This window comes from Teredinibacter haidensis, from assembly GCF_014211975.1.
Taxonomy (GTDB): Bacteria; Pseudomonadota; Gammaproteobacteria; order Pseudomonadales; family Cellvibrionaceae; genus Teredinibacter; species Teredinibacter haidensis.
The window spans coordinates 2,615,001-2,672,671 of the sequence record NZ_CP060084.1; the positions used below are offsets into that span (position 1 = coordinate 2,615,001).

The window sequence follows — 57,671 nt, forward strand, 5'->3', positions numbered from 1 at the left end:
CCCATTTTCACTAACTCTACCGCGCCACCACAAAGAACAGCCTGCTCACCAAAGAGGTCTGTTTCCGTCTCGTCCTTAAACGTCGTTTCGATAATCCCCGAGCGACCACCGCCCACGCCACAAGCATAGGAGAGCGCCAACTCTTTAGCTTTGCCAGAGGTATCCTGGAACACCGCAATCAAATCGGGAATACCACCACCTTTAACAAACTCTGAGCGAACCGTATGACCCGGCGCTTTAGGCGCAATCATAATTACATCTAGGTCTGCACGAGGAACAACCTGGTTGTAATGGATCGCGAAACCGTGGGCGAACGCCAGAGTGGCGCCCTTCTTCAAGTTTGGCTCAATTTCAACTTTGTATAGCTGGGACTGAAATTCGTCCGGCGTCAAAATCATTATCACGTCTGCAGCAGCAACTGCACTGGGTACGTCAGAAACTTTCAAGCCATGAGCTTCAGCCTTCGCAATAGAAGATGAGCCTGGGCGCAAGCCAACGGTTACATCTACGCCAGAGTCATTCAGGTTACAGGCATGAGCATGCCCCTGAGAACCGTAACCAATGATGGCTACCGTCTTACCTTGAATAATGGAAAGATCACAATCCTTATCGTAATAAACCTGCATGGCATTAACCTCGTGAAATATGGGATGAATGGTCGAACGACCAACTAATGGCGCGCAGTTTAGAGTATTGCTTGTATTACGTAAAATGATATATTTGCAATACATTATTGCGAAAAACGGAACATAGGCTAAATGTGGAAACCCATAAACTCCATCTCTTCGCTACCCTGGCCGAACTTCAACACTTTAACCGCGCGGCCGAACGCTGCCATGTCAGCCCCTCAACGCTGACTCGCACCATTCAAGCAATGGAACACGAGCTAAAGGTTAAGTTGTTTGAACGCGACAACCGCTCTGTGGAGTTAACGCCGCAAGGTAAGCTGTTTCTACGCTACGCACGTGAAATGCTGCAGCAATGGGAAACTATGCAGCAACGCATGCTGGCAGAAAGTGACTCCCTCAATGGTGCCATTAGCATCTATTGCTCTGTAACGGCCAGCTATAGCTTTTTATACGATATTCTCACCGATTTCCGACAACTCCATCCCGGTATCGAAATACGCTTGCATACCGGCGACCCGGCTGATGCGCTGGAACGCACCCTAGCGGGGCAAGAGGATATCGCCATCGCCGCCCGACCGGAAAGGCACCCAGCAGGATTGAGTTTTAAGAGTTTTGCCAAATCGCCTTTAGTTTTTATTGCCCCAACAGACGACAGTCTCTTCTCTGCAATTACAAGCAAATACCCAAAAGATTTCTGGCAGCACTTACCTCTCATTATTCCTGAAAGAGGTATCGCTCGCGAACGGCTAGATTCTTGGTTTCGAGGACAGCAGTTATCTCAAAAAATCTACGCACAGGTATCTGGTAACGAAGCGTTAGTCAGTATGGTCAGCCTGGGTTTTGGTGTAGGTCTGGTACCCAAAATAGTAGTGGATAACAGCCCACTGAAAGGCAAAGTAAAATTTTTTGATCAGCAAATCGAAATTGAAGCTTATGAAGTAGGTGTTTGCGTTTTGGAACGCAGACTAAAAAGCCCTCTGGTGAGGGCTTTTTGGGAGCAGATATAGCTCTAAATAGAGCTATTAAATATGCTTCTGTACAAATTCCACCATCGCTTCCACCGCTTTCACCCGGTTTGCGCCGTCAATCAACCCGTGGGTGTCATCTTCTGCTTTTATAAATTCTACAGCTTTACCCGCGCTTTCTAAGCGGGATCGCATGACTTTCGATTGTTTAATAGGTACAACCTTATCGCGCTCACCATGAATTAACAAAACAGGAGCTTTAAACGCCTCGGCATAATAAGCTGGTGATATTTCCCTAAGACTCTCTTTCGACACCTCTCCGTTAGCCATCGCTCTCTCCCAATAGCTAATAACCCAGGAATCACTACCGTGGTCACGTTTTTCCGTTTTCAACATCCTCGGCAAATCACTAACGCCATTAATAGAAACAATGCACTGGTATAAATCGGGCGTAAACGCGCCCCCCGCGAGCGCCGCATAACCACCGTAGCTCCAGCCAACGATACATACTCGCTCTGGGTCAATCATGCCGCGCTCAACCAAGTGTTTTACTCCATCGCTAATATCACTTTGCATTTTGCGGCCCCATTCACCGTAACCTGCACGCACAAATTCTCCGCCAAACCCATCTGACCCTCGAAACTGAGGCTGCACGACCAAGTAACCGCGACTGGCCAGCGCCTGAGCCAGAAAATCAAATCCAATACGGTCATAAGATTCGGGCCCACCGTGTGGCATGATCACTGCTGGCAGATTTTTGATTTCCGCTACTTTTGCGCTAGGAATCGTTAACAGCGTTGGAATAGTCAACCCATCTTCCGCCTTGTAGGCAAAGGTACCGATTGGCTGAACATCATCGGCTTTGATTCCCTGCAGGCTAGCGGCCACAAAGTTGATGCCTCCCTTCCTATCGGCGATAAAAAAGTCTCCCGCGTGCTGAGAGCCCTCGACCTTAATTACCACCTTATCCCAATTCGACGACCAGCTGTATAGCCATACACTGTGGTCTGAGAATCTGCGGGTTAAATCTTCGATAAACTGGTTCAACCCCTCGTCAAAAAAGTGGTAGCTCGGTGAAAATCCAGAATATCGCACACCGTAAACAATACGGTTAATATCTGTGTATAAGCGCTCAACATCCTTATCTGATCGCCCAAATTTAGTCGGCGTAATGCTGCCGTCTTCAAGCGACAACAAGTAATAACCCGTGCGGTCATTATTGCTGGCCTCCTCCAAAATTACCAGGTGATGCCCATCAGCGGTAACACCGGCAATGCTCGCGTTGACAATGTCCGTCTCCCGTTCAAAAATCACTTCCCATTTCTTGCCTTTTTTGGCTCGAACCTGATGGAGGTTCTTTCGGTTGTCGTACCGTTCTTCTGCAATGACTTCGCCATGAGTGTTGACAAAATAATCGATCGTATAGTTTCGCCCCTTTGCGACTTCCTTTAACTTCCTTGGTTTAGCCAGGTTCACTTTCATTAAAGCTTTCCGAGGGTTTTGAGTGTATTTGTCACCGACAAACGCTGGCATGTAAACATATTTGCCATCTGGTGAAACTCCAACGATATCCCCCAACCCGGTCTGACCGGTGTAAATATTTAGCCCCGGAGTGAGCAACTGATCAAGATCTCCGGTTATAACGTTAAAACGGTAAGCTGTGCTAACGTTGTGCGTTCCTCTAAAACCATCGATGCGGCGATACTTGGAAACAACAAAAATCAGATTAGTATCATCGACGAAGTACATATAGTGAGGATCAATACTGGCAATATCGATCGCTCGAAGCATTTTTTTGTCTTTAAGTGAATAGACAATTAAAAAATCTTTTTCGCCCTCAGCTCGGCGAAACGCCACTCGTTCGCCGCTAGCCGATATCACCATCATACTAACTGCTGGTAACTTTCCATACTCGGCAATGGTTGGTAGTGCATGCGAGGGGAATACGTATAGCAACAAAAATGCAAAGACTATAGCTACCCCAAATTTCAAGTACGACATGAGCCATTCCTTTTCTATTTATTGTGTATTAAAAAAGGCAGGAACGTACAACCCCTTACCCTTTACTGCTCGTTATTAAACTTTATATGTGCTTGCCAACAAAATCGACAACAGCCTCCAACACCTCCCGGCGAGCCTCACCTGAATCGATGTGGTGGCCTTCACCTTTCAGCTTTATAAATTCAACCTGCTTACCCGCTTTTTTTAACTTAGAGCGCATACGCTTCGATTGATCAATAGGCACAACGGTATCGCGGTCACCATGTATTAAAAGCACTGGAGCAGAAAATGACTCTGCAGAATACACCGGCGACACGGTTTTTAAACGCTCTTTTTTGACATCTCCGCGCGCCATGGCTCTTTCCCAATAGGACACAACCCAATGGTCATTCCCTAGATCACGTTTTTCCATGTCCAACATTTTTGGCAAATCGCTCACGCCGTTTAACGATACCACGCACTTGTACAAATCGGGCGTAAACGCCGCGCCCGAAAGAGCTGCGTATCCACCATAACTTCCGCCGACAATACAAATACGCTCTGGATCGACGATACCTTTTTTTACAAGAAAGTTAACACCATCGGTTATATCACTCTGCATCTTTCCGCCCCACTCTCCGTGGCCCGCACGAAAAAACTCGCCGCCAAAGCCTTTGGATCCACGAAACTGCGGCTGAACAACCAAATAACCTTGACTGGCCAATGATTGCGCCAGCCAATCAAATTCAATACGATCATAATACGCAGGGCCACCATGCGGAAAAATAACTGTTGGTAGCTTTTTAAGGTCCCCAACTTTATTTTTTGGAATGGTGAGCAATGCCGGTATTTTCAAACCATCCATTGCGGAGTATCTTACTTTACCAATAGGATTCAGATCGTCCGCCGTTATATTTTCTCGGCGAGTCGCTAAAAATTGAAATTTTAGATCTCTATCAACCAAATAGTAATCACCTGGATGATCCGACCCTTCAACTAATACAATAACCTTCCCCCAATCGTCAGACCAACTATTTAGCCGTACCGACTGTTGGGGAAAACTTTTCACGATCTGCTCAACAAAGCTGTTAACCTCCTCGTCGAAAAATTGATAGGAAGGATTAAACCCTGAATAACGAACACCATAGGCTTCTCGGTTAACATCTACTATAACGTCTTCTATATCCTTATCCTCTCGCCCGAATCCCGTTTCCGAAATCGAGCCGTCCATCAATGATAGGGTGAAATAGTCCATCCTATCGCTATCTTTTCCTTCTCTAAGAAGGACCAAAGATTCTCCGCCCTCAACAACACCTACGACACTTAAATCAATAACTTCCATATTCTGTTCATAAATGACTGCCCATGCCCCACCTTTCGGAACCAATACCTGATATAGATTACGCTTATTGCTATAGCGCTCCTGGGCAATCAACTCACCAGATAAATTCACAAAATAATCTCTAACCCCTTCTTTTCCATACTCAAAAATTTGTAATTTTTCCGGGTTTTCGAGATTAACCTTTGCGAGTGAATAGACTGCTCTATTATCGGTTCCGGGCTCGGCTACAAACGCTGGCATAAACGCATACTTCGCATCCGGGGTTATACCAACAATACTACCAAGCCCCGACTGATACTTATGGATTTTATGTCCGGGTTTTAGAAGCTGGGCGATTGACCCCTTCGTCATATCAAAGAGGAATGCCGTACTAACATCAAAGTTACGGATATAGAGGTGCATCCGTTTAAATTCGGATGCCACCAGAATAAGCTGAGTTTCAGAGAAAAAATAGATATACCGAGGATCGATTTCAGAAACATCAACAACGTGTAACTGTTTTTTATCTTTTAGGGAATACACAACAAGGAAATCTTTTTCCCCTCTATTTTTTCGGTACGCAATGAGCTCACCAGAAGGTGACATTGCCATCATGCTTGTGTTTGGTGTAGCGGCATAATCGGCCAACGACGGTACAGCCGTTGAATTCTGTGAAAAAAGAACCACGAAAAATAATGCGAATGAAGTACCCAATCTAATAAATAGCATTTCGATATCCTGGAGTTTTTATTATTTTTTTACATAAAAAAAGGCAGGAGTTTTAGGCTCCTGCCTTTTTTTGAACCACTAAAGGCTCAAGACTTTTTCCCCTCTACCTATCCCCGATACGCCGGAGCGTACCACTTCCAAGATAGCGGCTTCTCCTACCGCCTGATAAAAGGCATCCAGTTTATCAGTGGCGCCCGTAAGCTGGATGGTATACACCGAAGCGGTAACATCAATAATCTGTCCGCGAAAAATATCCACGCAGCGTTTGACTTCCGCTCGCTGTGCTCCAGTGGCACGAACCTTGATCATCATCAGCTCACGTTCGATATGAGCACCTTCAGTAAGATCTACCAGTTTCACCACATCCACCAAACGATTTAAGTGTTTAGTGATTTGTTCGATTTTATGGTCATTACCGATGGTAGTGAGCGTTAATCGCGACAGAGTTTCATCTTCTGTTGGTGCGACAGTTAAGGTTTCGATGTTATAGCCACGCTGTGAAAATAGGCCAACAACACGTGACAGAGCACCGGGTTCGTTTTCCATTAATAAGGAGATTATTCTTTTCATCAAGTTCGCTCCGTTTTACTCAACCACATATCGCGCATGGAGCCGGTGGGCATCACCTGCATGGGGTAGACATGCTCTTTCGGATCCACGTAAACGTCCATAAAGACGCACTTGTCCTTCATCGCAAAACACTCTTCCATTTTGGCTTTTAATTCAGAGCGTTTGGTTACGCGCATACCTACATGGCCATAGGCTTCCATTAGCTTGACGAAATCGGGTAGCGAATCTTCGTACAGGCTTTCCGAGTAGCGACTGTCGTACTGCATATCCTGCCACTGTTTCACCATGCCCAAGGCCTGGTTGTTAACACAGATTATTTTGACCGGCAGATCATATTGCGTACAGGTTGATAACTCCTGAATACACATTTGGATACTGCCTTCACCCGTCACACAGGCAACCGTGGCGTCGCGATGAGCAATTTGTACGCCCATCGCGGCAGGCAGACCAAAGCCCATGGTGCCGAGCCCACCAGAGTTTATCCAACGACGCGGCTTATCAAATTGATAGTACTGGGCGCTGAACATCTGGTGCTGACCGACATCGGAGGTAACGTAAGCATCGCCTTTAGTTACTTCAAACAAAGTGCGGATCACCTCTTGTGGCATCAACATATCGCCCGAGGTGTCATAACGGGGAGTGCTGATAATGCCGTAGCGTTTGCGCCATTCTTCGATTTCTTTCCACCAATTTTCTATGGCTTTGACATCGGGGCGTTCAGCTGTCCCTTTTACCAGGCCTAGCATTTCATCCAGAACCGAGTCTACCGGCCCTACAATCGGAATGTCTGCCGCCACAGTCTTTGAGATAGATGCCGGATCGATATCGATATGGATAATTTTCGCCGACGGGCAGAATTTACTTGGCGTATTCGTGACACGATCATCAAAACGCGCTCCCACAGCGAGGATTACGTCAGAATGGTGCATAGCAGTATTCGCTTCAACCGTACCGTGCATACCGAGCATGCCGAGGAACTGACGATCGGTGCCCGGGTAGGCGCCCAAACCCATCAAAGTATTGGTTACCGGAAAGTTCAACATCTGGGCGAGTTCGGTTAGCTGTGTTGCCGCGTTCCCCTGAACCACGCCACCGCCTGCATAGATCATAGGGCGGCGGGCAGTAAGCAACAGTTGTACTGCTTTTTTAATTTGCCCAGTGTGACCTTTGCTCGCAGGAGTATAGGATCGCAACTTAATTTTTTCTGGATAAGAGTAGTCAAAGGTTACCGACGGAGCGGTTACATCTTTAGGGATATCAATAACTACTGGGCCCGGCCGACCGGTTGAGGCAATGTAGAACGCTTTTTTAACGGTCTCGGGAATGTGCGCCGGATCCTTCACCAGAAAGCTGTGTTTTACGATTGGACGGGAAACCCCGACCATATCAGTTTCCTGGAAGGCGTCTTCACCGATTCTATCCCTCACTACTTGGCCGGAGATAACGACCATTGGAATTGAATCCATATAAGCTGTAGCAATACCCGTAATCGCGTTGGTTGCGCCCGGGCCTGAAGTGACCAGTACAACTCCAGTTTTACCAGTTGATCGTGCGTAACCGTCAGCGGCGTGAGTAGCTGCCTGTTCATGACGCACAAGAATATGTTTCACTTTTTTCTGGCGAAAGATTGCATCGTAGATATGCAGTGCGGATCCACCGGGGTACCCGAATACACATTCAACACCTTCATCTGCCAAGGCTCTAATAAGAGCGTCTCCACCGGAGAGCTTTTCCACTTGGTTATCCTCGTAGTTCAAATAATTAAAGTGTTCAGCTTTGCCAAGGGTTTGGCTGGCTGGTCATTGTCTTATTGTTGCAGGAATAATGGCGCTCACCAATAAAAAGAGTGAGGCAGACTTCCTGAAGCTGAATATCGACCAGTGGTTCCTATTATCATTAGCTAGCTAATGAAGGTCTAAGGGCGAATGGACCCTGTTTGATCGTATTCAAATTATGCGTTGTTATTCCGGTATCACTACGATTTGTTCGTTGCTGGCAATGCCACAATAACACTTGCCTGCCTATACACCGGTAGGGAGCAGAGGTATCGCTCCCTCGCACTTCAGGATGGTCAGGCATGCGGTTGGCAAGCCTGGGTAGGGAGGCACCGAGGTTGTTCGGTGCTCTACGACATCTGGCGAAGCTCCAATTGTCTCAAGATGCCCCATAAAGTCAAGGCTGTAAACACATTCACCGCCCATCTGCCGCACCTGTGCCATAATTATCGGATCAATTAAAAAAAGGGGGAGTTCTATGAAAGTCTTGTTTATTGGTGGTACCGGGAATATTAGTACGGCTTCAAGCTGTCTTGCCGTGGAAAAAGGCATAGAGCTCTGGCATATAAACCGCGGTAATTCCGGCAACCCTATCCGCGGTGTAAACACCCTTCAATGTGATGTAAACAACCGTCAACAGCTAGAAGACGTATTGAGCGAGCACCATTGGGACTGTGTTGTGAACTGGATTGCATTCAGCCCGGACGATATAAAACGAGATATTGCTCTCTTTTCGGGTAAAACCAAGCAATATGTGTTTATCAGCTCCGCATCCTGCTACCAAACACCACCAGAATCACCCGTTATCAATGAAGCTACGCCGCTGAGTAACCCCATGTGGCAATACTCCCGGGACAAAATTGCCTGTGAACAACTGTTGATGGATGCCTATAACCAAAACCATTTTCCGGCTACCATTGTGCGTCCCTCACACACCTATTCCAAAGTCATTCCCATTGCCATCGGTGGATGGACTGAATATACCGCAATAGATCGCATTAAAAAGGGTAAACCGGTGGTCGTCCACGGGGACGGGACATCGCTTTGGGTTCTCACCCACGCCGACGATTTTGCCATCGGTTTTGTCGGGCTATTAGGGAAAGTCGAAAGTTTGGGAGAAGCCTATAACATCACTTCGGATGAAGTTCTTACCTGGAACCAAATCTATCAACGAATTGGCCTTGCACTGGGCATAGAACCGAAGCTGGTACACGTAACATCGGATAAAATCTGCCGCTACGACAGTGAATATATTGGCTCTTTATTGGGCGACAAATCCAGCAGTGTGATTTTCGACAACAGTAAAATCAAAAAACTGGTACCCGATTTTCTGTGTACAACCCTGTTTGCAGAGGGCATTAAAACAACACTAGACTGGTTTGAAGCCGACCCTGCTCACCGTATCATTGTCGAAGAGACCAACACGATGATGGACAAATTGATCGCTGCAGAACTGGCATAGATCCCATAATCGTCATCACGTGGCGTCCAGTACTTGATGCTGTGGCTCCCAGTGTTCTAAACTTCGATCAATTCATAAGTCAATTGAGGGCCGCTTCAGCGGCAAATGTGATGGCATCATCATTTTTACATCAGTTTAAACTCGGGTTCCTGGTAGTAGGCTGTGCGGTCGTATTGGTTGCGGGCTTTCAGGCCGGCACGTCATATGCTGAAGACTATTATCGCTGGGTAGGTGAAGACGGCGTTGTTCACTACGGATCAACGCCACCGAAAGGCGTGGAGGCCATTAAAGTAAAAACTTACGGTGACCAGGGCACCCCCGCTGCAAGCACAGCAGAAGCGGAGGCTAAGGAAATTGAGGAAGAGGCTAATCTGCCTCCAGAAGAGATCGAGCGCCGCCGCAAAGTCGCTGCCAAACAGCAAGAAATCTGCGATGAGGAGCAAAAGAGGCTGGAGGTACTCAATCGTACCGGACGAATCCGTATGAAGCAGCCAGATGGTTCTTTACGCTATATGACACAGGACGAAATCCAAGCCGAGATTAGCACCTCCAAGCAGGTTATTAGCGACACTTGCAAACAGTAGAAAACCATTCAACCACAAAAACCCGGAATCTCCGGGTTTTTTATTGCCTAACTAAAACTGAGCAAATCCCCATTTAACTCGGTTCTAATGATATCACCCGGCTGATACCTACCCGCCAGAACCTCCTGCGCCAGAGGGTTCTCTATCATTTGCTGAATAGCGCGTTTTAACGGGCGAGCACCATAAACAGGATCGAAACCCGCCTCGGATATACGATCCATCACAGCATCTGTAATCTCCAGCGTCAAATTCCTCTCCAGTAATCGCTTGCGTAAAATACTGAGCTGGATATCGGCAATACCACGAATCTGCTTTTTCGCCAACGGGTGGAAAACCACAACCTCATCAATACGGTTAATAAATTCAGGGCGGAAATGGCCGCTCACCACCTCCATCACAGCCTCTTTCATTGCCTGATATTTATGCTCGTTCTGGCCCTCGTCCTCCTGCTCACTGCCATCAAAGTTAATACTGTCGAACGCTTTGTTCTCAGCAATTTCCTGAATGGAAGACGACCCCAGATTAGAGGTCATTACCACGACGGTATTGCGAAAATCCACTGTTCTTCCTTGCCCGTCAGTTAGCCGACCATCTTCCAAAACCTGCAAGAGAATATTGAACACATCCGGGTGCGCTTTTTCGACTTCATCCAGAAGCAAGAGCGCATAGGGCTTTCTGCGCACAGCTTCGGTTAAATACCCCCCTTCTTCGTAACCCACGTAGCCCGGAGGTGCGCCAATTAATCGCGCGACCGAATGTTTTTCCATAAACTCGGACATATCAATACGCACCATGGCATCCTGGCTATCGAATAGAAAATGGGCCAACGATTTGCACAATTCCGTTTTACCCACACCCGTTGGGCCGAGAAAAAGAAACGAACCGTTGGGACGATTAGGATCGGACAAACCCGCTCGTGAGCGTCTAACCGCATTGGCCACGGCTGTCACCGCCTCGTCCTGACCAATCACATATTGGTGCAGCGCTGCTTCCATGCGCAATAGTTTATCGCGCTCCCCTTCCAGCATTTTGGATACTGGAATGCCCGTCCATTTGGATACAACCTCGGCAATTTCCTCATCGGTCACCTTGTTGCGCAGTAGTTTCATTTCGTGCATCTCAGCCTGGCCTGCCATATCCAGCTGTTTTTCTAACTCGGGGATAATGCCGTACTGCAATTCGGACATGCGTGCCAGGTCACTCGCCCTGCGCGCCGCATCCAAATCCAGACGCGCCTGCTCCAGGTTACTTTTAATCTCCTGTGATCCCTGCAATGCGACTTTTTCGGCCCGCCAAATTTCATCGAGATCTGCATAGGCTCGATCCACTTTATCTATCTGCTCATCGATGATTTTAAGACGTGCCCTTGCTGCTTCATCTTCATCCTTTTTCACCGCTTCACGCTCAATCTTTAACTGAATCAGACGGCGCTCTAACCTGTCCATTTGCTCAGGTTTGGAATCAATTTCCATGCGAATGCGGCTGCCGGCTTCATCGATTAAATCAATCGCCTTATCGGGTAACTGCCTGTCGGTAATATAGCGCTGAGATAATTTTGCCGCGGCAATAATGGCAGAGTCAGAAATATCCACCCCGTGGTGTAACTCGTAGCGTTCTTTCAACCCTCTTAAAATCGCAATCGTATCTTCTTCATTAGGCTCTTCGACCAACACTTTTTGGAAGCGACGTTCCAGCGCGGCGTCTTTTTCAATGTACTGGCGATACTCATCCAGCGTAGTAGCACCAACACAGTGGAGCTCACCGCGAGCCAGGGCGGGTTTTAACATATTGCCAGCATCTAACGCACCCTCGGCTTTCCCTGCTCCTACCATCGTATGGAGTTCATCAATAAACAAAATAATACGGCCTTCCTGCTTACCCAGCTCGTTGAGTAAAGCCTTCAAGCGCTCTTCGAATTCTCCGCGAAATTTCGCTCCGGCAAGCAGTGAACCTAAATCGAGAGAAAGTAGCCTTCTGTTTTTTAAGCCCTCCGGTACCTCGCCATTCACAATTCGCTGAGCCAAACCCTCTACGATTGCCGTTTTTCCTACGCCAGGTTCACCGATCAAAACTGGATTATTTTTCGTGCGACGCTGCAACACCTGGATGGTTCTGCGAATTTCGTCATCGCGACCGATCACCGGATCTAACTTCCCGGCCTCGGCACGTGCGGTTAAATCGATAGTGTAGCGTTCCAACGCCTGACGGTTACCTTCTGCTTCGGGATCGTCAACGGTTTCGCCGCCACGCACTTTGTCCACGGCGGCCTGCAGTCGCTCGACAGAACCAAACTGTTGCAACAATTTCCCCAATGAGGAGCTGCTATCATTCATAGCGGATAACAACAGGCTTTCACTGGAAATAAATTTATCGCCAACCTGCTGAGCGTGTTTATCCGCCAGATTCAATAAACGCCCTAGATCCTGAGACATCGAAACGTCGCCAGTAGGATTCTGAATTTTCGGCAGATTCTCCATCGATTTAGTAAGCTCATTGCGTAACCCTGCCACATCGAAACCGGCCGACGCTAATAGTGGGCGTACGGCGCCACCCTGTTGGTCGAGCATCGCCTGAAGCAGGTGTACCGGATCGATCTGATTGTGGTCGCGCCCCACAGCCAGGGACTGAGCATCGGAAAGCGCCAATTGCAGTTGATTGGTTAAACGGTCAATACGCATAATCAATATCTCATAGGTTATCCACGTTGGCGGCATTCGCCACCGTGGAAAATTTGCCAGCAACCAAATGCCTGGGGTTCCATTGAAAATGGGGGCTTACCCGGCAAACTCAAGCCGCGAATGCAGAACGGTTAACTCCTGGCTAGCAAAGCATAAATATCATGGATAGCTAGCAGCCGAGCCATCTATCAGTTCTCGTCCGCGTTCAACCGCAACAGCGTTAGAATAAAACCTTCACCGCACACACGAAGTAGCGCTTATTGCGAAGGAACTCGCCCCTTTCCGTATTAGTTCGTTTGCACCCTCGCTGCTTTATCCCGTAGCGGTAAGGAGAATTTGTGCACGACACACTTGAGCACTACCTGTCCCCTCTTTTTGAAGCATCCTCCATTGCCGTTTTTGGCGTAAGTAAACGGGAAAATGCCATTGCTACAGTGGTATTCAATAATCTACTGGCTAACAATTTTGATGGCCCAGTAATCCCTATAAACCCTAAATACAACAATATTGCGGGCAACCCGTGTTTCAGCCACTTAGCGGAAACCAACACACCGATCCAGTTGGCCATAGTTGCTACGCCCGCCGAAACGGTTCCTGGGATTTTGGAACAATGCGGTGAACACGGCGTAAAAGCGGCGATCGTGTTATCGGCTGGTTTCAGCGAATCGGGGCAACGTGGGCGTGAACTGGAGCACTCCATTGGCGATATCGCCAAACGCTACGACATGCGTTTTATCGGCCCCAACTGTCTTGGCGTTATTCGACCAGCCCACAAATTTAATGCCACCTTTGCCGGCGGCTGCGTTGCAAAGGGAAACATTGCATTGATCTCCCAATCTGGCGCTATTTGCACCGCAATTCTTGATTGGGCGGAAAACCAGGATATCGGTTTTTCGGTTGTTGTCTCCATGGGCATCTCGCTGGATATCGATTTTGGCGAAATTCTCGACTATTTAATTGCCGACCCTAAAACCCACAGTATTTTGATGTACGTTGAAGGCATACGCGAAGCGCGCGCTTTTATGAGCGGCTTACGCGCAGCGGCAAGAGTTAAACCAGTGATCGTCGTTAAGGCGGGGAGACATCAATCCAGTGTCATTGCAGCACAATCTCATACGGGCGCTTTAATTGGCAGCGACGATGTATTCGATGCCGCTCTACGGCGAGCAGGTGTTGTGCGTGGCATGCATATTGGCGACCTGTTTGCTGCGGCGACAGTGCTATCACGCGGTTTACGCATTAAGGGGGACAAACTGGCACTGATCACCAATGGTGGCGGACCGGCAGCGATGGCCTGCGACAAAGCCAGTGATTTAAATATTCCCCTGGCTGAACTCAGCCCAACAACAATTGCCACGCTGAATGCGGCCCTGCCACCCATGTGGTCTCATGGCAACCCTGTTGATATTCTCGGTGATGCCGATGCCGACCGTTATGAGACAACAACAAGAACGGTGCTGGAAGACCCGGAGATTAGCGGTGTAATCGTGATATTGACTCCTCAAGCGATAACCGACCCAGAGAATGTCGCCCAACGGATGGCCACCATTAGTCATTCTCAAAAAAAACCGATGCTCGCCTGCTGGATGGGAGAACGACAAGTACAGACCGGCCGCGCCATTCTCAATGACGCAGCAATCCCCTCCTTCCGGCTACCCGAGACAGCCGTTCAGGGGTTCTCATATCTCACCGATTTTTACCGCAATCAAAAATTATTGTTGCAAGCACCAGGATCCTTATTTCACGATCAAAAACCCGATTTAGACGGTGCTCGATTTATTATCGCCAGCGTTCTCGCCGACAAGCGCTCGATACTGACGGAAACCGAATCGAAAGCCATTTTGGCTGCCTTCCATATTCCTATTGCGCCAGCAGTGATCGCCGCCACCCCGATAGATGCGGTGGTTGCTGCTGAGAATATTGGCTTCCCGGTGGCCATGAAGATTCACTCCAAAGAGATCAGCCACAAATCGGATTTTGGAGGCGTTCGTCTCAATATCACCAGTGCCGCTGCCGTTCATGCTATTTTCGAGGAACTCACCACCACCACACGGCAACAATTGCCGCAAGCGAGTATCGAAGGCGTCGTTGTAGAACCCATGGCCCGCGCTCAAAACGGCCGAGAGTTGCTTGTAGGCATTTACCGAGACCCCGTTTTTGGGCCAGTCATCACCTTTGGCAGCGGTGGAGCTACGGTCGAAATTCTAGCGGATCGAGCCGTATCGCTACCCCCTCTAAACCGGCTCCTCGCTCAGGATCTTATCTCTCGTACGCGCGCCGCACAGTTATTAAAGGCTTTCCGCAATATGCCGGCAGTACAAATTCAAGCGGTTGAAAATACCTTGCTCAGAGTCTCTGAAATTGCCTGCGAGCTGCCAGAAATAACAGAGCTGGATATTAACCCGCTAATCGCCGACCCCGAGGGCGTTATCGCCGTTGACGCGCGTATTGTGGTGCAGCGCTACCAATCCTCTGGCGTAAGTTATTCCCACATGGCAATCCATCCTTACCCCAGCCATTTAATCCACAAAGTATTACTGGCGGGTACCCAGCCGTGTGTTATCCGCCCCATTCGTCCCGAGGACTCGGAGCTGGAAAGGTTATTTGTTGAGGGCTTATCCGAAAACGCCAAACATTACCGGTTTATGAATAATTTCCGCAAACTACCCCCCGAAATGCTGGCAAGGTTTACCCAGATTGATTATGACCGTGAAATGGCATTAATTGCGGTGCTAACCCTCAATGGCGAAGACATTGAAATAGGCGTGGCGCGCTACATTATTAATATCGATGCCGACAGCTGTGAATTCGCAATCACCGTAACGGACGCCTGGCAGGGTAAAGGTGTCGCTCAAATTCTAATGGGTGCGTTGATGGAGTGCGCTCGCGCCCGAGGCCTGCAGCGTATGTATGGTGAAGTTCTTGCCGACAACCACAAAATGCTGCGACTCGCCCGCAAACTCGGATTTAGGGTAAAACGAAAACCAGACGACACCACCTTAGTTCAGGCGAAAATCGACTTATAAGCTAATCCAGCCAGATCAAACTCGCCATTCGTCCGGTTTCACCCTCGCGCCGATAGGAATAGAACTGCCCCTCTTCGGAGTATGTACAGCGGTCTCCGCCAAAGATTTGCTCGACGCCGAGCGCCCGCAGCTCTAACCGCGCCAACTCGTAGATATTTGCCAAGTACTTGGCCTGCCCTTGGTGAGACGGCTGCCTCGTGAATGCTGCTTGCGCTGAAAAATCGAAATGCCGCGCTGCTGCTGCCCTCTCAAACGCGACCAACACGTCCTCGCCAACTTCAAAATATTGGGCCGAGATCGCAGGCCCAAGAAACACTCTTAACGCCGCAGGAGCATTGGTGAATTTAGCTATTGCACTAGCGACAATACCCCCTGCAAGGCCACGCCAGCCAGCGTGTACGGCTGCCACTTCGGCACCATCCTCCGAGCAAATTAGTAGGGGTAAGCAATCCGCTGTCATAACCACGCAGACTCGATTTGGCTTTCGGGTATAGGCGCCGTCTGCGCTGATGGTGGTATTCGGCACCGCCTGAACACTACCAATATCAACCACTTCCACGCTGTGCACCTGCTTCAACCAATGGGGATCGGCAGGCAACATCCGTGCTAAATGCTCTCGATTGCTGCGGACGGCATTTGCATCATCGCCCACATGATCGCCAAAGTTGTTACTGCTATATGCCCCGCTACTGAAACCGCCTAGCCGAGTGGTTATCAAGCTATGCACACCATTAGGCGTAGGCCAGTCGGGAACAAAGAAGGAATCGGAGCCGACGTCCATCACACACCCTGCTCCAAGAGGTCGATCAGGGCCAACATATCGTCTGGAGCTGAGGCCCTCCACTCACAATGCTCGTTGGACGTAGGATGTGTCAGCCCCAATCTGGCGGCGTGTAATGCCTGGCGGGGGAAATCAGCCAACAATTGTAGCTCCGGTCTCGCGCGCAGAAGCTTAGCCGGCATTTTACGGCCGTATGTAGGGTCGCCAACCAACGGAAACCCCAGGTGCGCCATATGAACACGAATCTGATGTGTTCTGCCCGTTTCCAGCTTTAACTCCACCAGCGTAAAGTCATCGAATTTTTTAACCGGCTTATAGTGTGTAATGGCCTCTTTACCACCACTGTTAACGACAGCCATTTTAGTGCGCTGGCTGGGGTGGCGGCCGATGGGCGCATCAACTGAGCCCGGTGAACGAAGATTACCCTGAACCAAGGCCTGGTACTGGCGTTTTACTGTTCTTGCCTGAAGTTGCTCAACGAGCCGCAATTGCGCAACGGACGTTTTCGCCACCACCATAAGACCGGAAGTGTCCTTATCCAGGCGGTGAACAATCCCAGCCCTCGGTATCTTGGCTTGTTCTGCACAGTGGTAAAGTAAACCATTTAGCAGTGTCCCCGTGTAGTTGCCTGCGGCCGGATGAACCACCAGTCCAGCCGGCTTATTCACGACCCATAAGGTTTCATCCTCATAGATAGTGGGTACCGCTATATTCTCGGGCAACCACTCCCCCTGCACTACCTCTCTGACCTCCAGGTGCAAGCTTTCCCCCCCGACCAGACGCGTCTTCGGCTTAACGAGCTGGTCATCCAGCGTCAGTGCGCCATCCTTTATCCACTGCTGCAAACGAGAGCGTGAATATTGTGGGAACATTTCGGAGGCAAACTGATCCAATCGACTGCCAGCTTTGTTAAAGGGAACGGAAACCTGATGCTGATGCGGTTCGCGGCCATCTGTTTTGGACGGATTGTCTTCTCCTTCGGAGAATAAAGTTTCGGCGGGCATTTGTATTTAAACCTTGTGCTGGATTACACTGTCGCCCCTCTCTGCGGATAGGGCGGGATAAACCGAGAAACCAGCGTATACCACGGCAGACCTGGTGTATGTTGCAGCCATAATTAAAAAAATAGGGTGCGAACGCTCCCTAGACCACGAAGTCAATATTTGAAATGACCCAACACATTAAAGCTTTTACTGCCATTGTTGCAGCCTCTCTAATACTTCTCAGCGGGTGTTCCAGTAAAGATACCAAAATCCAAACCAGCGGAGAACAACTGACTTACGATATTGCTCAGAAATATCTGCGCACGTCTAACTGGACCGCCGCCTCCGAAGCGCTGGAACTACTGGAAGAAAATTATCCCTTTGGCTCCTATGCAGAACAAGCTCAGCTAGAGCTCATATACTCATACTATCGAGCAGATGAGCACGATTCGGCCATTGCTTCTGCGGACCGTTTTATTCGTTTGCACCCCCAGCACCGCAATGTCGATTACGCCTATTATTTACGTGGCGTTGCGGCATTTCAAAACGATTCCGCATTCCACGCGATACTGCCCACAGATATCACCAAGCGCGATGCAGGTACTGCGAGGGAATCCTTCGATTATTTTACCCAACTGCTCGAACGCTACCCAGAGAGCCAATACGCACTAGATGCCCAGAAACGTATGGTCTATCTGCGCAATATGTTGGCGCGCTACGAAATTCACGTAGCCAATTACTATTTTAAGCGTGGGGCCTACCTGGCAGCCGCAAATCGCGGCCGCTATGTAGTCGAAAACCTGAAGCAAACCCCCGCAGTGCCCGACGGCCTTGCGGTAATGTCTCAGGCTTACCATATGCTGGGCATGGATGAGCTTTCGACAAGTGCCTCCAAGGTGCTGATTGCCAATTTCCCCGATCACCCAGCACTTAAGAACGGCAAATTTAACTATCAGTTTGGCCGTGACAAAAAGCGTTCTTGGGTTAGCTATCTCACGCTGGGACTATTCAAAAAACAGCCCTATATTAACTTTGATACGCGTGAGCGATACAACACTTTCTATAGCGACCAACCAACCGCTCAGCCACCACGATAACCTGCAGAGCTAAGCGGAGGGAGATTATAACTAGTCTCCTATCTGCCAGCCGTTCGTTATCGGGTAGCGCCTGTCTCGCCCGAATGCGCGGCGACTGATGCGAATACCGACTGGCGCCTGACGGCGCTTATACTCATTGATATCTACCATTCTTAACACCCGTTTTACTTCTTCTTCGTTAAAACCTTCATCAATAATGGACTGAGCACTAAAATCCTGCTCGATATACATTTCCAGTATCTGATCCAAGACTTCATAAGGAGGCAACGAATCTTCATCTTTTTGATCCGGCGCCAATTCCGCAGAAGGTGGGCGAGTGATCACGCTCTCAGGTATTACCTCTGCAATAGTGTTGCGATAACGGGACAACTCAAAGACCAGTGTTTTGGGAACATCCTTAAGCACATCCAAGCCCCCGGCCATATCCCCATATAGCGTGGCATAGCCGACAGCCATTTCACTCTTATTACCCGTGGTTAAAACCAGATAACCCAGCTTATTGGAGATCGCCATTAGCAATACTCCCCGGCTTCGCGCTTGAATATTTTCTTCCGTTGTATCGCGGCTGGTGTTGGTGAAGGCATCTTCTAATTGCGCGGTAAACGCATCGTACATGGGTTCTATACTGATGCTTCGGTATCCAACGCCCAAGCGTATAGCTTCATCTTCCGCATCGTTTTTACTCATATCAGACGTGTAACGGAAGGGCATCATAACGGCGTGAACGCGCTCCGGCCCCAAGGCGTCGGCAGCTATGGCAAGGGTAAGGGCCGAATCAATGCCTCCAGACAATCCCAACACGACACCTTTAAAGTGGTTCTTATTGACGTAATCCCGTACCCCCAATACCAGAGCCTGGTAAACAATGGCGAGCGGATCCTGTTCCCTCTGAACGAGTTCTGTAACCGCCGACAGGCTTCCATCGCTACCATCAAAGCTCACAACAGCTAACTGCTCCAGGAAAAAACCTCCCAAAGTACTTATTTCGCCCCTGCTGTCGGCCGCAAAGGAGCCACCGTCGAACACCAGCTCATCCTGCCCCCCCACCTGATTAACGTACAAAATGGGAGCGTGAATTTCTTTCGCCCGAGTCGAGACCAACGCCTCGCGCTCGGCCTGTTTGTGCTGGTGAAAGGGGGACGCATTGAGGTTCAACAATAGATCAGCCCCGCAGGTCTTAGCCTGGGCAACCGGGCCGCCATCCCAAATATCTTCACAAATCGATAAAGCGACACTTACGCCTTTACACTCAAACACGCCGTTTTCACGGCCTTCGGCAAAATAGCGTTTTTCATCAAACACCTGATAGTTCGGCAAGCACTGTTTGGCATATTCATAGACCAGTTTACCCCGATGAATAACACCAGCCATATTAAACAGCTCCCCCTCTACCCGTTTGGGGTAACCCACCACGACATAACTGCTGAATTGTTTTGCGCACAATTCCTGTAGCGCACGCGCTACTCGTAAGTCGCAGCTGGGGCGCAGCAGTAAGTCCTCTGGTGGATACCCTGTGAGGGTAAGTTCCGGAAATACCACCACGTCCGCCCCGTAATTATCCTCGGCCAACCCAACGTATCGACATATTTCCGCCAGATTTCCGCTAATATCCCCGGCCAAAGGATTGATTTGGGCCATTGCAATTCTTAAGGTTGACATATACTTTCGTAACTCCGACTAGCCTGATGGAAAAGGGGGCCTATTGTTCATTAATCGGCAGTAAAGCGCAAAGATTCCAGCTCGGCTAAACAGATAACAGAATCCAAACATATCGCTAAAAACAAAGGATTTTTCCTTGGTAACCTCTACAGCTCAAAACGTCCAACAAGTGCATTCAATTCACAATCATTTAGTGTTAAGAGTCTATCTCTACTACCGATTGATATTGGCCAGTTTATTGTGGCTCACTTTCTCGTTCAGCGCCTCACACGAGCTATTGGGAAACGTATATCCCGAGTTGTTCCAATACACATCCATTAGCTACGCACTCATTTGTCTGGGCTCCATACTGGCGTTTAGTATCGAAAACCTTTCGCACTCCATTCGTCGCATAAGCGCTATGCTACTGATGGACTTAATAGCGCTGCTACTGATGATGCATGCCAGTGACGGGTTAAACAGCAGCCTGAGCTACCTATTGCTGGTTAACGTCGCTATGGCCAGCATATTTATCCGCGGGCAACTTGCACTGGCCTATGCCGCCCTGACAAGCCTGGTCACCATTGCGGAAGCGCTGTATTTACCCAGTGGAAGCCAGGGAATCTCCAGCGAATTATTTACTGCCGGCACGCTAGGAATACTCATTTTTCTAACCGCTATCAGCTTTTATTATCTCACCAGTAAAATCCACCAAAGCGATGTCGAAGCGGCCTATCAGGCAGAATATGCCAAACACCTTCAACAACTGGCACAACATATCGTGACGCGTATGCGAACCGGGATTATAGTCGTGGACGAAGAGCAAGTGATTGAGCTGATAAACCAGTCCGCCCTGCAACTTTTGGATTTACCTCCAGCGGACTACACAGGTGTTCGCCTAAACGAAATGGCGGACTTTGGCAGCCTCATTGAGGACTGGCGCTCATCGCCAGGAAAGTCTGCACCAAGAATTCACAGCCTACGCGTTGGACAGGATGTTCGAATAAGCTTTGCCACACTGGAAACCCAGGAAGCCAAGCGCATCATTATGTATATGGAAGACTATCGATCCCTGGCCCAGCAAGCCCAGCATTTAAAGCTCGCATCGCTGGGGCGGCTCACGGCCAGCATCGCCCACGAGGTGAGAAACCCGTTAGGCGCTATTTCTCACGCAGCGCAACTGCTCTCAGAAGCCGACTACTTAAACAATGCAGACAACCGCTTAATCGAAATTATCTTGCAGCACTCGGAACGAGTAAATCAAATTATCGAAAACACCTTGACCATTTCACGAAGAAAAGAACCCAAGCCAAAAATTATTGAACTTGCGGAATGGCTTCCCCATTTCATAAACGAATATAAGGCCGTCAATAAAGTAGATGTTAATTTTTCCATCAATACGGCCTCCTTGTCTGCCAAATTCGACCCTACACACCTAGCCCAGGTAATAACAAACCTTTGCGACAATGGCGTCCGCTTCAGTGAGCACGAGTCCGGCGAGCCGCGCGTGGCAATTAATGCTGGAATCAGCGACAATGACGGCACAGCTTTTATCGAAATAATCGACGATGGACCTGGCGTCAAAAACGAAATGCTTGAGCAGATTTTCGACCCCTTTTATACCACTGACGAAAAAGGTTCCGGCTTAGGGCTTTATATTTCAAAAGAATTATGTGAAATCAACCAAGCGAGCCTTTATTTTAAACGCACAGAAGCAAATAAAAGCTGCTTCAGAATAGACTGTACTCACCACCAGAGAATGATTTAATTATGCCCAGCATGCGCGCCCTTGTCATTGACGATGAACCCGATATTCGTGAGTTGCTCGAAATCACACTGTCCCGAATGTCGCTTGATGTCGATGCGGCTGCGAATATAGCTGAAGCGAAGCAGTATCTGGAAACCTGTGAATACAATATTTGCCTGACCGATATGAAGCTACCCGATGGCAATGGAATTGATTTAGTCCGGCATGTACAAAAACATTTTCCTTCTCTACCTATCGCCGTCATCACCGCCCACGGCAATATGGACACTGCTATCGAAGCCATGAAAGCTGGCGCTTTCGACTTTGTGAGTAAACCCATTGATTTACCATCTTTAAGAAAACTTGTAGATACCGCAATCACCACAGGCCAACTTCCAAATACCAGCGAAAGCAGTATTAAAATTATTGGCGATTCCCCTCAGATCGAAAAACTCAAAAAAGCTATCCAAAAACTGGCCCGCTCACAAGCCCCAATCTATATCAGTGGGGAATCTGGTAGCGGAAAGGAACTGGTTGCTCGCTCTATTCACGAACTCGGGCCACGCAATAGCTCTCCATTTATCGCTGTAAACTGTGGAGCCATACCGAAAGAATTGATGGAAAGTGAATTTTTCGGGCATAAAAAGGGCTCTTTTACCGGCGCTAGCCAGGACAAACAAGGCTTATTTCAGGCTGCGGAAGGAGGAACACTCTTTCTGGACGAAGTTGCAGATCTGCCACTGGAGATGCAGGTAAAACTCTTAAGAGCAATACAAGAAAAGGCCGTTAGACCCATTGGTGCGCCCAGCGAAATAGCAACCAATGTCCGTATACTGTGTGCAACCCATAAAAACCTGGAACAACTGGTTAACGACGGCAATTTTCGCCAGGACTTATTCTATCGGCTTAATGTTATTCAGTTAAACGTGCCGGCGCTCAGGGACAGAAAGGAAGATATTCCCCAGCTTATAGGCGCACTACTTACCCGCATTGCACATAATTGTGAGCTGGAAAAGCCGGGAATCGACAGTGCGGCACAGAAAAAACTGATCGAATACAGCTACCCAGGCAACATTCGCGAGCTTGAAAACATTCTGGAACGCGCCTTTACCCTCTGTGATGACGACGTAATACAGGAATCTGATTTACAACTGAATCGCAGCGCAAGTCCACCGGCCCCTCGCGATAACGGAAAACAGAGTTCGCACTTTAATGCCAGCATAAACCACGCATCTATCGATGACTACCTGGCAGAAGTGGAGCGCGAAATCATTTGTGAAACTCTTGAACAGACACGATGGAATAAAACCCTGGCAGCTAAAAAACTGGGCATAAGCTTCCGCTCATTGCGCTACCGCCTGGCAAAGCTGGGGCTTGATGACAGTGATGATTAATCCATCTATGGGGTGTCAGCTTACTAACACCTGCAACAAAATTTCAATCGCTCCGTAGCCGTTTTCCTACAGTCATCTATGACTTTAGATGCTACCCTGCGCGAAAAAAAGGAAGTTCGCAATATACATTACACGGAGGTTAAAAATGAAAAGCACAGAAACATCTATTATTTCGCTTACTCACAACATTGGCTTTACACTTGTTGATTTACTTACCGCATTAAGCATTTTTTTAATTCTAACCACAATTGCAGTACCCTCTTTTACCCAACTATCGCGGAGAAAAGCGCAAGAGACCGCTGTAAACTCGCTGTTACACCTACTTAATTTTTCCCGCCAGGAAGCAGTGAACCGTAGCACCCATATTGTTATATGCTCGAGTGAAAACGACGAAACCTGCACGAAAGACTGGAAATATCCAATTATTGTATTTGTCGATGACAACAATAATCACAAATGGGATCTATCTGAAATGCTACTGAGAAGGCACACACTAGGCAATAGCCAACAACAACTAAACTGGAGGTCAGCCCTAAATTACCTTAGCTTTGACGCTAATGGCACAACCGGCTATCAAAATGGACGATTTTATTTTTGTAGTACACACAGCGAAGAATACCGAGCACAACTTATTGTGTATCGCACAGGCAGAACACGTTTGGCGTCTGAAGCTGAACTGAAAACCGGATGTGGCTAGAACCCTTTACCGCCAACAGTAATCAACTTTTGCTGCGTCGCTTACCCCTTTAACTCCCTTCTTACCGGCGTGATCCATTGTAAGGGTCTTACATGTGGCAGGAGCGGCAACAGCAGCTGCTTCCAGCGAATAGCTTACGCAAAGCGTGCCCGTTGGAGAGCAACTACTGGGAATTGCCGTAAGGGCCCCCTTGTAGTGTCCATCTGAACTCAAGCCGTCTTCCATCCCCAAGCCACAATCCGCACCGCTACAACCACTCGCGCCAAAAATTTTATTGGCATAGGACGAATACTGGGTATAAAAACGCTCTTGCCTTGATGCCAGCTCTAAAAGATAGGCTTTACCCTCAGCACGGCGACCTCTTTCAATTTGCTCTTGATAAGCCGGTACGGCCAAAACGGCAACTATGGCAACAATCGCCAGCACTATTAGCAATTCGATTAAAGAAAAACCTCTGGTTCTATGGCGATTCAATACAATCTCTCTTATCACTATTAGCGTTTAACTGACGAATAACTGAGTGGCTTTCACTTAACAATGGACCACGCTGATCGGCGGTTGGGTCTTGGATGGTCGTAGTTAGCTTTTACTTGAGTAATCTTCGCTGCCGAGTCAGAAATAATAATATTATCGTCTAGCAGAACCATACCTCCCGGCAGAGCACCAACCGCTACACCGCTAAGGTCCGGCTTGTTATCGGGGAATACATGGAAAAGTGGCTGCCCACCGGAAAGTAGATCAACAGCCATTAAATAGCCATCGCCCTGCCTTTCACAATCCCCTTCCGTAGGTATAGTTGTCACAAATGTCGCGAGCGTTCCTGCAACAGTAGGGTCTATAACAACTCTTTCCTTTCTTACAGGAAAATTAATATGCCAACCAAAGTTTGCGCCTACTTTAAGCAGGCCGCCAACCGTATAGCCAACGCTATTGGTACTCAGCTCCCTACCAGCACCACTGCTAGCATCACTTATCGCTTGCTCGGTGAGATGGCCAGGCCTTAATTCACCATTCATTTCCCCGGCATCCCACACGCCATAAAATGACTGGGTATTGGTATCACTCAAATCTGCAGTAGACAAAAAACGACCGGTGCCAAAAATGACAATCAGATTCGGGTCCGTACCAGCTGCGCTTTTGGCCGGGTGGGCAACCACGACAGGCTTGGAAGTGATGGGCTGACGATCGCCATCGCTACAATAGCCAGCTCCAGGTTTACTGCCCCGACAAGCAGAAAAAAGAGGGACATCTTTACCCAAGTTTTGATGAGCAACAACCGGTACGGTGGGGCTGATCGTTTTAATATCACCCGAGAAAAAATCAAATGCCCACATATTCCCCTGAAGATCGCCAGCATACACTCGATCAATAGTCGAATTACCATCCAGATCCAAAAGGGAGGGTGAAGATAATCCATTACAATCACTGCCCGCAGCGGCACAATCCCCTCCAGCAACTGAACCCAATGCTCCACCACCTAGCGGTCCAATTTTTTTATGTGTCGCACCCCCCGGCCCGGAACCATCCAGGTATAGCACGTAGAGATAAGCTTCCCCATCAGCCGCATTGTTATAGCCATTTCCAAAAATAGCGACCCACTCCCCGTCATTTAACTTACCTATTCGCGGGCGACTAAAAGTGTAACCTAGGTACTTATCTGCAAATTCCGTAACAACCACTTTGGAAGCGAGGCTGTCTTCGCTGAGAATTGCCGCAGGATCGGTTATATCCAGTACATAAACCGCCTTACCACCCGCACCTAAACCACCAGCTAAATACGTTTTCCAACTTCCGTCCACAAATACGTCTGCTGTACTAGGCGTACTATCAACATAGGGCATATGGCTATAATCAGTATCTGCCAACCAATGCAGCCCCTCTTTAGGCTTGCTCGAAAAAACGGCTTGGGGTATATAAGCGAAAACCTCTTCGCCCGAAGACGCCAGAAACCCATGAAGCATGCCATCATTGGCGCCGACATATAATATGGGTTCTCGATCTTTATTCTCATCAACGAAAACACTATACGGCGTACTCTCTATATTGGCGGCATAGTCCGCACTGGGAACACCCACGTACTGTGGGCTTGAGTGAACAATGTCGCCGAGCAAGGTCGTACGAACACGAAAGTCTGGGAAGGAGCCAAGTGGAAACTTGTTGGAGCCATCCCCCTCTGCACGTAAGTATTCTACAATATCCTCTATATACGCCTGTTTCTTGTCGCTATCTACCACTCCCCCTTTAAGAAGATCGTTAACCTGGTAGCTATTAAGTCCTCCCGTGGAAGGGGCCAAGCTCATGTAATCACCAGGAGCCTTAAATGCAGTCCCTTTATATCCATTGTAGGTAACGATTTTACGCGCACTTACTCGCGCATCTAACGCTCTACCAGCTTCCCACTTTTCGGACCCCTCCGTTATCTTACCGCTGGTAAAATCGTAAGCAAAAAGATCACCGGTCCACGGAGAATTGGAAAACTTCCCCTGATACAACATTGAACCACTTGAAATACTTGTGGAGTTAAAGCCTACAGCGGCGCCTGTACCTCCTGCCATATTAGCGATAGATTTCATTACAGCATCTAATGAAGATTCCAGGCTGGTTATATTGGAAGCACTTAAGTATTCACCTCGACCATTAAAAGCGGCGTGAATTAGATCGTCCAGGGTTTCGGGAGTGTCGTCAAAGATACTGGTGGGCCACACTTCACCAACATCACTCCAGGGAGGAGGAGCCGTTAGATTGCCATAAACACCGAATGAAAGCGTATGCGTCACCATATGCTGCTGCTCATTCTCGTCAGGATTTAGATCACCTTCGGGGTTTCTTACCTTAACTTTCGCATCCATTAACGGTCGAAGATCCGTTTTGTAAAAATACATTGCAATGTCTGCCAGAGTATCCGAAACCGTATCTTCGTACAGCCCACCATCAAATACATTTACGCTATTTTGGTCCATATTGCCGTACCACGGGATCTTGGCGTCATCATTCAATAACCCCCGGGGTTTATTACCTTTCGCACCGTACTCGGCTCGATAACCGTCCGTTGCAAGAATCGTATGATTTTGCTGGCAACTTCCTCCTGCAGCGGCAGAGAGAATTGGATCTGCCGGTTGCCCTGCACCCGTAACAAAACCCTCTTGTACGGGAAAGTTAGTGTAATCCGCCAGATAATATCGGCCAGCATTTTCCAAGGCGCGCCTCAGTGGCGTATAACGTGTTGAATCCGAGCTACTGATTTTAAAGAGCGCGGTCATCAGCTTATCTTTATTCTCATTCTGTACGCCCGCAGGGTATGTCAAATTGTCGACATCTTCCATCTCGACACCCCAACCCAAATCGGCATTAGCATTTATCGTTGCCAGCCCCGCACGGGTTTGTAGGCCTTTAAAAATATTCGATAATGCGCGCTTAAACAAAAAATCCCGACTGCGATGATAGGTATACCAGTTGGCATAGTTCTGTGTGTTTTCAGCAGAAATTAATTTTGACGAGTCATAGGTATAACCCGAACCATAACCAGAGAAATAGACACCACATTCACCAAAATCGTAATCTCCTATCGTCCCCGTATAAATGGAGTCATTCCACTCAACATATTTCGCACTACTTAAATCCATATCGCCAGCAGCGCTATCACCCGGGTTTTTCGCTGCAAAAGGATAGCTGGCATTAGGCATTGTTTCCCATGGAGTGTACGTAACATTAGGGTTATAGGCTAAGGCGTTGTAGCCTGGGCACAATTCCAAATACTGCTCAATATTTCCGGGTACTATAGCAATCTCAAAATCCTGAGCCATACTATCGCCATTACCGCCGTACTCGTTAAAGCCGGTATAATAGGGGCCATAAATTTTGAACCAGTCCGACAACGCCTTTGCTCCTTTCGTCATCGAAACCTGGAAATACATACTTCGGGAATCATCAATTAAGAACAGAACGTTAGGTTGTATATTGGAGCCTACAAACAATGGGTCTCGGCTCAGTAAAAGAGGACCTGCAGAAACCTGCACAACTGCCAAACTCAAAAATGCTGAGACAAATCCCAACACTACCCCAAGGCTACATTTAACTATTCTTTTTTTCATGCGCATATCCACTTGCAGGCAGCAAGTCTGCCCCTGTTATTATTTCCTAATAGGTGAAATACTGATTACTTCCCGTTCGAAAAACCGATTCCAAAACGGTGTAGATATTCTCATCTTTTCCCCAGCCAATCGCCGTAATTCTAAACATATAAGCGTTGGTTTTCCCTTCACCTTTCGTATCAGAATTCACTTCTGAAGCGACATTTTTGGCGGTACCCCAGTCCCGACCAATATACTCAATTACATATTTAGGCTGCTTGCTTACAATAGTGCTATCAACAATATCTTTGCCTTTATAACTGGACACACCGTAACTACTCCAACTTATGGGATCCGAGATATCGGGAATACTACTGCTTAGCGGCTTGGCCACAACAGTACCAGGGGACGCTATCAAGGAATACAAACCACTGGACCCATCAAATTTTGATAAATCTTCGGTTCTTTCAATGTTGTCGGAAAACCAGTTTTCAGCGGCTTTTAGTGCGGAATCTGCTGCGAACAGGGAAACGGTTTTTTGGCGGTTATTGGCTGCCATACGCTCTTGCATGGTTGAAGATTGCATATTGGATATGCCGATTAACGACATTATCAACAAGATAATAAGCGCAACAATAAGTGTCGCTCCTTTCTCCCTATGACTACGTTTAAATGACCTTCCCATTCGCTCTTCCTTTATCGACAAATCAGCCGTCAATACTTACGCCCAGCAGCCTTCCGTGAAACTACCGATAAATCAATTCCGTAAATTGTTATCTGCGGGAAACTGGTTCTTCAATAGAAATAGACGAGAATACGTTCTGGACAATAACTTCGAACCTTCACTAGTTGGCGCACGATTGATGGAATTAAACGTTACGGTAACTTTCACCCGATCAATTAGCGCCCATTTTCCAGCCGCACCGGAAGCGTCAGCAAAGTAGAGCTTATCGCTGTCACTATAATCCTGCCAGCCATACTCAACTTCAAAAGACTCCACCCCTTCTACCAGCTCATCGCCTTTTCCCGAAGTTTTCACTTTTCTAAATAAGGCGCAATATTGAGGCGTGGCGACAGAACACGTTTTGCCTACGGCACCACCAGCGGCGCTAGTATCGATACGATACTGCACAGGTCCTGTCTTGCCACCAAAAAGATAAGAGAGATTCATTCCTGCCTTTAAATTGCCAATATCGTCGGACCCGTATATTTTCATCTCCAAATCCGTTGAGTCGTTGAATGTACTTTTGCCATCATCCTTCGCGAAACTGATAACACCAGTCTTTTCAGGTTCATTCGCCACTCTAAATACCGCTGAGCGAGAACAATCACTAACCAATGCAATATCACCTTTTTTAAATATCGAGCCAACGGCGGCATCCACGGTCAATGTAGTGCCCGACGCGGATTTTATGGGTAAGCGTTGCTGTGCCGAGGCATAGCGTAACGTAACGGAATCAAATGTAAGATCATTCAGCGCGACCTCATTCGCACCATCAACAAAACTGGAGAAATCAAATAATTCACCCACCGTCTTATGGTCAGCGACAATATTTTTCATTCTTTCAACTTTAACGGAACCGTAAATGTCAGTCGCTGCCAAATTAAAGCAACCAGCATAACCTGCCTGAGAGATGTCATCGGCCAGGCGCGAGAAAATATAACGAGCATTTTCCTGGATTATTGTTGATCCGCTGACGACAACAGCGTTAGCCGAAGAACTGGCGTAAAGTTGCACAACACCGGCGAGAATAAACAAGCCTACCGTTATCGAAACCAAAACCTCGACAAGACTAACCCCCCTCTGGTTATATCTCTGCTGTCGCATACGGTGACTGATTACCGTCATATTAAAGCCTCACCTGATAAGCGAAGCAGGCTTTGTTTGTTGCCGTATCGGACATAGATACAGAAATGGAACTACAGGTAGAATTCGAAAATGTATCCGGCTGGTTCCACTTTACGACTATCGTATACGCCCCATCGACATAAAAAACCTCACCCGTCCCCCCGGGCAATCGGGATTTAATCTGCTCACTCCACTCCCATTCATCAAAACTTTTTTGCGCCGCACTATTGCAACCACCGGAAGAGCAACTACTACTGGTCGCGGTGCTGGAGTCCGTATAGATACCGCTGTAGTCATCATCGTCCGAGGTAATGTCGTCGCTGTTATAGGCGAGAATCCTATCAGCCATATCAGCAGCCAATATGTTTGCATCGGTAACAAAATGGGCCCTCTGACTACTGTTTACCCCTTTCACCTGCATAGAAAGAGTACCCATCAAACCAATGGCTAACACAAAGAGCGCAACAACGACTTCCATCATTGCGGCGCCCCTCTGCCGATATAGATTGCGGGTATTAATGGATTTATTTGATTGTCCGTACATAGTTCCCTCTATTATGTATCCCTGTCATCTATGGACAGATGGTGCCCCTAACAACACGAAAGCTTCCGACTTTCGAAATATGAAACGTTCTAGAATTGTCGCTTACAGATCCAGAAAGAGCGCTATCCGCCGATAGGCAGAGAGCAGATACTCCGTCCCCGCTTTCACCAGATGCCTGGTAGCGGATGGCCTTTGCAGAAGCTGTAACAACGTCAATTTTTGATTTCCCTCCGGCATCACCCCCAGTGCGTAAAATATCCTCGCCGGTATCAAACTCACCGTCGTCGTCACTATCGACAAACACAATCCAGCCCCCACTCCAATCTTTGGAGCCAACACAGCTGACGCCGTCGCTGGATCCACACATGGCAATATTTGTTTTACGTGTAATAGCCTCAGTGCGAACGAACGCCAGCGTTGAACGGATTAAACCAAGCTGCGACTTAAACTCCTGCTTTCGCATGAGAGAGTTAAAACTAGGAACGGCCATACTCACAAGAATAGAAAGTACAGCAACCCCAACCATCAACTCAATTAGCGTAAGTCCTCTTTGGCGAAAGCCGCCAAGCATTTCGATTCTATTTTTTCTTACGCCCATAACCTTTGTTTATATCAAACTTATATTACGTCACACCAATTAAAGAGATAATCGGCAATAAAGCGCGACCAATAGCGCGATTGCGCTCAAGACCAGGCCAATCGAAAACCTAAGCAAGTGATAAATTAGGTACTTTGATAAAGAAAGGGATTAATGAAACACTAAACGTGTTAAGAAATGATGGCGGACAAAAAATGCAAACACGAAAACAAGCAATACTTTTTAACTAACATGAAAACCCAAAAATTAACCATTAAGAACTAACAGAAACCATAGAAGCACTCGATATTTTTCGGTAATAACACACATTATTTTTTTAATTCACGAGGTAAGGAGAAGCTAATATTCTCTTTTCGACCACTCAACTCGATAGGAGCCGAAGCCCCAAGCTTTTCCAATCCGGAGAGTATATCTTTCACCAATACTTCCGGTGCAGAAGCTCCCGCCGTAATTCCTATAGTTTTTACGCCGGTAAACCAATCCCCCTTCAAGTCTTCGGGCCCATCCACCAAATGGGCGACGGCCCCACAGCGCTCAGCCAACTCGCGAAGACGATTTGAGTTCGAGCTATTAGGCGAGCCCACAACAAGAACTAGATCACATTCCAATGCGAGCTGTTTTACCGCGTCCTGGCGATTTTGAGTCGCGTAACAGATATCGTCTTTGCGAGGACCCTCAATTTGAGGGAATCTTTCCCGAAGGCTATCGATAACACGTGCGGTATCATCCATCGATAAAGTTGTTTGCGTTACGTAGCACAAGCGGGACGGGTCATGGACTTCAAGCTTCTGCGCATCTGCTTCATCTTCTACAAGATAAATAGCGCCACCTTTGGAGCTATCATACTGCCCCATAGTACCCTCGACCTCCGGGTGACCTTCGTGACCGATTAGAACGCATTCGCGGCCTTCACTGCTGTACTTTGCCACCTCGACATGCACCTTGGTCACCAGCGGACAAGTCGCATCGAATACGCGTAAACCACGCTGCGCAGCTTCGTTTTTTACAGCTTGCGACACACCGTGTGCGCTAAAAATCACAATCACATCGTCCGGCACATCAATCAGCTCATCGACAAAAACCGCACCACGTTCTTTTAAGCTTTCAACAACAAATTTGTTGTGAACAACTTCATGGCGCACATAAATGGGCGCTCCAAATACATCGAGTGCACGATTAACAATATCAATGGCGCGATCAACACCGGCACAAAAACCACGAGGATTGGCTAGTTTAATTTCCATGAAGTGAAAGCTCAATTTTGGATTAGTGGGTAACGGCGGGAACAACGGAAAGGATGGAAACATCGAACGTGATGACCTCGCCCGCCAGCGGGTGGTTAAAATCTACCGTAACGTTTTCAGGAGTAAAATCGACAATAACTCCAGGAACTTCGCCACCGCTGGCATCAGCAAAAGTTATCACCAAACCTGAGGAAAACTCAAACTCTTCGGTAAAAGCTTTGCGGGGAACTTGCTGAATATTATTGGGATTCGGTTGACCAAAAGCGTTTTCAGGGTTTATGGCAAGCGATGCTTGCGAACCTGCACTCATACCAAAAATGGCCTGTTCAAAACCCGGCAATAAATTCCCATCCCCAACAATAAAGGTTGCCGGATCCCCGTCAAAATTCGAGTCAACGACATCCCCACTTTCGAGTTTCAGTGAAAAGTGTAGCGTTACCTGAGTACCGTCACCAACGACAAGATCAGTCATTTTCTGAAGCCTCTAAGTCCTTTTTAGCAAAGAGTGCATCCCAAACGAGCAACACGGCTCCGATACAGATAGAGGAATCCGCGATATTAAACGCTGGCCACTCATGATGCTGGTAGTGAATAACAATAAAGTCGACAACGTACCCAAGCAGCACTCGGTCGTACAAATTCCCCAACGCACCCCCTAACACCAGAGCCAGTGCGCAGGACTCCATCCATTTCGTTTTTTTCAAACGGGCGATCCAAATGATCAGTACGATACTGACACCACCGGCCAGTACGGTTAAAAACCAACGCTGCCAACCACCAGCATCGTGGAACATGCTGAAGGCTGCGCCGTAGTTGTGTCGAACGGTAAAGTAGAAAAAAGAGGTCACCCTTTCTATCTGATGAAAGTCCACAAGGGTACCGGCCCAAGCTTTGGATATTTGGTCCAACACAATCACTACCAGCGCCAACAGATACCACTTCCATGACAGGTTCAATAACTTAAGCAAAATTTCTTGCCTCCCCGGCACCTTCAACGTTTTCGATACAACGTCCACAAATTTCTGGGTGCTCACTACTCCCGCCAACGTCTTCTAGATGATGCCAACAGCGAGCGCACTTCTCATGTTCCGACTTGGCAACAGCCACCGTCAAACCGGGCACATCTGTTTCCACTCCCTCGCCTGCACCCGTATTTTCGATCGTGACGCTCGAACAAATTAAGACAAAACGCAATTCGTCGCCCAGTGCTGACAAGTGCTCGGCCAGCTCATCACTACAATAGAGCGTCACTTCCGCACCCAGCGAGCCACCGATAGCACCTTCAGCACGCTTAGTTTCAATCACTTTATTAACCGCAGTTTTCACTTTGGAAACTGTCTGCCAGTATCGGTTAGACAATTTTTCATCTTCATTCAACTCAGGCAACGACCACCATTCAGACGTAAAAACCGTTCCGGCATTTTTGCCGGGCAACGCCTGCCAAACTTCGTCGGCCGTAAAGGAGAGAATTGGTGCGATCCAACGTACAAAGGCCTGCACAATATGGTATTGCGCCGTTTGCGCAGAGCGCCGCGCCGCGCTGTCTACTTTCATGGTGTACACGCGGTCCTTAATAATATCGAGATAAAAACCACCCATATCCACAACACAGAAATTGTGCAATTTCTGGTAGATCAAGTGGAATTGGTAGCGGTTATAACAATCACGAATTTCCTGCTGCAGTTTTGCTGCACGATCAACCGCCCATCTATCCAGCGCGACCATGCTATCGAAATCAACACTATGCTCGGCAGGGTCAAAACCATTTAGATTCGACAGAAAGAAACGTACCGTATTACGAATACGGCGATAGGAATCGGCCGTACGCTTAAGAATTTCATCAGAGACGCTCATATCGGCACTGAAATCCGTAGCCGCTACCCACAAGCGCAGGACATCGCCCCCCAGCTCATTCATCACCTTTTGCGGTGATACCGTATTGCCGATGGATTTCGACATTTTCTTGCCTTCGGCATCCACCGCAAAACCGTGCGTTAGCACTTGCTTGTATGGCGCCGCATTATTAATGGCCATTGCGGTTTTAAGCGATGATTGAAACCAGCCTCGATGCTGATCCGAACCCTCTAGGTACAAATCCGCCGGATACGCCAACTCTTCGCGCCGCTGCATAACTGAATAATGGGTAACACCCGAATCGAACCACACATCCAAGGTATCGGTTACTTTGGTATAGTTTTCGGCCTCGTCCCCAAGCAACTCACGGATATCGATTTCGAACCAAGCTTCCATCCCCTTATCGTCTATGCGCTGGGCAACAGTCTCAATTAACTCAGGCGTGTTAGGGTGTAATTCTTGCGTGTCTTTATGGACAAACAGGGTGATGGGAACCCCCCAAGTTCGCTGACGGGAAACACACCAATCCGGGCTCGAATCCAGCATAGAACGAATACGAGCTTCACCCCAATCGGGAATCCACTCCACTCCATCCACCGCTTTTTTAACGCTGTCGAGCAAACCGTTGTGATTCATACTGATAAACCACTGCGGCGTTGCACGAAATATCAGTGGGGTTTTGGTTCGCCAGCAGTGAGGGAAGCTGTGGACAAATTTTTCTTGGTGCAGCAGTGCGTTTTTTTCTTCCAGCAGAGCGATAACTTTTTCATCTACTTTATAAACGTGGTCACCGGCAAAAATCTCAACATCGTCTCGGTAGATACCGTGTCCGTCTACGTAATTCAGCGTTTCAATGCCATATTTGGTGCCCACCACAAAATCTTCCATTCCGTGATCGGGAGCCGTGTGTACGCAGCCCGTACCCGCATCAGTCGTCACATGATCACCGAGAATAACCGGAAGTATATGATCATAGAACGGATGTCGTACCTGGAGGTTTTCCAGTACGGAACCTTTACAGGAAGCAACGACTTCAGCATTTTCAAAACCGACACGCTTGGAAACAGACTCGACCAACGCTTCAGCTAACAACAGGCGCTCGTCGCCTAGCTGCAGCACAACGTAATCGAGATCGGCATTGACACTCACCGCCTGGCTGGAGGGTAGAGTCCAGGGCGTGGTCGTCCAGATAACAACCGACACTTTGCCATTGCCGCTCAGCTCACCCACACGAGAAACCAGTTCTGCCTCATCCACAACTGCGTATTTCACATCGATAGAAAAGGAGGTTTTATCCTGGTACTCCACCTCGGCTTCCGCCAGCGCAGAGCCACCAACAACACTCCAGTAAACTGGCTTAAAGCCCTTTACTAGGTGGCCATTTTCAATAATTTTCCCCAAGGATCGAACAATGTCCGCCTCGGTTTTAAAATCCATGGTGAGGTAAGGATTGTCCCACTCGCCCAGAACCCCCAGACGAATAAAGTCTGTTTTCTGGCCGGCCACCTGTTTGGCAGCGTATTCTCGACATTTTTTACGAAAGGTGGCGTGATCGACTTTGACGCCCGCCTTGCCGATTTTCTTCTCTACATTGTGCTCAATAGGCAAACCGTGACAGTCCCAACCGGGAATATAGGGTGCATCAAAGCCGCTAATGGTCTTTTCTTTAATAATGATGTCTTTGAGGATTTTATTGACCGCATGACCGATATGAATATCACCGTTGGCGTAGGGAGGGCCATCGTGCAAAATAAATTTCTCCCTCCCTGCTCTGGCATCGCGAATTTGCTGGTACAGATCTTCTTTCTGCCAACGTTTCAGGGTTTGAGGTTCCCGCTGAGCCAGGTTAGCTTTCATCGCAAAGCTGGTTTTGGGGAGGTTCAAAGTCGATTTATAATCGGTCATAGTGTCTCAATTACAGTTTAGATAATTAAAATAATTTCTACTTATTGCTCGATTGGCCGTTTTCGGCAAACCACTTGCGGGCATCCGTAACATCCCGCTCTATTTGCTCCTGCAATTCCGGCAGGCCATTGAAGCGCATCTCGGCTCGCAGTTTATGTTTGAACGCGACCTTAATCCATTTTTTGTAAAGATTCGGCCGCTCATCCAATATATGAACTTCCAACAGAGGCTTTTTACCGCCGGAAATAGTGGGTCGAACGCCGACATTCGCCACTCCCTGCACTTTCCCGCTAAAATCCTCGCCTTCTACCGTCACTGCATAAACGCCTTGCAGCGGTGACCGGTAATGTCCCAAGCCCAGGTTAGCGGTGGGAAACCCCAGCGTGCGCCCCAGCTGCTTACCGTATATCACTCGCCCGGTAACCGCATATTCCCGACCAAGCAATTCATTTGCGTTCTCTAGCTTGTCTTCATTCAGCAAGTTGCGAATACGGGTACTGCTAATACGATCTCCGGATTGCAGCTGAGTGTGAGTATCAGACACCTCGAAACCATTTTTCTCACCGCAGCACTGCAAAAAGGCGTAGTCACCTTTGCGATCGCAACCAAAGCGAAAGTCATCCCCCACCACCAGGTACTTAACGCCCAGTGCCGAGACGAGAACCTGGTCGACAAAAGCCTGTGCAGACAAGCCTCTCAGCGCTCTGTCAAACTTGAGACAAACAACACGGTCCACCCCCTGTTCAAATAGGGCGGAGACCTTTTCCCGCAAACGCATTAGGCGCGCAGGGGCTTCTTCGCGAGAAAAGTATTCGTAAGGCTGGGGTTCAAACACCATCACCAGAGAAGGTAACTCAAGCTCTCGAGCCTTTTCTGTTACCTGCTGCAATAGCGCCTTGTGCCCACGATGTACTCCATCGAAGGAGCCAATGGTTGCCACGCAACCATAATGCCGCGCAGCAAGGCTACTTAAGCCGTTTATAAATTCCTGCTGCATCATGGGTTTTAGCTTGTTTGAGTACCGGAAATCGCGAAAAGCGGCGATTATAGCGCAGCTTGGGAGCGCAGGCGATGCACGATAGGCCGAAGTTTTGACAAATACGCCAACCTCCACCAACACGGTCGACACGTATGGACAGTCAGGTTTCTTATACTCTGGAACCTGGCGTCGTCCCTTCTTGGCAGATTCAAAGATTACCGACAAGTATCGCCCTCTGCTCCTCATCCAACCCTGATTTTGGCAGGTTTCTGTCTTAAAGTGCCGTATGCATCATACTCATGACACAACCCCAACAACCCACCTGGCGCCTCACGACTTTAAAGCACCAAACTACTGAGCCACACGCAAATGGCGCAAACGAATACCTGTCCCCCAAAGACTCAGCATATAAACCCCAAGCCCGGCGAAACAAAGCGCTAGTACACGACTAATACGACCAAAAGCATTCAACAGCGAAAGGTCTCCTATAACACTCTGACCGGCAAGCAATACCGCAATCATTGCAATATTTGCAACTAGCATCTGCAGCCCGAAACGCAGCCACTCCTTATCCGGCTGATAAACGCCATCCCTTCGCAAACCGCGATATAAAAGGCTGGCATTGAGAAATGCTGAAATAGACGTTGCCAAGGCCAACCCCGCGTGACCTATTTGCCAAATAAAGTGGAAGGGCAACACAAACATCACATTCATCACCATGTTCGCTACCATGGCGATAATGCCAATACGCACCGGTGTGCGCGTATCTTGGCGGGAGAAGAACCCGCTGGCCAACACTTTAATCAACATAAAAGCTACCAAGCCTAACGAATAAGCTCGCAGACTATGGCTGGACATCTCAACGTCGATGGAGAGATATTCCCCATACTGAAACAACGCAAAGAGAATGGGTTTCGCCAGTACCATTAGCGCGAAAGCCGCTGGCAGCCCAATAAGCAATATCATGCGCATCGCCCAATCGAGCGTTGCGCTAAATTTTTCGGTGCCAGTGACAAACTGTCGGGAGAGATTGGGCAATACCACCGTAGCGATTCCCACCCCAAAAACACCGAGTGGCAATTCGGTTAAGCGATCGGAAAAATACAGCCAGGAAATACTCCCATCAGGCAGGAAAGACGCCAACACCGTATCAAATAACAGATTGATTTGCCCTACCGACACACCAAACATGGCCGGAGCCATCAGTTTAAGCACTTTTCGTACAGATTCATCTCCCCAATCCACCTTGGGGTGGGGCAACAAGCCCAGGCGCACAAGGAAGGGCAACTGAAACATCAACTGCAGTACTCCCGCAACAATCACCCCCCAGGCCAGCGCAAAAACCGGCTGCTCCAGCATGGGAGAAACTACAGCGGCAGCAAAAATAAGAGCAACGTTCAACAACACCGGCGTAAAGGCCGGCACCGCAAACTGATCGTAGCTATTGAGTATGGAACCGGCAAAACCGGTAAGAGATATGAGCAGCAGGTAAGGAAAGGTAATTCTCAACAACTCGGTAGTCAGCTGGAACTTATCTGGGTTATTGAATAGAAACCCCATACCAAAGAAAGCTGTGAATAGTGGTGCCGCCACAACGACCAGTACAGAGATCAGAACTAGCACTGAACCCAGGCAACCGGCAATACGATCGATAAAGTGACGAACAGCGGCATAACTGCCCTGCTCACGATATTCAGATAAAACCGGTACAAACGCCTGAGCAAAAGCGCCTTCCGCAAACAGGCGTCGCAGGAAGTTGGGGATTTTAAAAGCAACGTAAAACGCATCCGCCGAGGCTTCAGCCCCCAAAAAACGTGCGAACAACACATCCCTCACCAGCCCGAGAATACGCGACAGCATCGTCATGGCACTAACCACAGCACTAGAACGCAGCATACCTTTGGCTTTCATTTTCGGAACGTCTTTGGGTGTATTTGTAGAACTCAAGGCTATCACTTATCGAAGTCATTAAAGCTGCGCAACTCTATAGCGAATAATTCGCCAGTGCAAACCCGCGCCCATACAAAGGCTGTTTATCATTTTTCATCACTTTTTATCCCCACACCGCCCGATAAAGCCCACTTCTTTGCCCTGATGCCTCTGTTTAATAAACCTGTACCCGGAAGCGCAGCCCACTTCCAAAAGCACAAACCAACGTTAACGCAAATAGACATTCCGCTATTTAGGAGAACACAAATGAAAAACTCTACCAAACTCAGCAAAAATCTTATCACCGCTATCAGCCTGACCGTATTTTTAGCTTCTTCATCTGCAATGGCAAAAGACCCAAAAATTTCGGATGAGACGAAAGTCGGCCTGTTTGGCGCGGTGTTTACGACAACTGCAGCCATCGCAGGAACCATCGCCGCCGGACCGATTGGTTTTATAGTCGGAACAGCTTCCGGTGTTTTTATAGGAGAAAAAGGGATGGAAGCGGTGAAAAACAAACAAGCATTGACCAAAGCTGAAAACTCCCTCTCAACACTACGATCCAACGCTCTCGAGCAGGAACGTAAAATCAGCCGCCTGGAAAAGAGCGCCGCCAACAAACTGGAGTTTATGGTGCTATTCCCCACTGGCGAAGATGAACTGTCCCACCAGGATATCCAGCGCGTTCATTCATTAGCGAACTATATGAACGACAACCCCCAACTCCGTGTTCGCATCGACGGACATGCCGACCCCCGCGGTACGGATGAATACAACAACGTACTCTCTGAAGAGCGCGCTGTAAATGTGGTTAGTGCCCTGGAAGAGCGCGGGATAGACAAACACAGAATTGATTACTTTTCCCACGGATCAGACCTCTCCAACAGCTATGACGGCAACCTGGAAGCCTACGCATTGGAACGCAAGGTACATATCGAAGTGTACTCAAACGCAAGCCAGAACGAAGTGGCCGCAAACCCATAACCTGCTCAATTTTCCCGCAACGCCTGCGAGTCTTCCCCGGCCCAACCGCCGGGGCTTTTTAGGTACAGGAAGTATTTATACGGCGAAGGCCATGGATGCTCGAAAGCAGCAATGTACAGGACGTGCGTATGCGGCGAAGGCCTCGGATGGCCGAGAGCAGCAATGTACAGGACGTGCGTTGCTGTGAATGCCAAGGACGAGCCGCGCACCGGAAGAGCAGATGCTACGAGCGCGAGAGCGGCGCCAACCAGCACAACCTCTCTTTTAAAACCATATCCCCCGCAACAAGCAAGTACCGATACGAACAGCTGGACAAGAGACGACTGGACACCTCTCCCCAGTAAAAACGCATTTCCCCACAACTGCGACGCCCATCAAGCACTGGAACAAAACCAACCGATACAATAAACTCTTCTATCCCCGGTCCCGACCAGCCGGAATACTATAACCTGCGACTAAATAATAATAACGAGCCATGTTAAAAATCATAAAAAAGCACTGTAACTCCATTTATATTGGACTAGTCCTAATTCTATCACTCTTGGTGTATCTGCCTTATTACGGGCAGCCAGACGCCCTTTTTTGGGACGAGAACTACCACATAGCCTCCGCACAGAAATATATTGACGGTGTTATGTATATGGAACCTCACCCCCCTCTGGGTAAACTGCTGATGGCAGGATCTGAAGCCATACTGGGGTTAAATGGCGAGTTCGACAAATCTTCGTTTACTCGCACCGACTATGTTAAAGGTGAGCAGGTACCATCGGGGTTTAGTTATTATGGTTACCGACTTCCATCCACACTATTAATGGCTCTTTCCGTTTTATTTTTTTATGGCGTCGTTAAGCGTATTTCCCGTAATACTCATTTAGCGGCTGCCTTTTCGTGCGTATATATCCTCGACAACGCCATGGTTATCCATTCCCGCTCGGCGATGCTCGAAGGCATTCAAATGTTTTTTATTCTCGGGGCTATCTATTGGCTCGCCCGCAGCATAGAAAAAGCAAAAAAAATCTTGCTGCGAGATTACGCAATACTCGGTATTTTTATTGGCCTTGCCTTCTCCGTAAAAGTGAACGCTGCCGTTCTCTTACTTTTGTTCGTTATGCTGTATGGCGTTGACCAATGGGAAAATATCAAACGCTGGAACTTTACTGCTCTACTCAAACGCTTGGCCGTTACAGTACCTTCTGGCGTTATACCATTAGTACTGGTTGTCCTCGCGGTTTTTTATGTGCATATCGGCTTAGGCACAAGTATGGGAAGTAAAAACTACAGCGCCAGTAAAGAATATCAACAGCTAATTAAGGAAGGAAAAACATTTTCTCCGGCCGCATTTGTTGTCGGCCTTAGAGATAACTACATCAATATGTCCAAGTATGCCGATGGAGTCCCCAGGCTGGATGTATGCAAGGCTGGGGAAAATGGCAGCTCTGCGATTGGCTGGCCAATTGGCAATAAAACCATTAACTATCGCTGGAATAAAAACACCATAGATGGTGTTGTACAGGTCCAGTACCATAATATTGTACCAAACCCCGTTGTTTGGTTTTCCGTAGTCGCAGGGCTTATTCTCTCGGTAGGCCTAATGATCAGCCACTTTATTTATCGTAACCCTGTCGCTCAACCCAAACTTTTTTATTGGATCACCGCATTTACCTCTCTTTACATAAGCTACATGATTGCAATACTACAGATTGAGCGCGTGATGTACCTCTACCATTATTTGGTACCCCTGGTTTTCGGCATCATTAACTTATCGCTGGTGTACCAATACATATTCTATCAACCTCTCGCTCAGGGCAATCGGCACGCTCTGGCGAATCTCGCAGCGTTTGTCGGCTTAGTCGCATTTGTTTTCTACATCTTCTCGCCATTCACCTATAGCCTTCCCATAACCGAAGCAGAATTTAATTTGCGCAATTGGTTTACCTTCTGGAAGTTGGAGCTTGTACGATGAACGCTATTAATCAAAACTCCATCTTTTCTGTTCTGTTGGTACTCTTATTTTCTCTGGTGATTAGCCATATTACCCCCCCATCCTTGGATGAAAATATGGAACTGATACTGTCAAAAAGCCGGACACATATCACAACTATCGATCAGACTCGCTCAATATCAACTGTGCGGAATATTATGATTGACGAAGTAAACCTTCACGAGAAAAGCCGGTTTTATCACCCCAAACTGGGAATTTTAGGCTGGTCAAATGACTTTTTCGCCGATATACAATCATCCTTTACCGTCAGCAAAGCAGGAACCTATCGTTTTGTTGTGGGAAGTGATGATGGCTTCGCCTTGGAGATCGATGGTAAGCGATTGTGCTCATTCGCATCAGACCGCGCCTACTCACGTCAAAACTGCAGCGCCCGGCTAACGGAAGGCGATCATCAGTTAAAACTTAGCTACTTCCAAGGTTATGGCAATGCGGGTTTAACACTTCAATACTTGACAGAACAAAAAGGCAAGTTGCGTTATTGGGGCGAGAACTCAAAAGAATTAAAAATTAAAAAGGGCGCAAATTAAACGCTTCGCACCCAATTTCGCGCTAAAATTAACAAACACAAACAAGCCTCTACCAGATAGTATGAAAAGCTTTCTACACTCAAGAGTAACAACGCTAAAGGCCAGTAGTCTTCGTTACGCTCGGCTACTGGCACTAGTAGCCATTACTGTACTGGCGCCGCCATTATTCGCCGAAGGCGACGAGGTGAAGCAGGCTTCGAAATGGGTAGACGAAGATGGGCGCGTTCACTATGGCGATACCATTCCCGAAAAGTATCGCAACAAGGCGGAAGCCATTAATCTGGAGGAAGCTCCGAAACAGGGGCTTTCCGATAAAGAAATCGCCGCCCAAAAACGGAAGACTGCTACCTATCAACGCCACCTTGATCTGACCCGAAAATCGGAAGCTCACCGCAAATCACACCCCCCGGAAGCTAAACCACAGAATAACGGCGCAAAACGTGAATCCGTACTTACCCGTGAACAATGCCGCGATAGACACCCCCACAAAACAGCCGATCGAGTGCGCTGTTTTAAAAAGGCCGAGAGCCAGACAAACCCGTAATACCCGTGTGCTTAATATCATTAGATATAGATACGCAATCAAATTGAAATAAAGCTTGTCTTTCAATATTAAAAAACAATTGCTACTTGGCACCAGACTCCCTCGCAAACCCCTACCCCATCCGCTATTTTTCAACAAGTTTTGGGTCGCATCTTTCAACGGCACCAAAACGAAACTAACGCTATTAAATAAAATTTTTTAATGATAATTGGCGGCACATAAGCCTTATCCAGAGTATGGATAAAGACCTTACGCAAGTCCCCAGCAGCCAACATGCGGCATTGCATCAGGTAAATACCTGCTACTAGGTATATGGGAGGGAACGTCCTCTTTACCTGTAAAAAAAATGGAAATACAAAATAAAAAATGGAATGCAGAGCTTTGCTGAAAAAGCAAAGTCACTATTAAATAATCACTAGAATAGGTTAAGAAGGAACACACTATGTTTATGAAAAGTATAAAATTTTTATTACCGGCACTCGCCACCACGTTTATCGCCAGCCAAGCTATTGGGCATGGTTTGATCGTCGATCCTCCCGCCCGTAACGCTCACTGCGGTATGACAGAAAAAGCCGACCAGGCCTCCACGCCCGCCTGTGTTGAAGCCGCGAACGCCGACTCTAACGGCATGTACCAGTTTATGAGCGTACTAACTCACGATACTGGCCGACAGGGCAATAGCTCTAACAATGTCTGTGGTTTTGATAGCGAAACCTGGAATGGCGGCGCGACCCCCTGGGATCACCAGTTTGATTGGCCTACGACCTCTATTAACAGCGGTACTCAAACCATTACCTGGAATATTTCCTGGGGACCACATTGGGATGATACTGAAGAATTTGTTTATTACATTACCAAACCCGGCTTCAATTATCAGGTAGGTGGCAATCTCACATGGAATGATTTCGAGAGCGAACCGTTCTGTTTGCTGAAGTATGACGATAAGAACCCAAGTGGCAATCCTAATGTGGTAGCCGAAAAAGGCAGTAATTTATTCCATACCACCTGTAATATCCCATCCCGCAGCGGGCGACATATTATTTACGGAGAGTGGGGGCGCAACCACTATACCTATGAACGCTTCCATAGCTGTTCAGATGTCACTTTTGGAGGAACGGCATCAAGCTCTTCGTACAGCTCATCATCCAGCAGCTCTAGTTCTTCATCCAGCAGCTCTAGTTCTTCATCCAGCAGCTCTAGCTCTTCGTCTAGTAGCTCAAGCTCTTCGTCCACCAATTCTGGTGGTTTAGCTTGCGAGCACGTTATTAGCAACGAATGGGGCAACGGCTTCCAGGGTGCTATTCGAATCACCAACAATGGCAACAGCGCAGTTAATGGATGGACGGTTGATTGGCAATATGCCGATGGCTCAGCCGTTACCCAGAGCTGGAACGTTTCGCTCAGTGGCAGTAACCCCTACACCGGTGAAAGCCTTGGCTGGAACTCTACCGTTAACCCCGGCAGCACCGTTGAATTTGGCTTTACCGGAGAGAAAGGCGGTAGCAGTGCACCAACTGGTGTATCGGTTAGCTGTAACTAAGAACTAACCCTTTAGCAGCCGAAGCCGCTCCCTTAAGGGCGCGGCTTTTTTACGCCTTTGAATAACTTGGAGAGCGTAAATAATTGCCTGCCCGACAATCGCCAAGCACAAAAAAGCCCGCGACGTTAGGGCGGGCTTTTGCTATGACAAACGTAGACTGTAGCTTACAGTTTTAGAGCAGCAACTTTCTTACATCAGCCAGCACAGAGCTAAGGAAGGTGAAGAACTTACCCGCATCCACTCCGTTAATTGCACGATGATCGTAGGAAAGAGCCAACGGCAACATCTGGCGTGGCATAAACTCAGAACCATTCCAAACCGGCTGAATAGACGCCTTAGACACGCCCAAAATAGCGACTTCAGGTGCATTTACAATTGGCGTAAAGCCTGTTCCACCGATGGGGCCAAGGCTGGAAATGGTAAAGCAACCACCCTGCATATCACGAGGCATCAACTTGCCCTCACGCGCTTTGGTGGCAAGCTCAACAGATTCCTTAGCCAACTCAAACAAGCCTTTCTGATCCACATCGCGAATCACCGGCACCATCAAGCCATTTGGGGTATCAACCGCAACACCGATATGAACATAGTTCTTTTGAACAATATGCTCACCATCAACGTGAAGAGATGCATTGAACTTGGGCTCGGCACGCAGTGCCGCCGCACAGGCTTTCAGCAGGAAAGGCAGCGGCGTAAGTTTTACGCCCTTCTTCTCGGCTTCGGCCTTCATATTCTTACGGAAACTTTCCAAATCGGTAATATCGGCATCATCAAACTGCGTCACGTGAGGTACGTTCAGCCAGTTGCGAGACATATTCGCCGCGGTTAGTTTCTTGATCTTCGACATCTTCACCATTTCGATTTCACCGAACTGGGAGAAATCAACTTCTGGCACAGCTGGGATACCCGCTCCACCGCTTACCACGGTAGAGCCTGAAGCTTTCTGCTTCATAACCGATTTTACGAAATTGCGCAGATCTTCCTTAGCAATACGACCGCGAGGGCCAGTGGCTTTAACCTTGGTGAGGTCTACACCCAACTGACGTGCCAATTGACGAACCGCCGGGCCGGCATACACATCAGCAGACAGTGCGACAATCTCCTGAGGATGACGTTCGCTAGACGTTTTGGGTTTGGCGGGAGCATGTACCGGTGGCGCTGCCGTAGGAACCTCTGCAGTAGGTGCAATGCCAACCACTTCCAGCTTCAGGATAGCGGTTCCCTCTGAGGCTTTATCTCCCTCTTTGATCAGTAGGCTCACAACCTTACCGCCAACTGCAGCGGGAATTTCCATCGAGGCCTTATCGCTTTCCAGTACGATCAATGAATCACCTTCACTAACCTCATCACCTTCCGCAACACAGACTTCAATAACACCCACACCCTGAGCACCGCCAATATCCGGTACATTGACGTCAATAACGCCACCAGATACGACCGGGGCAGGCTCTGCGGAAGCAGCAGCGGGAATTGATTCCGCTGCAACGGCAGGAGGAGCTTCCGCAATCGGCTCAGCACCACCAGAGGTAGTAGCCAACACCAGAATGTCGTCGCCCATGGAAACTTTACCGCCTTCGATTATGCTAAGGCTAACGACCTTACCCGTGGCGGGCGATGGTATTTCCATAGAGGCCTTATCGCTTTCCAGAACGATCAGAGAATCGCCTTCACTAACGTCATCACCAACGGCGACACAGACCTCGATAACATCTACACCTTCAGAACCACCGATATCGGGAACGGTGATCGTCTCTTCTCCCCCAGTAACCGATGCGGGAGCAACAGCTGCCGCAGCAGCCGGTGCGCTAGGCGCAGCAACGGGTGCAGGCTCTGCCGCGACTGGTTCGGCGGCAGCTTCTTCAGCTTCGGTTTCAATTTCGATAATATTGTCACCCTCAGAAACCGTACCACCCTCCTGGATCAACACGTTTACAACAGTGCCAGCCAGCGGGCTTGGAATTTCCATCGACGCCTTGTCCGATTCCAACACCATCAATGAATCTTCCAGAGCCACGGTATCGCCGGGAGCAACACAGATTTCGATTACGTCAACGTTTTCAGATCCACCAATATCGGGGACTTGGATAATTTGCTTAGCCACTAATTCATTCCCCTATTAGCACGTCGTTGGATCTGTTTTTTCAGGATCAATGCCGTATTGTTTCATAGCATCGGCTGTTGTTTTCGCCGGAACCTTACCCTCATCAGCCAGCGCTTTCAGCGCGGCAACTGTTACAAAGTAACGGTCAACTTCAAAGAAGTGACGCAACTTAGTACGAGTATCGGATCGACCAAAACCATCAGTCCCTAGAACGGTGTAAGAACCTGGCACATATGCACGTAACTGCTCAGAGTAGCTCTTCATGTAATCTGTGGAGATAACAAAAGGCCCTTCTGCCGACTCTAACTGCTCGGTGAGATAAGCCTTGCGAGGAGTTTCGCCCGAGTGCATCAGATTCCAGCGATCGGTACGCTGACCGTTGCGGGCCAACTCATTGATACTGGTAACACTCCAAATATCAGATTCAACGCCCCAGTCTTCACGCAACAACTCGGCTGCGGCTTCAACCTCACGTAAAATCGTTCCCGCGCCCATCAGCTGAACACGTTTCTTCTTAACGGTTTTCTTGCCTTCTTTCAGCTTATATATTCCCTTAATAATGCCCTCTTCAGCACCTAAAGGCATATCGGGATGCTTGTAGTTTTCATTCATCGTGGTGAGGTAGTAGAAGACATTTTCCTTGTCTACAAACATGCACTTGAGGCCATCCTGAATAATAACCGCCAGCTCGAAGCTATAGGTTGGATCATATGAGCGACAGTTTGGAATGGTATTCGCCATCAGGTGGCTGTGACCATCCTGATGCTGCAAACCTTCGCCATTCAACGTAGTGCGGCCCGAGGTAGCTCCGATCAGAAAACCACGGGCTTGAATATCACCCGCCAACCACGCCAGATCACCAATCCGCTGGAAACCAAACATAGAGTAGTAAACATAGAACGGAATCATCGGCACTTTATAAGTGCTGTAAGCTGTTGCCGCAGTGATCCATGCAGACATGGCTCCAGCTTCGTTAATTCCCTCTTCCAGTATCTGACCCTTTTTGTCTTCTTTGTAGTACATGATCTGGTCGTGATCGTGTGGGGTGTAGTGCTGCCCCTCGGAAGAGTAGATACCTAACTGGCGAAACATACCTTCCATACCGAAGGTACGTGCCTCGTCGGGTACAATTGGCACCACCTGGGCACCCATATTTTTATCTTTCGCCAGCGTAGAGATATAGCGAACAAAGGCCATAGTGGTCGAAATTTCACGTTCGCCACTGCTCTTTATCAGGCCTTTAAACTTGTCGATCCCTGGCAACTGCAGCGGCTCAAAATCTGATATGCGCGCGGGCAGATAACCATTTAACTCCTCACGTCGTTTGCGCATGTACACCATTTCGGGTGAATCGGGCGCGGGACGGTAATAAGGCACTGATTTCAAATCATCGTCGGAAACCGGAATTCCGAAACGATCACGGAATTTTTTCAGGCTTTCAATATCCAGCTTTTTCACAGAGTGGGCAACGTTGGCAGATTCCGCCGCAGTCCCCATACCGTAACCTTTAACGGTTTGAGCAAGAATAACAGTGGGCTGTCCACTGTGCGCCGTAGCTTCGGCATAGGCCGCGTAGACTTTCTGAGGATCGTGACCACCACGGTTCAACTGATAGATTTCCTCATCACTCATATCGGAAACCAATTCAAGTAATTCTGGGTACTTTCCAAAAAAGTGCTCGCGCGTGTACAAGCCACCGTTGGCCTTGTAGTTCTGCAGTTCACCATCGACCACTTCGTTCATGCGCTTCTGCAAAAGACCAGATTTGTCTTTTTCCAGCAGGCGATCCCAACCGCCACCCCAGACAACTTTGATCACGTTCCAGCCAGCACCGCGGAACACACCTTCCAGTTCCTGCATAATCTTGCCGTTGCCGCGAACCGGGCCATCAAGGCGCTGCAGGTTACAGTTGATCACAAAAATGAGGTTTTCCAGCTGCTCACGGCCAGCCATGGAAATCGCACCCAAGCTTTCCGGCTCATCACACTCGCCATCGCCCAGGAAAGCCCATACCTTGCGATCGCCTCGAGGACAAATACTGCGGGCAGACATATAGCGCATAACGTGCGCCTGATAGATAGCCTGAATCGGCCCCAACCCCATAGACACAGTTGGGAACTGCCAGTAATCCGGCATTAGCCAAGGGTGTGGATAAGAGGAGAGACCATTGCCATCCACTTCGCGACGGAAATTATCCAGCTGCTCCTCCGAGAGACGGCCTTCCAAATAGGATCGAGCGTAAATACCTGGGGAAATATGGCCCTGGAAGTAGATCAGATCGCCGCGTTGCTCACCATCGTCACCACGGAAAAAGTGATTAAAGCCCACTTCGTAGAGCGTGGCAGAAGACGAAAAAGAAGCAATATGACCGCCCAGGCCTTCGTCGTTGTCGTTTGCCCGCATAACCATTGCCAAGGCATTCCAACGCACCAGAGAGCGTATTCTGCGCTCCATATGGAAGTCACCTGGAGAGCGTTTTTCATCTTTAACCGGAATCGTATTGACATACGGCGTTCGAATCGCAGACGGCAGCTTTACACCCGCCTGAGTTGCCGAGTTGGCAAGTTGCGACAAAAGATATAATGCACGTTCTCCGCCATTGTGCCGAATTACCGATTCCAGCGCCTCCAACCATTCCCGGGTTTCGAGAGCATCAGTTTCCTCAAGCATTCAAGCCTCCTGTTCGTCTGCGATATTTGGCGCAGTTATTTTAATAAATGGATTCTCGCCAGCTCTGCTTATAGGGGTAACCGTAAGCAGAAACTGCTCATTTTCTCATCGCTTAGATAATAGGGTTAAGATATTTTTGGCTGTAATCGCTTGACTGAAGAAGGGCGATACACATGTGGATACACCTACAGGACCACCCTCTTACTTGTGGAACCCAGCGGAGATAACCCAGCGCAGTAAACACTTTGTCTATTGCGAATCTAGCCTTTGCTAATCGGTAAAAACTCTCCGAAATTCACGCTAGGCCAAATAAAACGTTAAAAAAAATACGCTTTATTTGCGTTAAGCCAAAAACAAAAACCTGAGATGTGCGAGCTTTTTGGTGTCACGATTCTACACATATCATTTTCATTTAGCTAGCATACGATTTAGCTGCACCGCAGCATTGGTGAGAGCTAGCGCTGAAAAAAACGGCTGCTCGCAAAGTTTTTAAAGCTGAAAAAGCCGTTCTAGGTAGCGGCGTTTTTCTGTCCCTCCAGTCGACTAACCGTCGGCCAGGCATTCATAACAGCTTTGCAAAGTGTCGCCAGAGGAATAGCGAAGAACACCCCCCAAAAACCCCACAAGCCACCGAATACAAGTACCGCCAGAACAATGACCACCGCATGCATCTTAACCGCCTCAGAAAATAGCAGGGGGACAAGCACGTTGCCGTCGAGCATCTGAATAATACCGTAAGCAAACATTACGTAAAAAAACTCGTTTACCCACCCCCACTGAAAGAACCCGATAATAGCAACCGGCAGGGTGACAACGGCCGCGCCAATGTACGGCACCAGCACGGAGAGGCCAACGGCGATGCCTAGGAGCAGCGCATAATCCAGCCCGAGTAAACTAAACGCGATACTACTGACACACGCAACAATCACAATTTCTATAGTTTTACCACGCACATAGTTTGCGATTTGCAGGTTCATCTCCTTCCAGATTTTCTTCATCACCGGACGGCGACGTGGCAAAGTACCGCTAACCCATGCCAGCATCTGCTCACTGTCCTTCAAAAAGAAAAAGACCAGAATGGGTACCAACACCACATAAATAAGCACGCCGACCAAAATTGGTAATTGCGCCAAAGAAAAAGACAGTATGCTTTGTCCCCACTGGGTCATTTCGCTGCGCAGAGCCCCCATCAGCTCTTTCACCTGGCCTTCTGTCACCAACCCAGGGTATTTTTGGGGTAGTAACAGCAGTAACTGCTGGCCTTGAACCAGCATCCGCGGCGTTTCGTTAAATAGGTGGATCAACTGCTTCCAGAAAACCGGCAGGATATACACCAGACATAAAAGCAGTGCACCGGCCAACACAAGGAAGGTGATCGAAACCGCCAAGTTGTGATGCAAACCCCAAGCCTTGAGCTTAAGCACCATACCCTGCATAAGAAAAGCAATAATGATTGCCGCAATCATAGGCGCGAGAACCACCCCCATACTGACAACAACAACGACGCTGGCAATAAGAATGACGGCCACCAGAACCGCTTCTTCATCTGCAAAATAACGTTCCAGCCAGGATTGAAAGATTTTAATCATAAAAGATACGTCTAACCTTTTTGCAGAATGTATTGATACACACCGTCAACGGCTTCAAAGTGAATAAGAGTATGGGGTGAAAGATTCGCGTAGGCCTGCATATCCCGCACAGAACCGGGATCGGTTGCCAGTAACAGTAAATTCTCACCCGTCTGCAAACGGCTCAAGCCCTGCTTTGCCTTCAAGAGAGGCATTGGACAAGAAAGGCCCGAAGCATCTATAGTCAGGTTCGCGGTTCCAGGCATCGATTTAGGTGAACTCTCTGAGTCTGATGGCATCTAAGTACGTTGAGTTGGGTGGTAGAAGCGCGATTATAGTTCATTGCCTACGACATAAAGAATAGCCGCGCACGCTTATAACATCGAAACGTACAAACTGATAGCCAACAGACAGTTTTAAGGTTTAATAGATTTTGTTTACTTTTAGCTCATTGCCACTTTCTCGATTTATTCTGTCAGCACTCGTTGGCCTGTCCCTGTCCGGCCTGGTTATGGCAGCCGACCTGCAAATCCCAGAACTGGGCGACTCCAGTGCTGGTCTAATCACCCCCACTCAGGAATATGAATTGGGCCAGAAATGGCTGCAGATATACCGTTCTCAAGTTCCCACAACATCGGACCCCTTTATTCAGTCCTATACCGAGCGACTGGTTCGTCAGCTCTCCACCTACAGTGAATTAACGGATCATCGCCTGGAAATACTGGTTATCGAAAACGGCTCGCTAAATGCCTTCGCCGTCCCGGGCGGTATTATAGGTGTGCATACGGGGCTATTGCGCTACGCCAAAACCGAAGAGCAGCTAGCGTCTGTTCTCGCTCACGAAATCGCCCACCTCAGCCAACGTCACTACGCTCGCAGGGTAGAGCAACAAAGTAACGCCAGCACCTCCTTTATTGCCGCTTTTATCGCCAGTATTATTTTGGGGATGACGGCAGGCAGCGATGCTGGTATTGCCGCCATTGGCATGGTCAATGCCAGCTCGATGGACGCCCAACTGCGCTTCAGTCGACAGATGGAACAGGAAGCTGACCGCCTGGGCATGCAGACGCTAGTGAGAAGCGGCATGGATCCCTATGCGATGCCGGAAATGTTTGAAAACATGCTGCACGCCACCCGCTTTACACGCAAACCACCCGAGTTTTTAATGACTCACCCACTAACTGAATCACGTATTTCCGATTCCCGCTTGCGCGCCCAGCAATTCGACAAGCCTCGCCCCAACACCAGCCACGAATATGAGCTGATTAGAGTGCATGCACAACTGCTCCATGAAAAAACCCGGAGCGGGGCCGTTCAGGCCTTTCGCAATGAGCTAAACGGAAACACTTACACCCAGGATGCCGCTAATTATGGCCTGACCTTGGCCTTAACACAGGATGGCAAAACCGAAGAAGCTTACACGCTTATAAAGCCTCTACTAAAAAAAGAGCCGGACAACTCGTTTTACCTGATTGCAGAGGCTGGCATTTACGCCAAAGAAGAAAAATTTCCCACCGCTATTGCGCTATTGAAAGCACAATTAAAGCTGCACCCCAACCATCATGCCTATAACACCCGCTATGCAGAGACACTGATGCAAGCGGGGGAATACAAAGAGTGTAACGATATTCTACGAGCCCATGTAAAACGACGCCCGAAGGATGACTATATCTGGTATCTACTTGCAGAAGTTGAGGGCCTGGCGGGTAATATTTTTGAAGTCCATATGGCTCGCGCTCAGTACTTCAAACTCAACGGGTTATTCGACAAAGCAGAAATTCAAATGAGTAACGCGCTACGTTTGACCAAAGAGCCCGATGAGCAGATCAGAGCAAAAATCCAGGAAGAGTTAAAAAATATTCGTAGAATGCGTCGCGAACTCGCAGAGCTCTAAGGCAACTCTACACACACGTATAATGCTCCCCAGACGTGGGGCGGGGGATTGTTGGTGTTGAGATGAAACAACCCCCCAACGATTCAGCCATTTTTAGCGAACGAAAACACTTTTCAGCAAGCCCCTATATATCCCCGGGAACCGCTCTACCAATAGCCCAACGGCTACCAAGCAACCAATTTTCGACATTCTCGATACTCATTGGTCGAGCAATATGATACCCCTGCACACAGTCGCACTGGTACTCTAGCAAACGCTGATAGACATCTTCCGACTCAACGCCTTCGGCGACGACTTTTAAACCCAGATTGTGAGCAAGAGCGACCGTAGAGTTAACAATAATGTCATCCTGTTCATCACCCAGCATGTTTTGCACGAAAGACTTGTCAATTTTCAATGTTTTGACTGGTAGCCGTTTGAGGTAGGCCAACGATGAGTACCCTGTTCCGTAATCATCCACAGAAAAGCTAATGCCCTGTGAAGCCATTTTATCCATGATATCCTTTGCACGATTGGGATCAGCCAAAATAACCGACTCAGTGATCTCCATCTCCAAAAAGCGTCCATCCAAATCATACTTCTCCAGCAAGCGCTCCAACTCAGGCAGTAAGCGGTCGTCGGTCACGTTCCTAGGCGAAAGATTCATCGCTACGGTAATATCAAACCCTTGTCTTCGCCACGCTGCACATTGTTTTATGGTGTTTTCCATCACCCAACAAGTCATGGGGAAAATCATATTGGACTTTTCCGCAATGGGTACAAACTCGCTGGGAGGCACCATACCCAGGTCGGGATGATGCCAGCGCACCAGAGCTTCAAGACCGTAGACCTTATGTGAAACCAGATCAATTTTTGGCTGAAAATAAAGCATTAGGTCGTCTTCACGAATAGCTCTGCGCAAAGCACCGATAAGCTCCAACCGAGTTGGCGAGTGCGGGTCGTGATCTGGATCGTAAACAGAGACACCTTTTAATGTCTTTTTCGCGTGATACATGGCCACATCCGCATAACGCATTAACGTACTCAGATCCTGGGCCTGCTGCGGGTAAATTGAGATACCGATACTGGCACCAATTTCCGAACTGATACTTTCAATTTCAAAGGGTGCACTTAAGCAATCGAGAAAGCGGTGCCCCATCACAACAGCCTGCTGAACATTGCGTATGCGCGGCAGAAAAATGGCGAACTCATCGCCCCCCAAACGGGCCACCATTCCATCAACCTCGGAAAGCTCCGCTTCCAGCCGCGGCCCGAGCTGCTGCAACACACTATCCCCTGCCCGGTGACCAAGAGTATCGTTAATCTCTTTAAAACGATCCAAGTCGATTAAAAGCAAGGCCATCATGCGACCGGAGCCCTGGTTAGCCAAAGTATGCTCAACAGTGGAATACAACAGGGTTCTATTCGGTAAGCGAGTTAGCGAGTCGTGATTCGCCAAATACTCCATATGATCGAGGTACTGCTTTTGTGCCGTAATATCCCTGGTAATCCCCCAAGCGCGAGTCAGGAAACCATTTTCAACAACCCCAATCGCGGACGTCTGCATATAGCGCGACTCCTCCAGTTTACCCACGCGGGAAAACTCCTGATCTTCCAGCTTGTAACCATTTTTCACAAAGGTAAAAACATCGTGCCTATTCGACATGGAGCCACTGCGATTCAAGGGCAAACCCATCACGTCCTCCATTGAACGCACATTAAAGAGTTTCACCAGCATTTCATTGGCTTCGGCCAACACCGCACGCTTCAGCAGCTGTTCCACTTGTGTATTTATCGGCAGCCGGATATCGATAGCAGGGCATATATCGTAGCGCCAGATAGCATCAGAGCTATTGGCAATAAACGCCTTATAACGCGCATCACTGTCTTCGAGCGCCTTTTCACGCTCCACAATCTCGGTAATATCACCAACCACGAGGGTTACACCGATAACATTTTGGCCATCGTCCAGCACCGGTATTTTATCAACGTTAAACCAATAGACTTCGCCGTCTTCTTCTGCTCTTTCGCGGGAATTCCAGCTTGGCACACCGGTACGAGCCACCTGCATTATTTCTCGCTGGGTCTCGATCGCGTTATCCCAGTGTTGCGCCATCTCTACGATATTCTTACCACGGATCTCATCCAGCGCGCGCCAGCGGCGGGCTCGGCGATTTCCGTACAGCACAGTACCCCAGCGATCAAGGTAAAAAATTACCTCACGCATTACATCCATAACACTTAATAATTCACCGTTAACGGAAAGAGGAGAACCACCAGATGATGACATCCTGGAAAACGGGCTGGAAGTAGGCTTTCTCAAACTCTATAAACCTTAATGCGGAATTGGGCGTTGCCTAAAAGTATAGATCAAGGAATAAGAACACGCCGAATAGTCATACTTAGTAATTAAAAACAGGGGCTGTTGATCATCTAGAGATCAGATGCCCTTAATTTCCAGAGGGTGGCCACAATTACGACAAAAACTCGCGTCGAGCTCGTGACCGGCCTTTGCGCACCGCCCACAGGTAATATGCGTTCTCGTTCTTTGCATCTCCTGCGCCAATTCAGCAGTAAAAATACCTGTCGGAACCGCAAGAATGGAATAACCCGTCAACATAGCGGCCGAGGCAATAACCTGCCCAAGCGCTGTTTGTGGCGTAATATCACCATAGCCAACTGTCGTAATCGTCACGATCGTCCAGTAGATGCTTTTGGGAATACTGCTGAAGCCGTGCACAGGCCCTTCAACAATATACATAAGAGATCCGAAAATCGTCGACAACACCAGTACCGACATAAAAAATACGAACACCTTGCGACGGGACTGCATAATAGCCCGCATCAAAATATTGGCTTCTGACAAATAGCGCACCAGTTTTAAGATGCGAAAAATGCGCAATACACGCAGCAAGCGCACAACCAGTAAATAATTAGCTCCAGGAACGAGTAAGCTGACATAACTGGGCAATATTGAGACAAAATCGACCAGCCCGTAAAAACTGAAGATATATCGAAAGGGCTTTGGCAAGCAATAAATCCGAATGCAATATTCCACCGTAAATATCAGTGTAAATATCCATTCAAGCGCAAAAATATACCCACTCCAAGGCTTAGAAAGCCAGCTGACGGAATCGAGCATCAACGCCAACACGCTGAAGACAATCAAATAAATTAGCGCTATGTCGAAACGCTTACCGGCAGGCGTATCGGTACCAAAAATGACTTCGTGCAATTTCTGCTTCAGCGCGACAGAATTGCTAGTCTCAGGTGTTGCATCAGTCATCGCCAAAGATCTCCTTAATTATGGCGGCAGTATACCGTGCTCCACTCGCTCCACAACTCTACTAGACAGTATAATTGCGCCCTGCCACACGGAGAGCAACGGGTATGAGCAATAGTAAACTGGTGTATTCCACTGAAACCGGTCGAGTTAAAGACGAGAAAATGAAGACAGCTATTCCCGAAAGCGACGGAATCATCCGGATTCGCCGCGAAACCAAGGGCCGCAAAGGCAAAGGGGTCACAACCCTGAGTGGCTTTGACCTGGAAGAGAAACTCCTCAAAGACCTCGCGAAAAAATTAAAGCAACTTTGCGGAACTGGCGGTACGACAAAAGATGGCGTTATTGAGATTCAGGGCGACCACCGACAAAAATTGGCTGATCACCTCAACGGCCAAGGGTACCAGGCAAAACTCGCAGGAGGCTAACTGGAGCAGTTTTTGCTACGCCTCAGGGATACCGGGCCAACAAGGCTCGTACATGTCAAAATCTTGACCTAAGAGGCGATTGCAATGACTAACCCCGATATCTGGCCCTTAATTGATACTGCGCTTAAAGTCGGCATGGGTGCAACAATTGCCGCAGCCTGTTTTGGTATGGCAAAACTTTGGCACAAACGCCAAATGCCCTCAGGCAAACAAAGCCCCCAGCAAAAGCGACTCAGCCTGTTGGAACAGATTTCTTCTGATGTGGGGCATGTAAACCACAGTTTTGCGAAGTATTCCGCTCTGGTTATTGAATCCACGCGCTTTGGCAAACGCTGGCCCCCTGCGCGCAAGCAGGAGCTAGATGTGATTAACAGCGAATTGGTACGTGAGTTTGAACGGCTCTCCTCTGCAGAGGCCAAGCTATTAATGCTCGGCGAAAAAACCATGGAAAAAACCCTACGCCTTTACGCTGCGCGTATCGCATTATTTCGCAAACAGGTCTATGTAGGCAGGCAGGATATAAGCGAACAGGAAATAGCCGACTTAAAGGCGGCCATCATGCAATTAAGGGAACAGTTTTACGATATTCTCAGCCGCCGTTACGACAAACTTTTGGCAGCTTAAGATTAAAATCCAGCGGAGTAGAAAGCCCCGCTAGGCGGGAAATTCAGCTGCATATTTCTCGATCCACTCTTGAGCAGCTTGCTCACTATTAAGCTCGCGCCCCTCGTCTTCCAACACCATCGAGCGGTAATGTTCAATATGACATACCTGCTCTACCATACGAACACTAAAACGCGTTGAAGGCTCATTAAACTGCACGCCGACTGCAAAGTGGTCGCCCTCTGGCCGACACCAAGCAACCATACCTTCAGCTTTATAAGGAGGGTCTTCAATAGCAATTTCTATATGAATGGGCGTTCCTTTGCGCACAGGGCAGTCTGCATTAAAACACAAGCCTCCTCGGCTAACATCGCGCAACCGGTCTGAAGCAAAGAACTCCCTCGCTTCGACGGAAAGCACTGCTTTTCTTGCTTCGCCCAAACAATAGCTAATGGGAATATCTGAAGGATGACGGATAAACTGACGCATAAAGGCATCACCACTATAAAACCAATGTGTC

At 48.3% G+C, this 57,671-nt stretch carries 44 protein-coding genes (2 of these 44 cut by a window edge); 16 read left to right on the forward strand and 28 right to left on the reverse strand.

From position 1 onward, the window contains the following. Nucleotides 1-626: the 5' portion of a ketol-acid reductoisomerase gene (ilvC, locus tag H5715_RS10255; protein WP_075186672.1), read on the reverse strand. The gene continues 391 nt to the left of window position 1, outside the view; 626 of the gene's 1,017 nt are visible here — the first part of the coding sequence; it begins with the start codon at nucleotides 624-626; its stop codon lies beyond the left edge, outside the window. Between the two features lie 134 nt (nucleotides 627-760). Here ilvC and ilvY point away from each other — a divergent pair, with 134 nt between their 5' ends. After that, nucleotides 761-1,636, forward strand: a complete 876-nt coding sequence (ilvY, locus tag H5715_RS10260; protein WP_075186673.1) for an HTH-type transcriptional activator IlvY — start codon at nucleotides 761-763, stop codon at nucleotides 1,634-1,636. 15 nt (nucleotides 1,637-1,651) lie between these two features. On the opposite strand, the gene H5715_RS10265 is transcribed toward ilvY, so the two are convergent. The 4 genes from H5715_RS10265 to H5715_RS10280 form a co-directional block, all read right to left on the reverse strand. Then, a complete protein-coding gene (locus tag H5715_RS10265; RefSeq protein ID WP_075186674.1) occupies nucleotides 1,652-3,595 on the reverse strand; it encodes an alpha/beta hydrolase family protein in 1,944 nt (647 codons plus the stop codon). Between the two features lie 82 nt (nucleotides 3,596-3,677). Next, nucleotides 3,678-5,624, reverse strand: a complete 1,947-nt coding sequence (locus H5715_RS10270; protein ID WP_075186675.1) for an alpha/beta hydrolase family protein — start codon at nucleotides 5,622-5,624, stop codon at nucleotides 3,678-3,680. 78 nt (nucleotides 5,625-5,702) lie between these two features. Next, nucleotides 5,703-6,194: an acetolactate synthase small subunit gene (gene ilvN, locus H5715_RS10275; protein WP_075186676.1), complete on the reverse strand. Its 492-nt coding sequence runs from the start codon at nucleotides 6,192-6,194 to the stop codon at nucleotides 5,703-5,705. Beyond that, complete coding sequence (locus tag H5715_RS10280) at nucleotides 6,194-7,930, reverse strand: acetolactate synthase 3 large subunit (protein WP_075186677.1); 1,737 nt, start codon at nucleotides 7,928-7,930, stop codon at nucleotides 6,194-6,196. The genes ilvN and H5715_RS10280 overlap by 1 nt, the downstream gene beginning before the upstream one ends. A 517-nt stretch (nucleotides 7,931-8,447) precedes the next feature. Here H5715_RS10280 and H5715_RS10285 point away from each other — a divergent pair. Then, nucleotides 8,448-9,431, forward strand: coding sequence for an NAD-dependent epimerase/dehydratase family protein (locus tag H5715_RS10285; protein WP_075186678.1), 984 nt, complete (start codon nucleotides 8,448-8,450; stop codon nucleotides 9,429-9,431). A gap of 110 nt (nucleotides 9,432-9,541) precedes the next feature. Then, the gene (locus H5715_RS10290; protein ID WP_075186679.1) at nucleotides 9,542-10,015 is read left to right on the forward strand and encodes a DUF4124 domain-containing protein; all 474 of its coding nucleotides are present in this window, start codon (nucleotides 9,542-9,544) and stop codon (nucleotides 10,013-10,015) included. A gap of 47 nt (nucleotides 10,016-10,062) precedes the next feature. Here H5715_RS10290 and clpB read toward each other — a convergent pair whose 3' ends face one another. Further along, nucleotides 10,063-12,693, reverse strand: a complete 2,631-nt coding sequence (clpB, locus tag H5715_RS10295; RefSeq protein ID WP_075186680.1) for an ATP-dependent chaperone ClpB — start codon at nucleotides 12,691-12,693, stop codon at nucleotides 10,063-10,065. Between the two features lie 338 nt (nucleotides 12,694-13,031). Between clpB and H5715_RS10300 the strand changes: the two genes are divergently transcribed. Further along, nucleotides 13,032-15,719, forward strand: coding sequence for a bifunctional acetate--CoA ligase family protein/GNAT family N-acetyltransferase (locus H5715_RS10300; protein WP_075186681.1), 2,688 nt, complete (start codon nucleotides 13,032-13,034; stop codon nucleotides 15,717-15,719). A 1-nt stretch (nucleotide 15,720) separates the two neighbouring features. Here the strand turns inward: H5715_RS10300 and pgeF are convergent, their stop codons facing one another. Both pgeF and rluD read right to left on the reverse strand, forming a co-directional pair. Continuing rightward, entirely contained in the window at nucleotides 15,721-16,500 is a 780-nt protein-coding gene (gene pgeF, locus H5715_RS10305) for a peptidoglycan editing factor PgeF (protein ID WP_075186682.1), read from the reverse strand. Next, nucleotides 16,500-17,504 carry a 23S rRNA pseudouridine(1911/1915/1917) synthase RluD gene (rluD, locus tag H5715_RS10310; RefSeq protein WP_075186683.1) on the reverse strand — a complete coding sequence of 335 codons (1,005 nt, stop codon included), beginning with the start codon at nucleotides 17,502-17,504 and terminating at the stop codon, nucleotides 16,500-16,502. The genes pgeF and rluD overlap by 1 nt, the downstream gene beginning before the upstream one ends. A 164-nt stretch (nucleotides 17,505-17,668) precedes the next feature. Here rluD and H5715_RS10315 point away from each other — a divergent pair, with 164 nt between their 5' ends. Continuing rightward, nucleotides 17,669-18,580 carry an outer membrane protein assembly factor BamD gene (locus tag H5715_RS10315; RefSeq protein WP_075186684.1) on the forward strand — a complete coding sequence of 304 codons (912 nt, stop codon included), beginning with the start codon at nucleotides 17,669-17,671 and terminating at the stop codon, nucleotides 18,578-18,580. Between the two features lie 30 nt (nucleotides 18,581-18,610). Here the strand turns inward: H5715_RS10315 and H5715_RS10320 are convergent, their stop codons facing one another. Then, the gene (locus H5715_RS10320; RefSeq protein WP_075186685.1) at nucleotides 18,611-20,239 is read right to left on the reverse strand and encodes an NAD+ synthase; all 1,629 of its coding nucleotides are present in this window, start codon (nucleotides 20,237-20,239) and stop codon (nucleotides 18,611-18,613) included. 136 nt (nucleotides 20,240-20,375) lie between these two features. Between H5715_RS10320 and H5715_RS10325 the strand changes: the two genes are divergently transcribed. The 3 genes from H5715_RS10325 (at nucleotide 20,376) to H5715_RS10335 (ending at nucleotide 24,056) form a co-directional block, all read left to right on the forward strand. Then, on the forward strand, nucleotides 20,376-21,986 hold the full coding sequence (locus H5715_RS10325) for a sensor histidine kinase (RefSeq protein ID WP_075186686.1): 1,611 nt from the start codon (nucleotides 20,376-20,378) through the stop codon (nucleotides 21,984-21,986). 2 nt (nucleotides 21,987-21,988) lie between these two features. Continuing rightward, nucleotides 21,989-23,359, forward strand: coding sequence for a sigma-54-dependent transcriptional regulator (locus H5715_RS10330; RefSeq protein WP_075186687.1), 1,371 nt, complete (start codon nucleotides 21,989-21,991; stop codon nucleotides 23,357-23,359). A gap of 145 nt (nucleotides 23,360-23,504) precedes the next feature. Further along, nucleotides 23,505-24,056, forward strand: a complete 552-nt coding sequence (locus H5715_RS10335; RefSeq protein WP_075186688.1) for a GspH/FimT family pseudopilin — start codon at nucleotides 23,505-23,507, stop codon at nucleotides 24,054-24,056. 6 nt (nucleotides 24,057-24,062) lie between these two features. Here the strand turns inward: H5715_RS10335 and H5715_RS10340 are convergent, their stop codons facing one another. The 12 genes from H5715_RS10340 to murJ form a co-directional block, all read right to left on the reverse strand. Further along, entirely contained in the window at nucleotides 24,063-24,530 is a 468-nt protein-coding gene (locus H5715_RS10340) for a type IV pilin protein (RefSeq protein WP_075186689.1), read from the reverse strand. A 53-nt stretch (nucleotides 24,531-24,583) separates the two neighbouring features. Beyond that, a complete protein-coding gene (locus H5715_RS10345; RefSeq protein ID WP_075186690.1) occupies nucleotides 24,584-28,147 on the reverse strand; it encodes a pilus assembly protein in 3,564 nt (1,187 codons plus the stop codon). A gap of 46 nt (nucleotides 28,148-28,193) precedes the next feature. Then, nucleotides 28,194-28,811 carry a pilus assembly PilX family protein gene (locus H5715_RS10350; RefSeq protein ID WP_075186691.1) on the reverse strand — a complete coding sequence of 206 codons (618 nt, stop codon included), beginning with the start codon at nucleotides 28,809-28,811 and terminating at the stop codon, nucleotides 28,194-28,196. Between the two features lie 72 nt (nucleotides 28,812-28,883). Then, nucleotides 28,884-29,975 carry a PilW family protein gene (locus H5715_RS10355; protein ID WP_083608123.1) on the reverse strand — a complete coding sequence of 364 codons (1,092 nt, stop codon included), beginning with the start codon at nucleotides 29,973-29,975 and terminating at the stop codon, nucleotides 28,884-28,886. A gap of 1 nt (nucleotide 29,976) precedes the next feature. Continuing rightward, a complete protein-coding gene (pilV, locus tag H5715_RS10360) occupies nucleotides 29,977-30,519 on the reverse strand; it encodes a type IV pilus modification protein PilV (RefSeq protein WP_075186692.1) in 543 nt (180 codons plus the stop codon). 28 nt (nucleotides 30,520-30,547) lie between these two features. Next, entirely contained in the window at nucleotides 30,548-31,117 is a 570-nt protein-coding gene (locus H5715_RS10365) for a GspH/FimT family pseudopilin (RefSeq protein WP_083608124.1), read from the reverse strand. A 308-nt stretch (nucleotides 31,118-31,425) separates the two neighbouring features. Further along, nucleotides 31,426-32,361 (reverse strand): 4-hydroxy-3-methylbut-2-enyl diphosphate reductase, encoded by a 936-nt coding sequence (gene ispH, locus H5715_RS10370; RefSeq protein WP_075186694.1) that lies wholly within the window; start codon nucleotides 32,359-32,361, stop codon nucleotides 31,426-31,428. 22 nt (nucleotides 32,362-32,383) lie between these two features. After that, a complete protein-coding gene (locus H5715_RS10375) occupies nucleotides 32,384-32,833 on the reverse strand; it encodes an FKBP-type peptidyl-prolyl cis-trans isomerase (RefSeq protein WP_075186695.1) in 450 nt (149 codons plus the stop codon). Next, on the reverse strand, nucleotides 32,826-33,332 hold the full coding sequence (lspA, locus tag H5715_RS10380) for a signal peptidase II (RefSeq protein ID WP_139309843.1): 507 nt from the start codon (nucleotides 33,330-33,332) through the stop codon (nucleotides 32,826-32,828). Before lspA ends, H5715_RS10375 begins: the two co-directional genes overlap by 8 nt. Beyond that, complete coding sequence (gene ileS / locus H5715_RS10385; RefSeq protein WP_075186697.1) at nucleotides 33,322-36,120, reverse strand: isoleucine--tRNA ligase; 2,799 nt, start codon at nucleotides 36,118-36,120, stop codon at nucleotides 33,322-33,324. Before ileS ends, lspA begins: the two co-directional genes overlap by 11 nt. A 37-nt stretch (nucleotides 36,121-36,157) precedes the next feature. Continuing rightward, nucleotides 36,158-37,120: a bifunctional riboflavin kinase/FAD synthetase gene (gene ribF, locus H5715_RS10390; RefSeq protein WP_075186745.1), complete on the reverse strand. Its 963-nt coding sequence runs from the start codon at nucleotides 37,118-37,120 to the stop codon at nucleotides 36,158-36,160. A 330-nt stretch (nucleotides 37,121-37,450) separates the two neighbouring features. Then, nucleotides 37,451-39,010: a murein biosynthesis integral membrane protein MurJ gene (gene murJ / locus H5715_RS10395; protein WP_075186698.1), complete on the reverse strand. Its 1,560-nt coding sequence runs from the start codon at nucleotides 39,008-39,010 to the stop codon at nucleotides 37,451-37,453. 285 nt (nucleotides 39,011-39,295) lie between these two features. Here murJ and H5715_RS10400 point away from each other — a divergent pair, with 285 nt between their 5' ends. The 5 genes from H5715_RS10400 (at nucleotide 39,296) to H5715_RS10420 (ending at nucleotide 44,625) form a co-directional block, all read left to right on the forward strand. Then, complete coding sequence (locus H5715_RS10400; RefSeq protein ID WP_075186699.1) at nucleotides 39,296-40,012, forward strand: OmpA family protein; 717 nt, start codon at nucleotides 39,296-39,298, stop codon at nucleotides 40,010-40,012. A gap of 475 nt (nucleotides 40,013-40,487) precedes the next feature. After that, nucleotides 40,488-41,975, forward strand: coding sequence for a phospholipid carrier-dependent glycosyltransferase (locus H5715_RS10405; protein WP_075186701.1), 1,488 nt, complete (start codon nucleotides 40,488-40,490; stop codon nucleotides 41,973-41,975). Next, on the forward strand, nucleotides 41,972-42,541 hold the full coding sequence (locus tag H5715_RS10410) for a PA14 domain-containing protein (RefSeq protein ID WP_075186702.1): 570 nt from the start codon (nucleotides 41,972-41,974) through the stop codon (nucleotides 42,539-42,541). Before H5715_RS10405 ends, H5715_RS10410 begins: the two co-directional genes overlap by 4 nt. 61 nt (nucleotides 42,542-42,602) lie before the next feature. Then, on the forward strand, nucleotides 42,603-43,085 hold the full coding sequence (locus H5715_RS10415; RefSeq protein ID WP_075186703.1) for a DUF4124 domain-containing protein: 483 nt from the start codon (nucleotides 42,603-42,605) through the stop codon (nucleotides 43,083-43,085). A 448-nt stretch (nucleotides 43,086-43,533) separates the two neighbouring features. Then, entirely contained in the window at nucleotides 43,534-44,625 is a 1,092-nt protein-coding gene (locus tag H5715_RS10420) for a lytic polysaccharide monooxygenase (protein WP_246434501.1), read from the forward strand. Nucleotides 44,626-44,797: 172 nt separating this feature from the next. On the opposite strand, the gene aceF is transcribed toward H5715_RS10420, so the two are convergent. The 4 genes from aceF to H5715_RS10440 form a co-directional block, all read right to left on the reverse strand. Further along, nucleotides 44,798-46,726, reverse strand: a complete 1,929-nt coding sequence (gene aceF / locus H5715_RS10425) for a dihydrolipoyllysine-residue acetyltransferase (RefSeq protein WP_075186705.1) — start codon at nucleotides 46,724-46,726, stop codon at nucleotides 44,798-44,800. Nucleotides 46,727-46,741: 15 nt separating this feature from the next. Further along, nucleotides 46,742-49,396: a pyruvate dehydrogenase (acetyl-transferring), homodimeric type gene (gene aceE / locus H5715_RS10430; protein WP_075186706.1), complete on the reverse strand. Its 2,655-nt coding sequence runs from the start codon at nucleotides 49,394-49,396 to the stop codon at nucleotides 46,742-46,744. Between the two features lie 509 nt (nucleotides 49,397-49,905). Beyond that, nucleotides 49,906-50,985, reverse strand: coding sequence for an AI-2E family transporter (locus H5715_RS10435; protein ID WP_075186707.1), 1,080 nt, complete (start codon nucleotides 50,983-50,985; stop codon nucleotides 49,906-49,908). Nucleotides 50,986-50,996: 11 nt separating this feature from the next. Next, a complete protein-coding gene (locus H5715_RS10440; protein ID WP_246434502.1) occupies nucleotides 50,997-51,263 on the reverse strand; it encodes a sulfurtransferase TusA family protein in 267 nt (88 codons plus the stop codon). A 134-nt stretch (nucleotides 51,264-51,397) separates the two neighbouring features. Between H5715_RS10440 and H5715_RS10445 the strand changes: the two genes are divergently transcribed. Next, nucleotides 51,398-52,858: a M48 family metalloprotease gene (locus tag H5715_RS10445; protein WP_246434504.1), complete on the forward strand. Its 1,461-nt coding sequence runs from the start codon at nucleotides 51,398-51,400 to the stop codon at nucleotides 52,856-52,858. Nucleotides 52,859-52,982: 124 nt separating this feature from the next. Here H5715_RS10445 and H5715_RS10450 read toward each other — a convergent pair whose 3' ends face one another. Both H5715_RS10450 and H5715_RS10455 read right to left on the reverse strand, forming a co-directional pair. Next, nucleotides 52,983-55,160 carry a putative bifunctional diguanylate cyclase/phosphodiesterase gene (locus H5715_RS10450; protein ID WP_246434506.1) on the reverse strand — a complete coding sequence of 726 codons (2,178 nt, stop codon included), beginning with the start codon at nucleotides 55,158-55,160 and terminating at the stop codon, nucleotides 52,983-52,985. Nucleotides 55,161-55,277: 117 nt separating this feature from the next. Next, entirely contained in the window at nucleotides 55,278-56,123 is an 846-nt protein-coding gene (locus H5715_RS10455; protein ID WP_075186710.1) for an ion transporter, read from the reverse strand. 104 nt (nucleotides 56,124-56,227) lie between these two features. Here H5715_RS10455 and yciH point away from each other — a divergent pair, with 104 nt between their 5' ends. After that, a complete protein-coding gene (gene yciH / locus H5715_RS10460; protein ID WP_075186711.1) occupies nucleotides 56,228-56,548 on the forward strand; it encodes a stress response translation initiation inhibitor YciH in 321 nt (106 codons plus the stop codon). Nucleotides 56,549-56,632: 84 nt separating this feature from the next. After that, complete coding sequence (locus tag H5715_RS10465; protein ID WP_075186712.1) at nucleotides 56,633-57,172, forward strand: energy transducer TonB; 540 nt, start codon at nucleotides 56,633-56,635, stop codon at nucleotides 57,170-57,172. 30 nt (nucleotides 57,173-57,202) lie between these two features. On the opposite strand, the gene H5715_RS10470 is transcribed toward H5715_RS10465, so the two are convergent. Further along, nucleotides 57,203-57,671: the 3' portion of a PilZ domain-containing protein gene (locus H5715_RS10470; protein ID WP_075186713.1), read on the reverse strand. It continues 92 nt past the right edge of the window; the window shows 469 of its 561 coding nt (coding positions 93-561); its start codon lies beyond the right edge, outside the window; its stop codon occupies nucleotides 57,203-57,205.

What these genes read in the sequence shown, in the direction of transcription:
- ilvN (WP_075186676.1), bottom strand. Translation starts at nt 6,194, where the DNA reads ATGAAAAGAATAATCTCCTTATTAATGGAAAACGAACCCGGTGCTCTG.
- murJ (WP_075186698.1), bottom strand. Translation starts at nt 39,010, where the DNA reads ATGAAAGCCAAAGGTATGCTGCGTTCTAGTGCTGTGGTTAGTGCCATG.
- H5715_RS10350 (WP_075186691.1), bottom strand. Translation starts at nt 28,811, where the DNA reads ATGGGAAGGTCATTTAAACGTAGTCATAGGGAGAAAGGAGCGACACTT.
- pilV (WP_075186692.1), bottom strand. Translation starts at nt 30,519, where the DNA reads ATGTACGGACAATCAAATAAATCCATTAATACCCGCAATCTATATCGG.
- H5715_RS10285 (WP_075186678.1), top strand. Translation starts at nt 8,448, where the DNA reads ATGAAAGTCTTGTTTATTGGTGGTACCGGGAATATTAGTACGGCTTCA.
- clpB (WP_075186680.1), bottom strand. Translation starts at nt 12,693, where the DNA reads ATGCGTATTGACCGTTTAACCAATCAACTGCAATTGGCGCTTTCCGAT.
- H5715_RS10345 (WP_075186690.1), bottom strand. Translation starts at nt 28,147, where the DNA reads ATGAAAAAAAGAATAGTTAAATGTAGCCTTGGGGTAGTGTTGGGATTT.
- H5715_RS10435 (WP_075186707.1), bottom strand. Translation starts at nt 50,985, where the DNA reads ATGATTAAAATCTTTCAATCCTGGCTGGAACGTTATTTTGCAGATGAA.
- H5715_RS10335 (WP_075186688.1), top strand. Translation starts at nt 23,505, where the DNA reads ATGAAAAGCACAGAAACATCTATTATTTCGCTTACTCACAACATTGGC.
- H5715_RS10315 (WP_075186684.1), top strand. Translation starts at nt 17,669, where the DNA reads ATGACCCAACACATTAAAGCTTTTACTGCCATTGTTGCAGCCTCTCTA.
- H5715_RS10320 (WP_075186685.1), bottom strand. Translation starts at nt 20,239, where the DNA reads ATGTCAACCTTAAGAATTGCAATGGCCCAAATCAATCCTTTGGCCGGG.
- rluD (WP_075186683.1), bottom strand. Translation starts at nt 17,504, where the DNA reads ATGCCCGCCGAAACTTTATTCTCCGAAGGAGAAGACAATCCGTCCAAA.
- H5715_RS10410 (WP_075186702.1), top strand. Translation starts at nt 41,972, where the DNA reads ATGAACGCTATTAATCAAAACTCCATCTTTTCTGTTCTGTTGGTACTC.
- H5715_RS10465 (WP_075186712.1), top strand. Translation starts at nt 56,633, where the DNA reads ATGACTAACCCCGATATCTGGCCCTTAATTGATACTGCGCTTAAAGTC.
- H5715_RS10270 (WP_075186675.1), bottom strand. Translation starts at nt 5,624, where the DNA reads ATGCTATTTATTAGATTGGGTACTTCATTCGCATTATTTTTCGTGGTT.
- H5715_RS10400 (WP_075186699.1), top strand. Translation starts at nt 39,296, where the DNA reads ATGAAAAACTCTACCAAACTCAGCAAAAATCTTATCACCGCTATCAGC.
- H5715_RS10365 (WP_083608124.1), bottom strand. Translation starts at nt 31,117, where the DNA reads ATGGGCGTAAGAAAAAATAGAATCGAAATGCTTGGCGGCTTTCGCCAA.
- H5715_RS10355 (WP_083608123.1), bottom strand. Translation starts at nt 29,975, where the DNA reads ATGACGGTAATCAGTCACCGTATGCGACAGCAGAGATATAACCAGAGG.
- H5715_RS10405 (WP_075186701.1), top strand. Translation starts at nt 40,488, where the DNA reads ATGTTAAAAATCATAAAAAAGCACTGTAACTCCATTTATATTGGACTA.
- ispH (WP_075186694.1), bottom strand. Translation starts at nt 32,361, where the DNA reads ATGGAAATTAAACTAGCCAATCCTCGTGGTTTTTGTGCCGGTGTTGAT.
- H5715_RS10420 (WP_246434501.1), top strand. Translation starts at nt 43,534, where the DNA reads ATGAAAAGTATAAAATTTTTATTACCGGCACTCGCCACCACGTTTATC.
- yciH (WP_075186711.1), top strand. Translation starts at nt 56,228, where the DNA reads ATGAGCAATAGTAAACTGGTGTATTCCACTGAAACCGGTCGAGTTAAA.
- aceE (WP_075186706.1), bottom strand. Translation starts at nt 49,396, where the DNA reads ATGCTTGAGGAAACTGATGCTCTCGAAACCCGGGAATGGTTGGAGGCG.
- H5715_RS10330 (WP_075186687.1), top strand. Translation starts at nt 21,989, where the DNA reads ATGCCCAGCATGCGCGCCCTTGTCATTGACGATGAACCCGATATTCGT.
- H5715_RS10440 (WP_246434502.1), bottom strand. Translation starts at nt 51,263, where the DNA reads ATGCCATCAGACTCAGAGAGTTCACCTAAATCGATGCCTGGAACCGCG.
- H5715_RS10375 (WP_075186695.1), bottom strand. Translation starts at nt 32,833, where the DNA reads ATGACTGATCTTGTCGTTGGTGACGGTACTCAGGTAACGCTACACTTT.
- pgeF (WP_075186682.1), bottom strand. Translation starts at nt 16,500, where the DNA reads ATGGACGTCGGCTCCGATTCCTTCTTTGTTCCCGACTGGCCTACGCCT.
- ribF (WP_075186745.1), bottom strand. Translation starts at nt 37,120, where the DNA reads ATGATGCAGCAGGAATTTATAAACGGCTTAAGTAGCCTTGCTGCGCGG.
- H5715_RS10290 (WP_075186679.1), top strand. Translation starts at nt 9,542, where the DNA reads ATGGCATCATCATTTTTACATCAGTTTAAACTCGGGTTCCTGGTAGTA.
- H5715_RS10455 (WP_075186710.1), bottom strand. Translation starts at nt 56,123, where the DNA reads ATGACTGATGCAACACCTGAGACTAGCAATTCTGTCGCGCTGAAGCAG.
- ileS (WP_075186697.1), bottom strand. Translation starts at nt 36,120, where the DNA reads ATGACCGATTATAAATCGACTTTGAACCTCCCCAAAACCAGCTTTGCG.
- H5715_RS10415 (WP_075186703.1), top strand. Translation starts at nt 42,603, where the DNA reads ATGAAAAGCTTTCTACACTCAAGAGTAACAACGCTAAAGGCCAGTAGT.
- H5715_RS10265 (WP_075186674.1), bottom strand. Translation starts at nt 3,595, where the DNA reads ATGTCGTACTTGAAATTTGGGGTAGCTATAGTCTTTGCATTTTTGTTG.